The following is a 57,671-nucleotide window of genomic DNA, read 5'->3' as shown; positions in this document are numbered from 1 at the left end:
TTCTCCTTTAGTGCAGCAAAACATTCCATTGCCAATTCTTGTTGCTTACCAGCATTGATTAATGATCCAACATGAATAAGCTGATAACGATCTTTATCTTGATCTAGTTGGGCTAATTGCCCTTCATCATACTGCGGAATCGGATTTGGTATGACTTTACATATTCCAGTGAACGTGTCGGGCAGATAAGCTGCATAACTTTCAAACAACACTTGAATACCCGTCAGGTATGAATAGGATTTCTTTAATAAATCCATGTCTTGTGGGCTTCTATACCAGAGGATATCGCTGTAATCGTAATCAGGACGACCATGCACGGTATTTATGATGGGAAAGGGTAATGGACCTTGATAGGTTATTTCCAACAAAGTGGAAACAGCCATTGATATAATAATATCGGGCTTTTCATCAGCAAAGAATGAAGGCCAATTCTTAGACCGTACATTTAAATTATGGATTTGTAACTCATCCATTGTACGAACTCCTTGCGCAGCCATCAATCGCTTATTATGCGCTTTATCTATTTTCTTTTGGATTTTATAACGTATCCATGAAATAGGATTTTTACCCTTGTAATTGTATAATTTACGAAGTACAATGCTGTTATCCTTGCCCTTATAAAGATTGATCAATCGAACTTTTGGATCTAAAGGAAATACTGATGTACCCTCCACGGGATCTTGGGTAATTATAGTGACATCATGACCCTTTTGGGAAAAGGTATTGGCAAAGAAAGTTGCCATTTTCTCTGTCCCACCTTGACTGTTCAAAAAACCTTGATATTGTACTATGTGGATTTTCATGATCCGTATTTACGTTGAATTTTCTGGCGAAAGGTTCTTTTGGATACACGAGATGGCAATAATTTACTGAGTAAATGCATCCCCTTTAATTTCCATTTATTACTCCTCACAAAATCAGCATACCATTCATCATAAGCTTTTGCATCCTTTGCTTCCAAAAAGCCTAAGAACACTTGCGACAACTGATCTTTATCCGCTGGTTTTAAGTGAACCAAAACATGCTTCTCCATAAAACCTTTTATTAGACTATGCAGCAATTGCTTCTGTTCGGCATCAAAAGGCATCTGCTTATAGCGCGATTCGAAGGGTTCATGTTCCATAAAACGAGCTATGTGAAGTGCTTTCTTATTCCACAATTGGTGATTATTGTAGAAGTTCTCCAACACCTGGAACCATTGTGGTATTTGTGTCAGAATCTTCTCCGTAAACTTCCAGTTATTTGCTGTATTCTGTTCATCGTGCTGCCTATAGAAATAATGTGCATCCCTATTTAAAGCTAACTTATTGGTTAAAGCAAGAATCTGATGGGAGAACAGTCCATCTTCGCAGGGTTGAATACCGGCAGGAAATACAATTTCTGGATAGCGATCAAGTAAAGCTTTTTTTACAAATGTGGCGCAGGTAGGCAATGCCATGGGATTGGGAAACCTATTTTCATAGTATTGACCACAGACCACCAAATCAGCATCTCCACTTTGGGCAAAATGAATGGAGGTTCTGAGAAACTCCTTATCCAGTTTGTCGTCTGAATCAAAAAAGTAGATATACTTACCCTTTGCTTTGGCTAATCCAGCATTTCTAGCAACAGACACACCCGCATTCTCTTGCTCTAAATAGGTTATTCTAGCATCCTTTTCAACATATTCTTGGCAAATTTGAGCAGAATTGTCCGTACTACCATCGTTGACTAATATCAATTCAAAATCTTGATAAGTCTGATGTAGTATACTTTCAATGGCTTCAGCGACGTATTTACCTCGATTATATATTGGAATAATGACAGAAATAGTGGGGTTCATACTCAAAAGTACATATACGTTTTGGTAGATGCTACATCAAAGCGAATTACTATTTAAATGCATCTTTAATTCTATCCTTATCTACCCTAATTTCTGCATAGTTGAAATTGCCATCCTTGGTTCCTATCACCATACCAAAATCCATATATTTGGAATCCGTTTGTTTTAGGAAGATTGCTGAACGATAAGCCAGGTAGCTTATTACAGGTTTAGGATCTACTATAAAGTTTATACCATCTTTAGAATAAGCCAAGTATAAAAGATCAGAAGTATATTTCTTTACATTTCCCACAGATAGCACAAGAAAATAATAGCCTTGATCATAATTAGCATTAAGATGCCAAACCGCATTATCTGTATCTAATTCTAACCAAGGTTTGTTAAAAAAGTTGATGACCTTAGAGGATGTGAAACTCGAGAAATCCAATCCGTTTTCTGATTTACGTTGAATAACTAAAGTGTGTGCATCAGACTTTATACGATCTTTATTATTATTGAAAGTCACCTCATAACTATAAATATCCTTATTTACTTCTACAAAAGCAGGAGACAGCACATGACTATTTTTTGGTGAGTGAGGAGGATTACTTGTAAAAGCTACTTCCAAAGGACTCCAGTTAATACCATCGGTCGAAGTTTGACGAACAATAGTACGCTGTGCATTTTCTTTGAGTTTAGAGCGATTATTTGCTGTTTTGGCTCCACGACGTTTTAATGCTTCGGCACTAATGCAACTACCGCGGTAGTACAGTTCAAATTGACCATTGCGGTACAGCCAATCTACATCCGACCAAAAACCTTGCACCAATTCACCTTTTTTTTCCAAAAAGCTCTCTTTAAAAGACGGGGTCAGTTGAATAGGATTATGAATGCCTATTGGTTCAATCCAGTTGATCGCATCATTGGAAACCACTACAGTTGGGTTTTCATAGCGTTTGGCATAGAAATCTGTTCCAACCTTACCAAAATAAGGAGTGAATACCATCCAATATTTATATCCACGAAATCCATTGGGAAAATATTGAATATCCGGATGGCAATAGGCCGATTCGGGACCACTGATGTCAATGAAAAATCGCTCATGTGCTAAACCACGATAATTCCCATTTGCCATGTTATTAATCCTCATTTTTACAGGATCCAATAAAAACTCTTCGTTTAAAGCAATGGGTTCTGTTAAATCAAGTCCCGGATCGATTTCAGGAAGAAGATCTCCTTCCTTTGTATGACAAGAAAGTACCAGGAAAAATAAAGAAGCAAGTAAGTATCTATTAAGCCAATTCATGTGTTAGTATATCACTAAATTCGTATCTTTTATATTCTATTTAAAGACGAATTTTTCGACTGCAAAGCTACTACATTCTGATAATTTTTTTCATGATTTTCATAGATTAACAATTTATTAAAATACCGTGACAAAAACCTACCTATCAAGGGTATAAGGTAATTTCTTTTAAACTGAAATCCATCTTATTTATCGATAAAAAACTACGCATAATACGGAATAATCAATTCCTTAATAATTTCCTAACCTATGGAGCGTTAATAAATATTATATTGGATGCATAATCTTAGATTTTGTACATATGAAGACACTTATTCTCATTCGTCATGCTAAAGCAGAGGAACACGGTCTTTCCAAGAGCGATTTTTTCAGAGATCTTCAACCCAAGGGCATAGAACGTGCTAAACGTATTGCTGAGAGTTTAAGCAATAAAATAAAGGTTGATAATAAAACCTTAGTGATATCCTCTACTGCAAATCGCGCGATACAGACTGCTGAAATCTTCTGCCCTATCCTCCAATATCCAACAAGTGAAATCCAGCAAACAGAAAACATCTATGAGGCTCATTTTACGGAGATCTTAAACGTTATCAACGCTGTTGATGATCAGTATGAGCAAGTACTTGTTTTTGGTCATAACCCTGGACTTTCCAATTTGACAAATTATTTAAGTCATTCCGAAGTTGAACTCGCGACCTCCAATGCTGCGATCCTAAAACTAGAAGATGGCATTAACTTTTCTATGCTTTCTGGTGGAACAGCCACGTTGATAGGTTTAGTTAAGTAAAAATTTTTTTTACCTTAGTAAGGTATGGGAAACAAATTACAGACAGAACAGTCCCCTTATTTAAAGCAACATGCCCATAATCCGGTGCATTGGTATCCTTGGTCTGAGGAAGCCCTTCAAAAAGCAAAAGCAGAAAACAAATTAATACTGGTTAGTATTGGTTATTCGGCTTGCCATTGGTGTCATGTCATGGAACGCGAAACTTTTGAAAACGAAGCTATTGCGCAAACCATGAACAAGTTTTTTGTTTCTATAAAGATTGACCGGGAAGAAAGACCAGATATAGATCAGATTTACATGATTGCCGTTCAGCTCATGACAAATTCTGGTGGATGGCCGCTAAACTGTATCTGCTTACCTGATGGCAGACCAATCTATGGTGGCACGTATTTCAAACCTCAGGATTGGCAACAAGTACTTTTACAGCTTGCCAAGATGTGGGAGGAACAGCCTGAAGTAGCTTTGGATTATGCAGAACGACTAACCCAAGGCATTCAGAAAGCTGAAAAATTACCTATTCAAGCTATTCCTGAACAATATAGCCTATCCGATATCCGTGAGGTAGTCATACCTTGGATTGCTCAATTCGATCCCAAAGATGGAGGATATCAACGCGCTCCAAAATTCCCATTGCCTAACAACTGGTTATTTTTCTTGCGATATGGCACCCTAGCAAAAGACCAAGCAGTCTTGGACCATGTTCATTTCACTTTACGTAAAATGGCAAATGGAGGTATTTATGATCATATAGGTGGTGGTTTTGCCCGATATTCTGTCGATGGACAATGGCATGTACCACATTTTGAAAAGATGCTTTACGACAATGGTCAATTGATCAGTTTATATAGCGAAGCCTATCAAGAAAGGCCTATGCCCCTTTATAAATCTGTGGTAGAGGAAACCATTAATTGGGCCGTTCGTGAAATGCGTCATGAAAATGGTGGATTCTTCAGTGCACTAGATGCCGATAGCGAAGGAGTTGAAGGTAAATATTATACTTTCGATTATGATGAGTTTGATATTTTAGGTGCAGATGCTGAACTGGCAAGGCAATATTACAATATTGCCAAAAGTGGCAATTGGACTGAAGAACAGACCAATATACCTTTTGTACGTGGTGATGATGAAGAACTGATCAAAGATGTCGGTTTTGAAACCACCCAATGGGATGAGTACCTACAGGAGATCAAAAAGAAATTATTAGTCTATAGGGAACAGCGCATAAGACCAGGTTTGGACCATAAACAATTAGTCACTTGGAATGCCTTATTCCTTAAAGGTTTGATTGATGCCTATCGCGTATTTAGAAAGGAACGCTATTTAGAATTAGCCTTAGGCATAGCTAAGTTTTTAGAAGAGCATGCCATGGATGGCGCAGATATGCTACATCAACCAGCTGATGAAAACAGAAGTATCAAAGGATTCTTGGATGATTATGCATTTACCATAGAAGCATTTATCGCTATATATGAAGCAAACTTTGATGAATATTGGTTAGATCAAGCGAAACGCCTGGCAGACCATGCTATTCAACTGTTCTATGATGAGGAGCAACATTGCTTTTATTATACCAGTTCGGAAGCAGAAAGCCTCATAGCTCGAAAATCCGAGATCATGGATAACGTAATCCCTGCATCCTCGTCGACTTTCGTTCGTCAATTATTTAAATTAGGTCTTTTATTTGATGAAGACCGTTATACACAAATTGCCGAACAGGTATTTGCGAATGTTTTCCCACATATCAAGAGTTACGGTTCAGCCTACTCTAACTGGGCTATTCAACTTTTAGAGTTACACTATGGACTTTGGGAAGTGGCTATTACAGGAGAAGAAGCGATAGCTTGGCGAAAAGAGCTTGATGAGAACTATATTCCAAACAAAATAACACTTGGTGGAACAAAAAGTAAGCTTCCTTTGTTAGAGCATAAAGCAGGTATGGATTCAAAAGCATACCTTTGTCAACGAAAAACATGCAGTCTACCACAAGAGTCGATTGCAGCAATCATAGAATTAATAAATAATAAACAGGGATAATATCCCATAACTTAATCAGAATGGCAGTAGAAAACAACAACGTTGTGACCTTAAATTACGTTCTTCATACAATTGGAGATGATGGAGAGAAGACATTTGTAGAGCAGACAACAACAGAAAACCCATTAACATTTTTATATGGTGTAGGTATGATGCTTCCTAAATTTGAGGAGAACATTGCAGGCTTAAACGCTGGAGATAAACTCTCTTTTGAATTAGAAGCTGCTGATGCCTATGGTGAACGTGATGATCGTGCAATTGCACAATTACCAGCAGAAATGTTCCAAGAAATTGGTCTTCCACCAGTAGGTGAAGTTATCCCTTTGCAAGACAACCAAGGAAATCAATTCCGCGCTGTAGTTACTGAAGTAACTCCAGAGGCAGTAATTGCAGATTTGAACCACCCTATGGCTGGTAAGAAATTAAACTTTGACATCGAAATCCTAGACACTCGTGAGGCAACAGCTGAGGAATTAGCTCATGGTCATGCACATGGTGCTGATGGAACTGAAAGCCACTAAAACAAAGAAAATGCTGAACAAATGTTCAGCATTTTTACTTTAACTACTTCTCACTATACTATTACTAATTTTTCTATTTCGTCAATTCCATCCGACTACATTGATCTGCAGTGACGTTAATTGTTCCATTCCAATTATACTTGCTACAGCTAGCTGTGAAACTATAGGTACCAGCGTTTAGGCTATAATTTGCTGAACCACTTGCCCCACAATTTGGTGTAGAACCGTAATAAGAACTAATCGACTGGGATATATTATTCAGCTTAACGGTAATAACCCCACAACCGATATCAGATTTGGTCCAGAACATGGCATTTCCTTTGCCCGAACCACCACCTGTACCACCGCCAGTTCCTCCTCCAGTACCACCTCCACCGGTAGTACAGAAATTACTGCTCTTTAGGTAAATTTGCGCATTATGCGTGGTAATCGCTTGATCTGGCACCCCTACTAAAAGCGTAGTACTACTGAATTTCAAAGGAAATTTGAGGGTATTTCCTTGAATAACAAAGGTCATGGACGGCTCACTTGCGTTAAATGTCCCCGTGGTTTGGGTTCCATTGATACAAGTTACTGCGGTAGATCCAGAAAACTTAACAAATGTACCGGAGGCATTCTCACGAACCCAGTTCCCATACATTCCAGAAGTAGAACCACCTCCTCCTGTACCACCTGATCCATCATCCTCGGTATCGGTATCTTCCAAGCCTAAAGCATCACAACCAGGCACAACAGCCAAGCTGATCAAAAGCAACAACAGTTGCATCGTTCTTTTTAATATTTTCATGTTAATAATTTTTGGTTAATGTGTTTCCTTTTCGTTTTGATAAAACAAAATTTCAAAGAATTAACCAATCAGAAAATACCGCATATAGGGTATTTTATGCTTTATGAGATAATAAAATCTTATAATAGCATCCTTTTTGCGAAAAGAATCAGGCTAAAATCAAAAATCATTAACCAAAATAAGAGTCAATCTACTCCTAATTAACCTTTTATTTTCTGTCTATTTCCATCCTATATTATGATGTCACTAAACTAATTCTCCTACATAATGACTCGTGTTTCACTTGTATTGAACAGGGGTTTCCTTTGGTACTCTAAAGGAATCCCTATGGATCTGACATGGATCTTCTTCGGATCTCGTTCGGTCGGAACCGAACGAGATCCGAAGAAGATCCGAACAAGTTCCGAAGGAGATCCGTTAGAGTCTCGAAGCAAACCCCTAGCAAACCCAAGTTAAACCCTTGGCAAACCCCTAGCAATTACCCATGAATTACAAAGGAAAACCAATGCCTAAGTAAGCTTAGTCAGGTGCTATTTATAATAGCATTGATGATAATCTTTTCGTCACTTTTAACAGCAGCTAGTGGATCAGAAAAATATCCCTCTGAAAGAAATTCAGAAGGCTTAGCTACATCCAAACTTAAATTTCTTTGAGATTAAAATGGTATTTTCTAATTTTAGAATATCAACAGACAACCTTAACCCCCAACAAATGAAACGATTCTTAACCTGTATCATATTTACCATCAGTTGTATAAGTTCGCTTTTTGCACAAAAAGCAAAACCTCAGCTTCCCAATATCATCGTCATATTTATGGATGATATGGGTTATGGAGATTTAGGAGTAACCGGAGCACTGGATTATGAAACGCCTGTATTGGACGCCATGGCGAATAAAGGAATTCGATTTACCAATTTCTTAGTGCCTCAGGCTGTATGTTCTGCATCTAGGTCGGCTTTATTGACTGGAAATTATCCTAATAGAATGGGGATTCAAGGAGCCTATGGTCCCAATGTAAAAAAAGGATTGGCTAGCGAAGAGATCACCCTCGCCGAAATGTTAAAGAGTAAAGGCTATGCTACGCAGATGGTTGGAAAATGGCATTTGGGAAATGAACCTCAATTTCTTCCTACCAAACAAGGCTTTGATCATTACCTCGGTCTACCCTATTCCAATGATATGTGGCCGGTTGAATTTGATGGAAGCCCTTCTAAACCCGGAAGCCAATACAGCCGTTACCCTGTGCTGCCATTGTTGAAGATTGCTAATGGACAAGAATTTCCAGATACCATCCAAAAGATTAAAACCCTTGAGGACCAAGCTACATTAACATCGACCTATACGCATGCTGCCGTCGATTTCATCCAAGCGCACAAAAAGAAACCCTTTTTCTTATACCTGGCACATAGCATGACGCATGTTCCCATTGCAGCTTCAGAGCGCTTTCGAGGAAGTTCCAAACAAGGTTTGTTTGGTGATGTCATGCATGAGGTAGATTGGTCCATGCAGGAAATCCTAAAAACTTTAAAACAGAACAAAATCGAAGACAATACATTAATTGTTTTTACGAGTGATAATGGTCCTTGGTTAAACTTTGGAAATCATAATGGATCTTCTGCAGGTTTCCGTGAAGGCAAAGGTGCTGGTTGGGAAGGTGGTGTTCGAGTGCCATGCATCTTGTATTGGCCAAAACAAATAAAACAAGGCCGCATAAATAATCACCTGAGCAGCAGTATGGATATATTTGCCAGTATTGCTGAATTGGTAGGTTATGATCAACATCCGCATAAAATTGACGGCATCAGTTTTCTATCGACCATCTACAATGCTAAAGCAGGACCGCATCGCGATAGGATGTATTATTATTACAATCGCAATGATCTTGAGGCCGTTCGATTGGATAATTGGAAACTCGTCTTCCCACATCAATATCGTTCTTATGAAGAGGTGATGCCGGCAGACAATGGTTTTGCAGGCAAATACAACAGTAAACGTACGACTGAACTGGAATTATATGATTTACGAAGAGATCCCGGCGAACGCTATAATGTGATTACGATGTATCCGGAAATCAAAGAAAAGTTATTGCAGATTGCCGAGGAGGCACGTGAAGACTTAGGAGATGATTTGACCAAACGGTCTGGGAAAAACCGCAGACCAGTGGGTCAGCTTCCTTAAAAGCATTACAGCTTGGTAGCACGCAGCATTTCACGTTTTCCAGGTGCACCTGGTGCCTTTTCTATTTGAAAGCCTAAGGACTTCATGGCACGTTTTAAATTGCCTGTAATGGCATAGGTTACAAACACTGCCCCTGGATTCAGGAATTGGCTGATGTGGCTTAAGGTTTCCAAAGTCCACATCTCCGGTTGATGAATTTCTGCAAAGGCATCAAAATAAACCACGTCAAAGCGATCTGCTGTATTAAAGTCCATGACTTTATCAACTGCCACTTTCCATTGTATATCACCTGAAAACTGGACTTTATGATTTAAGGCTTGGGGGTATTTTTCTAAGAAGGAATCCCAAATAGTTGCTGCAATATATTCGTTGTACCCCGATTGAGCGATCAACTCTTCCGTTAAAGGATAGGCTTCAATACCGATATAATCCAAAGTAATTTGATTCTGCGAGGTCCAATCAGCGGTATTTAGGAAATTTAAGCCTGTTCCGAAACCGATCTCCAATATGGCAACATTCGTTTTGCCCGACATTTCCAACCAATGACGAAGGCCCGTATTTAGGAATACGTGTTTACTTTCTTGCTGTGCACCATGCTTCGAGTGATAGTGTTCTCCAACTTCTGCGTGGTAGAGTGTTTTCGATCCATCAGCCGTTTGTACAAATTCCATGCTTGATTATTTTGAGCAAATCTACAAGAAACTATCAGGGCAAGCGAATTATTTTACGCTTTTCCTTACTACATCCAGCAGCTAAAGCCACTAAAATTAAAGTTGACATTCTGAAAAAAACCGTTAATTTAGCCTTACAAATTACTTAAATGAACAGCATTCTAAAAAATTACGGAAGTATCATCCTACTTCTGTTAGGAATAACCATTGGAAGCCTGATCGGTCGTTTTACGCCACAATACGTTGATATCCTGAAACCTGTCGGAGATATCTTCTTAAACCTATTGTTTGTATCTGTAATTCCACTATTATTTTTCGCTATATCTTCTTCGATAGCCAATATTGAGGACAGCAATAAGTTAGGCCGTACCATCATCATTATGACGATTGTATTTATTAGTACCATCATCATAGCAGCCGTACTGACCATTGCCGGATTATGGGCATTCCCAGTAACGGCGATTAGGGATGCTTCTGCCGCCCTAGAACCCCTGACGGGCAATGCCAATGAGACTTGGGGCGATCGAATCGTACGCTTTTTATCAGTAGATGAATTTGGAAATTTACTTTCACGTAAAAGTATTTTGGCCTTTGTCATTTTTGCTTTATTAGTCGGTGTTGCTACCCGCAAATCTGGGGAAGCAGGCAAGCATTTCACTGCATTCTTAAATGCTGGTAATAAAGTGATGGAGAACTTATTGACCTTGATCATGAAGGTTGGACCTATCGGTTTGGGTGCTTATTTTGCTTATCAAGTTAAAACCTTAGGGCCGGAACTGTTTGGTTTTTATGCCAAACCATTGGGTTTTTATTACGCCTTTGGAATGGTTTTCTTCATCGTCATTTTCAGTGTTTATGCTTTTTTAGCACGAGGAGGCAAAGGTGTTGGGTCCTATTGGAAGCATAACATCTCCCCTTCATTGACAGCACTAAGTACCTGTAGCAGCTTGGCAACCTTGCCTGCCAATCTATTAGCATCCAATAAAATGGGGATTCCTAAGGAAATATCCAGCATTGTCGTGCCTTTAGGAAACACGCTCTATAAAAATGGCTCTGCCATTTCCTCCATTTTAAAAATCTATGTAGCTTTTTCAATTTTAGGTTGGAACTTCTTTGAACCGAGCACCTTGATCACTGCAGTTGGGATTACCCTACTGGTATCAATGGTTGCAGGCGGTATACCTAACGGTGGATTTATCGGTGAGATGTTGATGATCTCCATCTATGGAATTCCAAATGAAGCTGTGCCTTCCATATTAATTATCGGTGCATTGGTTGATCCATTGGCTACCGTATTAAATGCTACTGGCGATACGGTTGCTGCTATGTTGGTCACTAGATTCTCTGGAGAAAAGTTTCAAGCCGATAGTATAGAAGCTTAAAGAAATCGGCTAAAAACACTTAATTTAGTTTAATGGTTAACTTTTTTTACTATATTCGAAAAAAACCATTAAAATGGAGCTATTAAACAAAAATTTATTTAAGTGTATTTTACTTTTGTTTCTTTTTACATCGTGTGGGAAGGGCAATATTCAACTTGTAGATGAACCAGAGCCTTCAGCATTAAAAACTAACATTTATACATTCGATCAATCACAGATTAAAACGGATGAAAAGTTTAGCATATTGGGTTACAGCTATGATGTTACCAAGGAATATCTTGCTAGCACTTCTTATAAAAAACCGGTGATTGATGTACAGAAGTTAGATGCCGCATTAAAGACTTCCATTGTTATCAATCCAGAATCAGGATCTCTTAATAATTTTTATGCTGGAATAAATGCCAATGAATATTTGTTGGATATAACGAATAAATCGGGTGTAAAATCCAAATTGGAATTAAGCAACCCTAAGCAACTTCTTTTTACGGGTAGTATTACAGAAAATAAAGCCTTAAAAGATAACAAACATGAATCTAATGATGTCGGATTAGCTTCTACGGATATCGTTCGATACATTAAATCCTATCGTATCGAAGAAACACCTACTACTATTCAACAATATGTTACAGCTGCTTTTCTGAAAGATTTGGAAACATTGTCTCCAGATAAGTTTGTCGAAACGTATGGTACACATGTATTAACGAACATTTCAATTGGAGGAAAACTACGTGTTTTATATAAAAATAATGTTATCAAAAATTCAGATTCAGCGAATAAATTAAAGGATTTAAACGAGCAATTTAGAGGTTTACTAGAAACAGCGAAAATAGATTTATTCGTCGCAACCAAAAGTAAGAGTGAGTCGCTTATTCATAGAGAAAATTATGATGAAGAATTCTACTTTATTTCTGATCGGGATGCTGGAATAGGAATGGATTATAACAAAGAGCTAAAAACAAATATCCCTAATCTTCAAAAATTAGAATGGGAAAAGTCCATTACGAATGCAAATGCTACTTTAGCGGATGTTGATTGGGAGAAAACCTATCCTATTTATGATTTTATTCCTCAATCTCATCAAAAATACACACAAGCCATTAAAGAGGCCGTGATCAAATACATCGAAACAAAAAAACTGTAAGCTTCCAGACGGAACTCAAGAATAAATCAAGCCGATTTTGATTGTATAACACAAATTATACAATCAAAATGGGTTCTTGATACCAGAAACTTACACTTATGTCCTTGAGTTAAGGCATCCCAGCACAATATTCCACCATTAAATTTCATCTTTCCTTTAAAAAGCTTTCTTCTTTAGTAGGCAGAATAACCTAAGCAATAATCACTTACGCGTAAAACCTATAGTAAATTAGAACAATTCTAAATAACTGCAAATAATTGCTAATTTCATTCCTTCCCTTAGTATTTCGTAAATTTGCAGTTGGATAATAGTATTTAGAAGATAATGAAGAAGAGTTCTATCATTTTAATGGTAATCATTGCGGTAGCAATTGCGATGATTTTAGTGATTTACACTGACTCCAGTACGTATTCTACTTTTACGGAAGCAAAGGAAAAGAATACGGAATTGTATGTTGTAGGTGTATTGAACAAACAGAAGGAATTGACATATGATCCTGTGAAGGATGCAAATCATTTTTCTTTTTACATGTATGACAACGACAGTACAGAGTGTCAGGTAGTATTCAATGGATCAAAGCCACAGGATATCGAGCGTTCTGAACAGATCGTATTAACTGGTAAAATGGAGGGTAATACGTTCCATGCGAGTAAAATATTGATGAAGTGTCCTTCGAAATACAATCAAGATCAAATGGAGGTTCAAGAGATTACCGCAGAACCAAAAACAGCATCAGTAAACTAATTCAATAACAGTTAACCATATATGGACGTCAATTACGTTGGGGAGAATCTCCTTCCTGGAAAGATTGGGCAATTCTTTGTTGTATTATCATTCGGAGCAGCCTTATTTTCCTTAATATCTTATTTCTTCGCCGCTAAACAACCTGAGGATAAATCCTGGAAAACACTAGGACGCATAGGTTTTTGGCTTAATGCCTTATCTATCCTCGTTATCGGGTCTACTCTTTTCTACATTATCTACAATCACTTTTTTGAATATCATTACGCTTGGTCGCATTCATCAACGACCCTTCCAACGCATTATATCATTTCTGCTTTTTGGGAAGGACAGGAAGGAAGTTTCTGGTTATGGATGTTTTGGCAAGTCATCTTAGGAATAGTATTGGTTTTTAGAGCAAAGACCTGGGAAGCACCCGTTATGACCTTTGTTATGCTGTGTCAACTTTTCTTAGCTTCCATGCTTTTAGGTGTTGAGATCTTTGGCTCACGTGTGGGTAGTTCACCCTTTATCCTTTTACGTGATGCCATGGACTGGCCTTTCTTAAAAGACCCTAACTACTTAAGCATGATTAAAGATGGTCGTGGCTTAAATCCATTGTTACAGAACTATTGGATGGTTATCCACCCTCCTACTTTATTCTTAGGATTTGCCTCGATGATTGTTCCTTTTGCCTATGCAGCAGCTGGATTATGGCAAAAACGCTATAAAGAGTGGATTAATCCTGGATTACCATGGGCACTTTTTGCTGTTATGATATTAGGAGCAGGTATTATCATGGGTTCTTTCTGGGCTTATGAAGCATTGAACTTTGGCGGTTTCTGGGCATGGGATCCTGTAGAGAATGTATCCATTATTCCATGGTTTACATTGATTGCAGCGGTGCACGTTATGATTGCCTTTAAAAATACAGGTCATGCATACTTTACTTCGGCGTTCTTATGTTTGATCAGCTTTGTGCTGGTTATTTATGCTTCTTACCTAACACGTAGTGGTATTCTGGGAGAAACTTCTGTTCACTCCTTTACCAGCTTGGGTATGTCTGGACAGTTGATACTTTTCAACTTGACATTCTTAGGCATCATGATCTTTTTCTTGGCAACGCGTAAAAAGCAGATGCCAAGTACACAAAAAGAAGAAGAAATCTATTCCCGTGAATTCTGGTTGTTTATCGGTGCATTGGTATTAACAGTTGCCTGTGTGCAGATGATCGCGACAACCTCTATTCCGGTATTCAACGCTTTATTTGGTACTAAGGTCGCTCCTCCGATTGACCCTATTCCACATTATAACAAATGGCAGGGTGCTTTTGCAGTTGTTGTTATGTTATTGACGGCATTTACACAATTCTTAAAATACAAACGTTCTGATGTTAAGAAATTCTGGGCAGCAACGATTGCTTCATTAGTATTTGCTGTTTTCATTTCAGCAGCCATCGTTTACTTTACGAAGGTGTACACCAACATCATGTACATCCTCATCACCTTCTCTGCGGTATTTGGTATTCTTGCCAACTTACGTATTCTAGGTGATGCATTCAAAGGCAAATGGCGTTTAGCAGGTTCTGCTGTATCCCACATTGGTTTTGGGTTATTATTAATCGGAGCTTTGATCGCTGCGGCTACCAATGAGGTTATTTCTGTAAACAACAGTAATTACATCGCCGTTGCAGGTTTCGATAAAGTGGAAAAACCAGGTGAGAATTTATTCTTGACAGAAGGTGAGCCCGTACAGATGGGTGATTATAAAATTACCTATGTGGGCGATTCTATTGCTGCTCCAAACGTATTTTATAAAATTAAATACGAAAAGATTGACGAGGAAACAGGCAAAGTATTGGAATCCTTTATTCTTAGTCCATTTGCACAGAATAATCCGCAAATGGGAGGTCTAATTGGAACTCCAGGTACGAAGCATTTCTTGACACACGATATTTATACCTTGATTACTGCTGCGGCATCTGATTCACAAGCTGGCGTTACACCAAAAGAAGAAGGCAAAGGCACGAATATAGAAGAATATGATGAGCCTGCTACTTATCAGGTGGCGGTTGGTGATACCTTGAGATACCGTAATGGTTATTATGTGATCGAGGGTGTTGACCACAATGCGAATGTAGAAAACATGTCTAAAGGGGCTAATGATCTCATGGTTAAAATGAAGATCAAGATTGTTGCTGCTGATGGAAAAGAATTTAATGCAGACCCAGTATTCGTATTGAAGAACAACAATTACTTTGACTTCCCGAAAACGGTTGAAGAACAAGGGTTGATGTTCCGCTTCACGAAGATACTTCCTGCAGAGAAGAAGTTAGAACTAATGGCTTACCAGAAGCCATTACCTCAAAAGAAATGGGTGGTATTTAAAGCAATTAAATTCCCTTACATCAACTTCTTCTGGTGTGGAACGATCGTGATGACCATCGGTTTCTGTATGGCAATCTACCGTCGTGTAAAAGATGGGAAAAACAAAGGATCTAAAGAATTAGCTTAATGAAAATTGTTCTGATTGGAAGTGGTAATTTATCGACCCATCTGGGTAAGGCTATCCTGAAATTAGAACAGCATCAGCTTATTCAAGTTTATAGTAAAACATTAGCCAATGCTGAAGCATTGGCTAATGTTTTATCCGTACCTGCGATTGCTGATCTAGCGGATCTCCAAACAGATGCAGATCTTTATATACTGGCGGTAAGTGATGCTGCTATTGCTTCCGTATCAGATTCTCTTCCTAAAGATTTAAAAGGAATAGTAATTCACTGCTCTGGGGCTACTCCTATGGAGCAGTTGCATAACAATCTTAATCATGGGGTTATCTACCCTATTCAAAGTTTCTCTAAAACATTGGATGTCGACCTTCAGCAAGTTCCATTGGGCGTAGAAGGATCTTCAGATTCAGTTAAAAGAAAGCTAACAGCATTTGCAAAGGATTTATCTAAAAAAGTATTTCCATGTTCAACAGAACAACGACTTGCAATTCATGTAGGAGCAGTCTTTGCGAATAATTTTACGAATGCCCTTTTCCAAGTGTCTTATGAGCTCATGGAACAGCATGGATTATCCTTTGATTTGATACGTCCCATCATTCTGGAGACGGCAGAAAAGGTTCAAAAACAAGTCCCTGCCCTAGTTCAGACAGGCCCTGCTGTACGAAATGATGAAATTACGATGCAAAGACATTTGCAGTTTATTAGCAGCAATCCAGATTGGCAACTTATTTACCAACAAATATCAGCGCTTATTACAAAAAGAAAAGGGAAAAAGGGCGAAAATTAGAAAATCATTAAATCTTCAATACAAAGGTTAATTCTTTTCATATCATCAACTAACTTACTAATTTTGCACTTTAAATAACCGGAGCTTGCTGGCTATGAATTAATAATGGCACATTTATAGCAGCAATTGTAAAAGGTATTTATAAATTTAAATTAGATTAAGCATAAGATAAACATCATGCCTGTAAGAAATCTCATTCTCGGTATTATTATCGTAATCAACCTGATTATTATTTCATTTGGGTTAATCTTTACCCCAAGTTGGTTTTGGTTACTTATTATCCCTCTGCCTTTATTGATTGTCGCAATTTACCACGGCTTCCAAACAAGCCATGCTATCTTGCGTAACTATCCGGTAGTAGGTTATTTCCGTTACTTTTTAGAATCTATCCGTCCAGAGTTACGTCAGTATTTCTGGGAATCGGATACGGATGGTCGTCCATTCAACAGACGCCAACGTAGTATTGTTTACCAACGTGCGAAGAACCAACGTGAGACAGTAGCATTTGGTATGCAGTCTGACCCACAAACCATAGGTAACGAGTGGGCTGCGCACAGTATTTTTCCTGTTCACATCGAAGATCATAACCTTCGTACCATGGTAGGAAATAGCGCCTGTAAACAACCTTATAGCTTAAGTGTGTTCAATATCTCCGCAATGAGTTATGGTGCTTTGAGCCGCACTGCAATCACTGCATTGAACAAAGGTGCTGCTTTGCAGAACTTTGCGCATAATACAGGTGAAGGTGGTATCAGCCAATACCATATTTCTGGTGGTGACTTAATTTGGCAAGTAGGTACAGGATACTTCGGTTGTCGTGATGAGCACGGTTACTTTGAACCAAACTTATTCCGCGAGAAATCAACTCGTCCTTATGTTAAAATGATCGAGTTGAAACTATCTCAAGGTGCTAAACCAGGTCATGGTGGTATTCTACCAGCAGCTAAAAACACGCCAGAAGTAGCTGCTATCCGTCACGTAGTACCTGGAACAGACGTAATGTCTCCTCCAGCTCACTCTTCTTTTACTAATCCAGTAGAGATGATGCACTTCATCCAAAAGATGCGTGAATTATCAGACTACAAACCAGTAGGTTTTAAATTATGTATTGGGGATAAGCAAGAGTTTATTGATATCTGTCAAGCCATGCAAGAGACGCAAATCATGCCTGACTTTATTTCGGTGGATGGTTCAGAAGGTGGTACAGGTGCTGCACCATTGGAATTTACCGATAACTTAGGTATGCCATTATACGATGCTTTGGCATTTGTGACCACTACGCTAATCAATTTTGGCTTAAAGAAACATATTAAAATCATCGTGTCCAGCCGTATCGTTACAGGATTTGACATCCTTAAGGTTATTGCATTAGGTGCAGATGCTTGTTATTCAGCGCGTGGAATGATGTTCGCTTTAGGATGTATCCAAGCATTGAAATGTAATGAGGACGTTTGTCCAGTAGGTGTTGCAACGCAACGTCCATACTTATACAAAGGATTGAATGTGGATGATAAATACGTACGTGTTGCTCAATTCCACAGAAATACCCTTCGTGCAACGGTAGAGATCATGGAAGCCTGTGGTTTCAAAACCTTAGACGATGTAAATGCGGATAAATTCTTCCGTAAAGTGGATAGTCAAAACACGTTGAGTTTCCAAGATATCTATTTCAAATCGACTGGTAAATTAGTGAATAGCCGTAGCGATTTCGCACCAGAGGTATTTGATTAATAGAAAGATTATTAAGAAATAGGACCTATTTTAGGTTATTAAAAACTATCTCTAAAAGTTGTTGAGCTTGTTGCATGGATTTCTTATCCACACCGCTCATCGCTTCGGAGATAGTTTTTTCTGCTTGTAGCATACACTTGTCCTTCAACTTGTGCCCCAAAGCAGTCAAATATATCTGGTTGGTTCTTTTATCACCCGAACTACACACCCGAACCAATAGCTTTTGTTTCTCTAAATTAGAAATCAATCGAGATACGGAAGGCTTATCTCGGAATGTCAATCTGGCCAAATCCTGCTGACTTAATCCCTCTGCATCCCATAGAAAATAAAGAATACTCCACTGCTCTGCAGTGATATTCAATCCACTCTCTTTAAAATTTCGTTGTAGTCTTCTGCCAATGGCCGTAGACACTCTCCCCGTTAGGAAAGAATAAAATTCATCCGCGTAACGCGTTTCATCACTCATCATGTAAGGTTAATTTGGTGGCTAAGTTGCCTTTGCAATAATAAAATAAAAATATATAAAAGCAAATTATTTTAGGAATACACAAGCTTATGCTCGATTAATTCATTATATTTAGGCTATGGAAAATCCATTAGGAATAGGTCTATTGATTATTGCTGGTATTATTTATAAGGTTTATAAATCATTTCAGGAGGAACAGAACAAAGCTAAAGAGCGCATGGAAAAACTAAAGCGTCAGCAAAAGTCTGTAACGAAACAAGCTGATATTCCTATGCCGAAACGCCAAATGAGGCATCCTGCACCTGATATTCCATATCAAAAACCAGAGACTGTTCAACAGAAACCTAAGTTTGAAGATTACCCAGAATTTAGGGAAGTACAAAAACCAGTCGTAAAGGAAAAAGTCACCTACAGGGAAGAAATGCCTGAGGAAGTGGTGCATATCCAAGAGATGAAACGTATTCAAAAGGAGCGATATTCAACCCAAAAAAGTAAGGATACGACCAATAAATTACAACGAGTAGAATTACACCCTTTGGAAGAGCATAGCTTTGATCTAAGGCAGGCAGTCATTCAAGAGGCCATTCTAAAAAGGCCATATCAAGACTAAGCAGCTATTAAACTAATTGAGCTATTATAAGATTTTAAATTGATCCTGATCGTTCAAGAAAGGGAACTGTGCTCTATTGTCTTCCAAATCCTTTGGATTCAAGGTAAAAGTATATAGATCTTCATCCTCTGGTTTATAATAAACCACATCTCCACTTGGTGCAATACACATTGATCCTCCAGAATAGTAAACTTCTTTACCATCATGTCCTACCCTATTGACACCAATTACGTAGGATTGGTTTTCAATGGCACGAGCAGGGATTAGTGCCCGCCAATGTGCAGAGCGTTTATCTGGCCAACTGGCCGTGTAAACTAATAAATCATAGGCTGCATTTTGGTTTCTAGACCATGCCGGGAAGCGAAGGTCATAGCATACCATCGGACAGATACGCCAACCTTTTAATTGGAAAATGATACGGGATTGTCCGGCTGTAAAGACCTTTTCCTCTCCACCCATACTAAATAGGTGTCTCTTATCGTAATGTACAAAACTGCCATCCGGAGACATCCAGATAAATCGATTATAATACTTGCCAGACTCTTCGATAATTAAAGAACCTGCCACAACACATCCAAATTTCTGCGAAGTCTCATATAACCAATGCATGGTCTTCCCATTCATGGTCTCTGCACACTTCTCTACATTGGTCGTAAAACCCGTATTAAACATCTCTGGTAAGATGATTAAATCCGTTTTCTCCCGTAGAGAAGACAACCTTAAACCGAGGTTCTGAAGGTTCTTATCAACGTTCTCCCAAAATAAGTAAGCTTGAAATATGGTGATTTTTAATGGCTCCATTCGAATTACAATACGCTATATGCTACAAAATAAAAAAAACTCTACAAATAAACTAATTTTACTTAGCTCGATGCATCAACATATCGGCTAAAGCAAATAGTTCTTCTTTACGCGTTGCGTCTACATTCAATTGTGATAATTGTTCATAGGCTAAATGCATATAACGTTGTTTTACCCCTTCAGCGTATTGATCAACATTTAATTTTGCATATAAGTTTTTCATACGGTTCACCTTGTCCTCATTACTGATGTTCGAATCTTGAATCAGCAATTGGAATTCCTCCTGATCAGCATCTTTAGCAAGGTGCTGAGTATGAATATGTAGTATAGTTTTTTTATTGGCTAGAATATCACCACCCACTTGTTTACCAAAGCTGGAAGGATCTCCATAGACATCTAAAAAATCATCTTGCAATTGAAAGGCAATTCCAAGGTTAACACCAAAACCATATATTAAATCTTGTTGTTCTTTAGTAGCGTTGGCCAATATAGCCCCCATTTGTAAAGCACCGCCCAAGAGAACGGAAGTCTTTAGCTTGATCATGCGAAGGTAATCCTCTTCTTTGACCTCGAGCTGATTTTCAAAATCCATATCCAATTGCTGTCCCTCACAGACTTCAATTGCTACTTGATTGAACACAGTTAGTAATTCCGCAATATGCTCCTTCGGACTTTTCCCCAATTCCTGATAAGCTTTTACCAAAAGACCATCACCAGATAGGATTGCCACATTGTTATTCCACTTCTCATGTACCGTATCTTTTCCACGACGTAGCGGCGCATTATCCATAATATCATCATGGATCAAGGAGAAATTATGAAAATACTCAATGGCAGCACTGGCAGGTAAAGCTTTCGACATATCTTGCTCTCCAAATAACCTTGCAGACATCAAAACCAGCATAGGACGGATACGCTTTCCTGCTAATGAAAGAATATACCGAATAGGATCGTAAAGTTCCTGAGGCTCATTTGGAAATTCTGCTTGCTGAATATAATTGGAGATAAGTTTACTATAGGGATTTTGCTCGAACATATTAACTAAAAATTGGTACGAAGATAAGCAATTTACTGCGAAATGCCTTTTGAATATTCGCTGTATACTATGTAAATTGCGGAAATTAGACCCCCAATATGCGTATATTAATCGTTCATAATGAGTACCAACATATAGGTGGCGAGGACTTCGTCGTAAAACAAGAAATGGATGCCCTACTAGCCAACCATGAAGTAGAGCGTTTTACGACTAAAAATGTGAAAGGATTGGCGGGTTATCTTCAATATCTTACCTATCCCATGAACTGGAAGGAGACCAAGCGCTTAAAAGAGAAAATTAAGGCTTTCAAACCTGACATTGTTCATATCCATAATATGCATTATGGATTAGGTCCCTTATTTATTTTACACATTAAAAAACTAGGTATCCCCATGCTGATGACTTTGCATAACTTTCGTTTGCTATGTCCATCGGCAACACTTTTTTATGATGGAAATATCTTCTTAGATTCTATTTCGAGGAACTTCCCTTGGCTGGCAGTACGCCTAAAAGTATTAGAAAACTCCTATATCAAGACCTTTTGGACGGCTTTTACTTATTGGGTACATCGAAAAAGAGGAACTTTCGATATGGTCGATCGATACATTGTACTTTCTGATTTCTCCAAGAGGTTATTTGAACGCTCTACTTTTCCTGTCAAGATGAAGAAGTTTAGTGTTAAGCCCAATTTTGTTGAAGACTTCCCAGCTGTGGAGGCAGAGACTGGTGATGAATTTGTCTATGTAGGTCGTTTATCAGAAGAAAAAGGAATACTTCCATTACTGCATGCTTGGAAAGCTAGCAATTACAAGTTAAAAATCTTTGGAACAGGACCTTTGCAGGAAGAAGTGGAGAAGATTTGTCAGCACAGTGACAATATTCAATATTTTGGATTCCAAAATAAGGACACCCTTCGCAAGCATATGGCAGCTGCAAGCGCCGTAATAGTTCCTTCAATATGCTATGAGTCAATGCCTTTAGCTGTTTTAGAAGCTTATTCATTAGGTGTACCTGTGCTTGCCAGCAATGTTGGTATTTTAGGCGAAATGGTTGTACCTTTGTATACAGGAATGTTATTTGACCCTCATAACCATAGCCAACTAATCCAAAGACTAGGCGAATGGACAGCTTTAGATCCCGAGAAAAAGCAAGTGATTAAAGCGAATTGTAGAGAAGAATTCCTCAAAAAATATCAGCAGAAGATCGTCATGAAACAATTGGAAGCATGTTATCAGGCTGTTTTAGATGAAAAAACTGCTGGCAATAATTAAATTAGAAAGGAAACAATCATGAACATTATCGTAATGGATAGATTAGGTCTTGCTCCTCAGATTGAGGCTGCATTGGCTACTGTATATGATCCAGAGTTAAAACCAGCCAACATATTGGATCTAGGACTGGTTTATGAAATTATTACCAAAGAAAACAGACAAGCTAAGATCGTGATGACCCTGACGGCTCCAGGCTGTCCTGTTGCTGGAGAGTTAATGAACGAAGTACAACAAAAAGTATCTGCCATTGAAGGAATAGATGAGGCAATCGTTGAATTGACTTTTGATCCACCTTGGAATAGAGATATGATGAGTGAAGAAGCTAAGCTTGAACTAGGCTTCTTATAGGCTCAATTCTGAAAAATACTGACGAAGTGCTTGTACCTGTTTTAGGTTAAGCACTTTTTTTAGGTCCTCATCAGAAGCTTCACGAATTTTCTTTACCGATCTAAACGTCTTTAAGAGCTTCTCTACAGTCACTTTTCCAATTCCTGGTATATTATCCAACTCCGACACGAAAGTCTTCCTACTGCGTTGATTTCGGTGAAAGGTAATACCAAATCGATGCGCTTCATCTCTCAGGTGTTGAATAATCTTTAGCGTCTCCGATTTCTTGTCTAAATAAAGTGGGTATTGATCACCGGGGTAATATAACTCTTCCAATCTCTTAGCAATACCAATTACCGTAACTTTCTTTTCAATGCCCAATAGCTTTAAGCTCTTCAGTGCTGCGCCCAATTGTCCCTTACCACCATCAATTACAATAAGCTGAGGCAATGACTGGTCTTCATCCAATAATCGCCTATAACGCCTAAAAACAGCCTCCTCCATTGTAGCAAAGTCATTTGGTCCCTCAACTGTTTTCACATTAAAGTGTCGGTAGTCTTTTTTAGAAGGTTTGGCATCTTTGAAAACCACTATGGCAGATACGGGATAATTACCTTGAATATTGGAGTTATCAAAACATTCAATATGTCTTGGCAGTACAGGTAACCTCAGGTCTTTCTGCATTTGTGTCAATACACGCTCTGTTTTAACTTCCGGATTTAGTTTTTCGTATTGTAAAAGTCGCTCTTTCTTAAAATAAGCAACATTCTTAAGGGAAAGCTCCAATAGCTTCTTCTTCTCCCCTAACTTAGGAATGACAAATTTTATCTCCTCGTTTCCTTCGATATCCAATTCGAAAGGAACTATAATTTCTCTGGAGAGACTACGGTATCTCGATCGAATCTCAGGAATAGCAATAGCCAGAAGTTCCGCATCGGTTTCATCCAATCGTTTTTTAAGTTCTACGGTTTGAGTTTGGATAATAACCCCATTGACCACCCTTAGGAAGTTTACAAAGGCATAGTTATTCTCTGAAGCAATGCTAAATACATCGACATTACTGATGGAAGAATTCACTACGGTAGACTTACTTTGGTAGTTCGCCAATTTCTCCAATTTCACTTTAAACTTATGCGCACCTTCAAAATCCATAGCTTCCACTGCACCTTGCATCTGTTCTTTCAGGCGATTGGTCACTACGCCAATTTTTCCATTTAAGATATCTTTGATATCGGAAAGATTCTGATCGTAATCTTCTTCTGTCTGGTATCCCTCACAAGGTCCCTTACAATTCCCAATCTGATATTCTAAACAAACCTTAAACTTCCCTTTGGAAATGTTTTCCTCCGTTAAACTGAGGTTACAGGTACGCAGCGGAAACAGCTCCCTAATCATATCCAGCACGATATGCATCATACCCACGGAGGCATAAGGACCAAAATATCGAGAGCCATCCTTAATGTACTTACGTGTCCAGAAGATTCTTGGGAAGCGTTCATTCTTGATAACAATCCATGGATAGGTCTTGTCATCCTTCAACATCACGTTGTATCGTGGCTGATGTTTTTTGATCAGGTTATTCTCCAATAACCAGGCATCAATCTCCGTATCCACAATAGTAAAAGCTATCCGATTGATCTTGCGAACCAATACCCGAGTTTTACTATTAAGCTGCTGCGGATTGACAAAATACGAGCTTACCCTGTTTTTAAGGTTCTTGGCTTTACCTACATAAATCAGGACATCATCTTTATCGAAATATTGGTAGACACCAGGTTTATGGGGTATTTTGCTTAATTCCTTTTTATAATCAAATTCCATCTTATCACACAAAAAAACCAGACCAATCGGTATTATCCGTACGGGTCTGGTTTAAATTTATTAAAGTTAGGGCTAAAATCCTAACCGATCATCATCTAACTGTTGTGAATCGGATTGTGAAGGTTCATTTCCATAGAATTTGGAATAATTCGAACAATCCATTTCAAATCGGGTAATACCACCCTCTGGTTTAGGGAAGTCTTCCTGCGAATAATTCAAGTTCTTATCCGCATACACCTTTCGCATAAACAAACCAAATACTGGCATGGCCGCTGCTGCACCTTGTCCATATTGCATACTACTAAAGCTAATACCACGGTCTTCTGCACCTGTCCAGACTCCTGCTACCAGTTCCGGTGTAATACCGATAAACCAAGCATCGGAGTTGTCATTCGTTGTACCTGTTTTACCACCTATCGGATTTTTCAATCCACCAAAGTTAGGATCCCAACGTAAGCGACTACCCGTACCACCATCGACTACACCTTTCAGCATATCCACCATCGCATAAGCCGTTTCTTTATTCAATACCATCGATACTTTTGGTGCCTTCTCATAGATCGGCGCACCATTTTTATCTTCAATACGCAAGATCATCGTCGGCTCTACATAAGTACCTTGATTTACAAAGGCAGAATAAGCTCCAACCATGTCAAATAAAGAAGCATCATAAGAACCCAATGCAATCGATAAGTTATTTGGGATATTAGAATTCACACCCATTCTTTTGGTGAACTCGGCAACATTAGATGCCCCAACTTCCGAAATCAAATATGCAGAAGCATAGTTCTGTGAGTATTTTATCGCATTCTTTAGAGTAATAGGGTCACCGCCTTGTACGGTTCCCTTAGGTGTCCAATCACCATAAGTCTGCATGTGGTTAGGAATAGACACACATGGTCCATAACCATTGTCAATAGCATAAGCATATACAAATGGCTTAGCTGTTGAACCTACTTGGCGTGTTCCTAAGCGTACTTGATCATATTTAAAGTGCTCAAAGTTAATACCACCTACCCAAGCTTTGATATAACCTGTTTTCGGTTCCATCGCCATCATGGCATTTCTTAAGAACAATTTCGTGTATTTAATCGAGTCCAATGGCGTCATCACTGTATCCACCGAACCCTTCCAAGTAAACAAAGTCATAGGGACTTTCTTCTCAAACTCCTTTTTGATTTGATCTTCTGTCATACCTTCTGCTTTTAAAGTATGCCAGCGATCAGAACGCTTCATACCGGTAATCAGAAGATTGGCATTCTTTCCAGTAAAGGCATTTCTACGCTTCCACTGTTTATCAAATTCACGTTGCAGACGAGTCATCCATTCCTTTTGAGCATCCTCTGCATATTGTTGCATCTTATAATTGATCGGTGTATAGATTTTCAATCCATCACGATCTAAATCATAAGGAGTACCATCAGGTTTAGTGATAGCTAAACGTTGAAATTCTTTCTTAATCTCTTCTTTTAATACCGCACGGAAATAAGGTGCTAAACCTTCTCCATAGTTTGAAATGGTTAATTTCAATCCTAAAGGTTTTGCCTTATTTTTCTCAAACTCCTCACTACTGATGAAGTTTTGATCACGCATGTTTTGCAACACCAAGTTACGGCGAGCTAAAGCACGCTCAGGACGACGTACTGGAGAATATTCACCTGGACCTTTCAACATCCCTACCAATAAAGCTGCTTGATCTGGTGTTAATTTCTCTGGAGTCGAATTGAAATAAGTACGAGCAGCGGATTTAATACCAAAGGTATTATAAGCACCGAAATCAACGGTGTTGAAATACATCATCACAATCTCTTCTTTGGTATAATTTCGCTCTAAACGAACTGCAGTAATCCATTCTTGGAACTTCTGCATGATACGTTTTAAGGAATTCTTCGCGCGGCGCTCACCAAATAAGTTTAATGCTAGCTGTTGAGTAATGGTACTACCACCTTGTTTATTTCCACCTAGGGTTAAAACAACAGTTGATAAGGTACGGGAATAGTCAATTCCGGAGTGTTCGTAAAAACGCTTATCCTCCGTAGAAACCAACGCCTGTACTAAAGAAGGCGATAATTCACTATATTTTACATTCGAACGATTATGAACATAATACGTTCCTAAAACTTTGTTATCATCAGTAATGATTTCTGAAGCCAAATTACTCTTTGGGTTCTCCAGATCCTTAAAGGTTGGTAATTTTCCAAATATCCCCACACGGACACTAATGAGGAACAATAAAGCAAAAACAATTACCCCGATTAACAGCTTCCAATAATTTAGGCTATACCGTTTTACATCTTCTTCTGTAAGTTTGCTATTCTTTGATTCTCTCTTCATTTGCTATTTAACGAATAATCCACTTATTATGGACCTACATGGATTCCATAATATCAGTAAGTGTGCCAATTGTTTGTTGAACGCTACAAAAATACCATAATTTTCTAGATGAATAGAAATGTTACTAAACTAGAATTCAATTTTCTTCAAAACCACAGCTAATCAGGCTTTAAAACCCATTTTCTACATCATCATTTTCTACATAAAAACCTGTATTTCTGGCAACAAAAAATTAAAACCTAAAAGAAGCTGAGCTGTTTATAGCGTACTAGACGATTGTGCTTCAAAATAATTACCTTCGTTATATCTTATGCCGAATACTAAATCACAAGCAGGACTTCTTTTCATCTTCATTACGGTTGTTTTAGACTCTATTGGATTGGGAATTATCATCCCAGTAATGCCGGCACTAATCAAAGAGCTGATACATGGTGACTTGAGTCAAGCCTCCTCTTATGGCGGTTGGCTCACCTTCTGTTATGCCTTTATGCAATTCTTTTTTGCAGCTATATTGGGCAACTTATCTGATCATTTTGGTCGTAGACCGGTATTATTGTGTTCTTTATTTGGTTTCACCATCAATTACTTGCTCATAGGCTTTGCCCCTTCCATATTCTGGTTGTTTGTTGGCCGCCTAGTAGCCGGTATTACTGGTGCAAGTCATACTGTTGCTGCAGCTTATATTGCCGATGTCAGTACAGCAGAAAACAAAGCTCAAAACTTTGGGTTATTGGGAGCAGCCTTTGGTTTAGGCTTTATTATTGGTCCTGTATTGGGTGGTGTACTTGGGCATTACGGTTCTAGAATCCCTTTCTTTGCAGCAGCTGGTCTCTCTTTCTTGAATTTCCTTTATGGTTATTTCGTAGTACCTGAATCTCTTAAAAAAGAAAACCGAAGAAACTTCCGTTGGATAAACGCCAATCCAATAGGTAGCTTTCGGCATATTGGGAAATACCCCCAAATTCAAGCCTTGGTCATCTGTATTTTCCTGATAAACGTGGCAGCCCATGCTGTACAAAGTACCTGGTCCTACTTCACCATGGAGAAATTCCATTGGGATGAACGAATGGTAGGTTATTCCTTAGGCTTTATCGGCATATTACTGACCATAGTACAAGCAGGACTAATTCGAATAATAATTCCAAAACTGGGTATTCCAAAAGCCATTGTATTGGGTCTACTCTTGAACAGCATATCACTTCTAGCCATGGGTATAGCACCTAGCACCGGATGGTTATACGCTACGAGTATATTTTATGTATTCGCTGGGATCGCTGGCCCTGCCATTCAAAGCTCCATATCCAATCAGACACCAGCTAATGAACAAGGACAAATTCAAGGAGGCTTAACATGTATTATCAGCCTTACAGCCATCATAGGCCCATTATTGATGACCAGTCTGTTTTCTGCATTTACCAAAAAGAACGCCTCGGTATATTTACCAGGCGCTCCATTTTACTTAGGCAGTTTGCTCGCTTTTATAGCGGTCATCCTTGCCATTAATTATTTTAGACCGAAGTCGGAAAATATCGACTAAGCTTGTTTTTCCAATAGGCAAACTGCATAGGCAACAACACCTTCTTCCCTTCCGATGAATCCCATTTGCTCGTTTGTAGTCGCTTTGATAGATACATCCTCCACAGAAATACCTGCTGCCTCAGCAATATTAGCTTTCATTTGAGGGATATATGGCTTAATCTTAGGTGCTTCCAAACAAATCATTCCATCGATATTGCCTAGTAAAAAGCCCTTTTCTTTAATCAAAACGATGCAGTGACGCAATAGATCTAAACTGTTGGCACCCTTCCAGCGCATATCCGTATTTGGGAAATGATAACCGATATCTTCCAAATTGGCTGCACCAAGAATGGCATCACAAATTGCATGTGCCAATACATCGGCATCAGAATGTCCAAATGCACCAGCGTGGTGATCTAAAGTTACGCCTCCAACAACAAAAGGATGTCCTTCTTTCATTTGGTGGACATCAAAACCAAAACCTACTTTAATTTTCATTGCCAATATTGTTATTTAAATCTGCATAAAGATGCTCAATTAAACCTGAAGCACATAAAAAAGGCTTTAAGTTTTATGCTTAAAGCCCTTTTTCAAATCTTCTTGCTCATCTTAACGAGATGCAGCTTATATTATTTTATATATTCTAAATCGTATTTCGATTCTTTGAAGAGCAGCTTAAGCTGAAACCTCTTCATTTACGAACTCATCATATAGTTCGCCGAAAGCATCATAGTCCTCATCTGAAGCTGGTTCAAATGTACGGATATTATGCTCTTGAATATAAGCATTGATTTCCGGATTGATCCCTTCATCGCATTTGATCACTACGTCAGTAAATGAAAGCGCACCTTTACAGATATCAACATAAGAACCTGAAGCATAATCTTTCAATTTATCGGCGTCGATGTCCACTTGTGAAGCCATCTCAGCATACTTACTTCCTAAGCTAGCGTTTTCAAAGTCCTCTTTGAAGAGCGAGTAAAACACCTTAGCATCTTTGAAAGTAGGATCATTCTGATAAACGGTCTTCAAATAAGCAGGAACCATAGCGGTGAACCATCCGTGGCAGTGTACCACATCAGGTGACCATCCTAGTTTCTTGACAGTTTCCAAAGCACCCTTACAGAAGAATAAGGATCTTTCGTTATTGTCATCAAAGAATTTCCCTTGCTCATCACGGAATACTTTCTTCCGTTGGAAATACTCTTCGTTATCCAAGAAGTACACTTGCATTCTTGCCGCCGGCAAGGATGCTACCTTAATAATTAGCGGATTATCATTATTGTCCACCACAATGTTCATTCCCGACAACCTTATCACTTCATGAAGACGATTTCTGCGCTCGTTGATGTTTCCAAAGCGTGGCATTAGAATTCGAATCTCGAATCCTTTTTCTTGCATAGCATGTGGTAACTGGCGTGTTATTTCAGAAATTTTACTTAATTCAAGGAAAGGCGACATTTCATGGGTAATAAACAAGATTTTCGTTTTTGCCATCTCCAACTGTTTTTTTATTTATTGAATAGTAAAATCGGTCTACAAAGATACATATAATTTATCAATTTTACAATTGATTAAAAATCATCGTTTTATAATTTAAACTTTATTCCTCATTTTTGCAGCTAATTTCTAAATTTTTGACGTGAAAATAGTACGTACTAAAGCCGAACTGCAGGAGATTCTCCAGCAAGTCCGTCAGGAGAACAAAACCATCACCTTAGTTCCAACTATGGGTGCTTTGCATGAAGGTCACCTTTCATTAATCGAATACGCAAAGCCAAGAACAGACATTACCGTTTGCAGTATTTTCGTAAATCCCACGCAGTTTAATGACCCTAAAGATTTGGAGAATTATCCCAGACCTATAGAAAATGATATTGTCTTATTGGAATCGGTAGCTTGTGACATTCTTTTCCTACCAAGTGTAGAGGAGATGTACCCTGCGAATGATCCAGAATGGCATATTGACTTGGGAAATCTAGACCGCATCTGGGAAGGGGAACATCGTCCAGGCCATTTCCAAGGTGTTACACAAATCGTTTATAAACTTTTTTCTTTAGTCAAACCGGATCAAGCATGCTTTGGTCAAAAGGATTTTCAACAAGTAATGGTCATCCAACGCATGATTGACATCAAAGAATTGCCGATCAAATTGTTGATTTGCCCGACTGTCCGTAGTGAGAAGGGCTTAGCCTTAAGTTCTAGAAACGCAAGGTTATCGGAAGAAGGCAAAGAAAATGCGCTATATCTTTCTAAAGCCCTGCGTTACATCAAGGACAATATTCATCAACAAACTGTTGAGGAGTTATTAGAAAATGCAAAGGCCTTACTTGCTAGTAACGCCGCATTGACATTAGAATATTTGAGTATTGTTGAATCCAGCAGCCTTGAACCAGTAAAAAGTATTCAACCTGGAAAAGGCTATGTAGCTTTAATCGTTGTTTGGGTAGAAAACGTACGTTTAATCGACAATATCATCTTACAGGAAGCAGATAGCACAAAATAATTTACAAAGCATTTACATCGAAAAGCCTAACTTTGCAACATGTTTATTGAAGTAATGAAATCAAAAATTCACCGTGCTCGTGTTACACAAGCGGAGTTGAATTATGTAGGAAGCATCACTATTGACCAAGACTTAATGGAGGCTGCTGACTTAATCGCCAATGAAAAAGTACAAGTGGTTAATAATAATAACGGTGCCCGTCTGGAAACATATGTTATCCCAGGAGAACGTGGCACTGGTACCATCTGTTTAAACGGAGCCGCTGCACGCCTAGTGCAAGTCGGTGACATCGTCATCATCATCTCCTACGCAACCATGGAACGTGAAGAAGCCAAAACTTTCAAACCTATGGTGATCTTCCCTGATGAGAATAATAAATTGCTTTAGGAGACCGCTGCGCTAAGAGAGTTTAGACAATAGACACAAGACAACAGACGCAAGATGTCTGTAAGTCAACTCAGAGTGTAGCGAAGAGTCTGAGCCCTGCTGGCAGTATATAGTCGATAGTATAAAGTATTTAGACCTATTGGCGAGATAATTTTAAGAGATAATTTTGATGCGGTTGAAGTATGCTTCCATCTATTTAGATCGCTGCGATATTAGATTTGAGATTGATAAGGTGGTTGATCATGTTATTTACAACTCAGAGCGTAACGAAGAGTCTGAGCCCTGCGGACAGTATTTAGTCGATAGTATAAAGTATTTAGACCAAGTAGCGAGATAGTTTTAAGAGATTTTATTTTGATGCGGTCGAAGCATGCTTCGACCCTACAGTTAGGGTATTTGTCGCCTATATTTTCACGGTTGTTTGTAGGGGCGATGCATGCATCGCCCGCCATCTAGTATATCTTCAAATCAGTTTTAAGGGGCTTTAATTCATTTCCAACTCAGAGAGTAAAAGAATGTCTGCCCGGTTTTTTAAATTATAAATAATAGACAGCCTATTCTCCAAAGAGTTCAATGCCTTTCTATCTCATATCTAATAGCGAAGCGGTCTAATATCTCACATCTCACCCCTCCACTTTCCTTCGATAACCCTAGGGAATTTCCATGGATCTCATAGGGATCTTCTTCGGATCTCGTTCGCTTCTAACCGAACGAGATCCGAAGGAGTTCCGAACAAGTTCCGAAGGAGATCCGAATAAGTACCAAAGAAAACCTCTCTAAAAGTCGATTAGACGTCAGGCAAAAGCCAAGTAGAAAGCAAAGTTTTATCACAGAAAAACTTACATGAAAAATAAAAATAATTGCTTGAAATCTGCTCGTCAAATCTGTAAATTTTCACTTCTATTATCGTAGTTTAAAGGATAAGTAAACTTATGGTTAGATGACTTTCTGTAGTACTTGATGATGTTTCAAATCAAGGAATTGCGAAAATCCAATATATTTGTTGTTAACATAGAAATCATTTGGATGTGTCGTAACAAAATCGCTAATTTTGCGGAGGATACGTCCTAAGCTACATGAAGTTCATCCGACCATATCGCCAATTTATTGCCCATTTCCTGTTTTACTGGATGGTGGGTATTATTATTAGTGGCGTTGTATTTATGCACAAGGAGGTTACTTCAACCGGCGAGATTGTCACCCACATTCACCCTTACAACCTAGGGGAGAAACATCACCACAAACACCACTCGGATGCGGAGATCAGATTTTTAGATATTGTCTTTCAAGGCAGTTATCTGAATTGGGAATCGCAGACTTTTACAGCTCCAATTCAACAGATTCTAACCGAAATTGATTATGCCGAGCAGGTTTATGCGGAAATCAAACAAGCCCTAGCCTTTTACACTGGCCTGGACCCCCCTAGTTATTTAGCGTAATATATCATCATTTTAATGCCCATGAACAAGGTTTCACAGGGCTAACTGTATTCGTATGTTTTGTCCAGATTGGATACGCATACATCATTTATTATTGCTAAATACCATATGACATTAAAAATCTTCAGGATAGTCCTGATGGTGTCCCTATTTGTTATGGGCACTATAAATATACATGCCCAAATTCGTGGCACCGTAAAGAATCAAAAGAACGAACCAATAGCAAACGCCACGGTACAAGTGGATGGTAGCAAACAAGGAACTGCTACTGATAGTTTAGGGAATTTCCATATAGATGCTGTGAAAGCTCCTGTGAAGAGCATAAGCATTAGTGCTATTGGTTATCAAACCCTAAAAAAACAAGTAAGTGCGACTGATCAGAAACAGCCAATCCACATTAACTTACATGAAGATAACCTGAATTTAAGTGAAGTGGTGGTTAGTGCCTCTCGTTATGGCATGGAGCGCAAGAAAGCACCGGTTATCGTCAATGTATTAAGTCCAAAACTATTCAACGCGACACAATCTGTGGCGATGTCTGAAACATTAAATTATCAGCCAGGGGTACGGGTGGAGAATAATTGTCAGAATTGTGGCTTTAGCCAAGTACGCCTGAACGGAATGGAAGGTGCCTATTCGCAAATCCTGATCAATAGCCGTGCAGTATTCAGTGCGCTAAATTCCGTTTATGGATTAGACCAAATCCCGACAAGTATGATAGATCGTATTGAGGTCGTACGTAGTGGTGGATCTGCCTTATTTGGTGCCAATGCGATTGCAGGTACCATCAATATCATTACTAAGGATCCTGTAGAAAACGACTGGCAATTAAAATCGACCAATGCCATTATCGGTGGCAAAGCATGGGATAACACCATTGATTTCAACAGCTCTTATATTGATAACGACTTGAAAACGGGTGTAACATTTTATGGGATGCACCGTAACAGAGAAGCTTACGATCACAATGGTGATGGGTTTTCTGAGATGACTAAATTGAAGAACTTGACCTTTGGTACCAAGGCCTTCTACCGCCCATCGGATTTCGACAAGATCACCTTGGATTTAAGTGTGTTGAATGAGTTCCGTCGTGGTGGAGATCGAATTGAAGAAGCACCACATTTCACCGATGTTACGGAGCAATTGCGCACGAACTCGCTTATTGGCGGATTAACATATGATCATTATTCAAAAGATTATAAACACAAAATCTCTCTATATGGTTCTGCACAATTTACTGATCGCGAAAGCTTCTATGGCGGTCTGGGTGGCGGGAGAACCCATCAGGACAGTGTTTTGGCAGCCAATTCATATGGTGATACCGATGATTTTGCCATGGTTGCTGGAACACAATACACCTATACTTTTGAACGTGATGTCTTAACTGCCGGCGTGGAGTTCAATAACAACCATACCAAGGATAAAATCCCGGGATACCAACGGACTATTGATCAAAAAACACATGGTCTAGGCAGTTATGTACAATATGAATGGAACATCTTAGAAAACTTGAAGTCCTTATTGGGCGCACGTTACGATTATACCTATGTTGATGGCAGTTATAGCCTCGCCGGACATAACCGAAGCTCATCAGAGAGCTTTGGCACATTTAGTCCACGCTTGACCCTACTCTACGACATTACCGATTACCTACAATTCCGTGGAGGCTTTGCCCGCGGATTTAGAGCCCCTCAGGCATTTAACGAAGACATGCATGTCACCTCAGTTGGGGGACAGCAGGTCTTCGTTTTAATCGGTGAAAACCTGAAAACAGAGTATTCGAATGCCTATACAGGTTCATTGAACTTTACCAAGAATTTTGGAACAACCCAGACCAGTTTATTACTGGAAGGTTTCTATACCCAATTAAATAATCCTTTTACCACTGTTATGACTTCGGAAGAAGAGAATCTTATTATCGAAGAGATGCGAAATGGTACAGGAGCGATGGTTTATGGAACAAATATCGAATTGAATGTGGCACCGTCTGCAGATTTAAGTTTCCAAGCTGGAGGAACAATTCAACGTTCGGAATACAAGGACGATCAGCTTTTATTTGAAGGACCAAGCGCTGCGGAGAATATCAGCAGTAAACGCTTTGTTCGTACGCCTAATGTTTACGGGTACTTGAATGCCAATTGGAAACCGGTGAAACCTTTCAGTGTGGATTTGACGTCTGTATACACTGGATCGATGTTGGTGCCTCATATGGTAGCTCCAGAATCCATGGTTTTGAAAACAGGTAAAGAATTCTATGAAATCAATTTGCGTTTAGGCTATACCTTCCAAGTGAAGAAAGAATTTAGTGTTGAGGTATTTGGGGGTGTACAGAATATGTTCAATGCCTTCCAGAAAGATTTTGACACTGGAGCGCTTCGAGATTCACAATACATTTATGGACCATCGCGTCCACGAACAGTAACATTTGGTGTTAAACTAGGACATTTCCATTAATGAGACTATTTGCATTTATCTTACTTCTTGCAGGATTTTCCTCCTCCCAACTGTGTGCACAAACACACAGTAAGGAGGAAATCCTTTGGTTAAGTTTCGAGCAACTAAGCGATTCTTTGGCTGAAAATCCAAAGCCAGTGCTTTTGTTTATTCATACAGATTGGTGTGCTTATTGTAAAAAGATGCTTTCCGAAGGATTTCAAGATCCTAACGTGGTTAAAAAGGTAAATGCAGATTATTATGCTGTATCCTTGGATGCTGAGACAACCGATACATTATTTTTCGAAGGTCAGGCATTTACGAATCAAGTTCGAGCTAAAAAAGTTGGGGAATATCATTCGATCGCAAAAGTTTTTTTAGGGAAAAAGGAAAAAGCAGTTTTTCCACTCACGGTCATACTAGACCCTGATTTTAAGGTCATAACACGTCGATCGAATTACCTGAGCACAAAGGAAATGTTAAAAATTTTAAAAATTTAACACTTTCTGTGTAGCGTTTACGGTTAACGGAGCGTTCATGACTGTAATACTTATAATACTAATAACGACTTATGAAAAATTTCAAATTACTTATTATTGCCCTACTTGCTGTTGGAACGATTACTTCATGTATGAAAAATGATTACGTGGATGATTTTGATTATGAGAAAGAGAAAGCACGTATTGACTCTACTTTAGAAGCACAAAAAGATGATTTAGCGGCTTATGCAGCTGAGCATTACTCTGAAAATATGATATATAATCAGGAGACCGGCATGTATATGGACACCTTAGCAGCAGCTACGGATAGATCCTATAATTGGGTTGTTTCAGGAAATGGCTATACAGTTCCTAAAATCACGGTTAAATACGTAGGAAGATTGTTAGATGGAACCGTATTCGAAGATGCTTCGGCTACTGCACAGGCATTCTTAATGCGTCCGGACGCGAATATTAATGTGACCAATGCATGGATTCGTGCATTCCTTCCTAGAACAATCACCATCAACGGTGAGAGTCAGGTATTCGGAATGATCGCTGATGGTGTTAAGAAAGGTCATAAATTTAAATTTATTGCTCCTTCTCCATACGTATATGATAACAAAGAGCGTAAAAACTCCAAAGGAGAAGTTATTGTACCAAAAGATTCACCAGTAGAGTACACAGTTGAAGTAATCGACATTGTGAACCAAATGTAATAAGCTCAACAATTACTTATACTTATATAAAACGGCATCTACCAAAGTAGGTGCTGTTTTGTTTTCAACAGTTGATCCTTAACCGATAAGCAAAATAAATTCGTTATTTTTGCACATATAATACCGAAATAACGATTAAACCTTAAAAATTATATTTTAAACTATTCCATGAAACAGATTAGCCTTTTGTTTATAGTCTTATTTGCCGCGATGGCGATGAGCTCTTGTATGAAGAATGATATTGAAGATAATTCCAAAGATCGCGAGAAAGAACAAGCTCGTATTGACTCTACGTTTGATGCGCAAGAAGAAATGCTGGAAACCTATGCGAAGACGCATTTTACCAATCCAAAATTTAATGAAAAATCTGGAATTTGGTACGAGATTCTAGCGGAACCTACGGATATTTCTTACCAATATGTTATTTCCAATGGTGGTTTTGTTACCCCTACGGTTGAGTTGATGTATACTGGAAAATTAATGGATGGGACTATATTTGATGCAAGTACTGAAAAGTTAACTTGGAAGATCAACTATGGTAATCTAATTCCAGCATTTCCGTATTCCTTCTTCCCAGAAACAGTGATTATGGGCGGTGAGACGTATTATACCGGCTTAGTAAAAGATGGGTTGAAAAAAGGTCATAAGATCCGATTTATCGCTCCATCACCATTATGCTACGACAATGTACCTCAATACGATAAGGATAAGAATTTAAAAATCCCGAAGGATTCTCCTCTAGAATTTACAATCGAGGTATTTAGCATTAAATAAATCCAATTTTCGGATATTATACTTCGCAAAAGAAATAATAAGTAAATGGCTTCCTAGGATTAGGAGCCGTTTACTGTTATATACTAAAAGTATCGCTAATGGATTTGCAAAAAGGTATGTTAATTGCCTAATTACCATATAATGGAATACGGACAAAGCAGAATTTATTGTTAATTATTACCATTAATAGGGAAACATGAAAATACCATTAGCACAACTGAATAATAAATTTATTGCTCCTTCTCCATACGTATATTATAACAAAGAGTGTAAAAACTCCAAAGGAGAAGTTATTGTACCATAAGATTCACCAGTATAGTACACAGTTGAAGTAATCAACCTTGTGAACCAAATGTAATAAGCTCAACAATTACTTATGCTTATATAAAACGGCATCTACAACAATAGGTACTGTTTTGTTTTCTACAGCTTATCCCTAACCGATAAGCAAAATAAATTCGCTATTTTAGCACATATAATATCGCAATAACGATTAAACCTTAAAAAATTAATTATTTAACTATTCCATGAAACAGATTAGCCTTTTGTTTATAGCTCTATTTGCCGCAATGTCAATGAGCTCTTGTTTGAAGAATGATATAGAAGAACCTCCAAAAGTTAACGAGAAGGAACAAGCACGTATTGACTCTACATTTGATGCGCAAGAAGAAATGCTTGAAACTTATGCGAGGACACATTTTACCAATCCAGAGCTAGATAAAAGATCTGGGATTTGGTACGAGATTCTTGCACCCAAAACAGATGATACTTACGAATATTTTATTTCCAATGGTTCGTTTATTACCCCTACTGTTGAAATGATATATTCTATAAAATTAATGAATGGTACTGTATATGATGAGACTACCGAAAAGGTAACAGAAAGGATAAACTATGGTAAGCTAATTCCAGTGATACCTTATTCTTTCTTCCCAAAGGAATATTTGCTGAATGGCCAGACCGTTTTCACCGGTTTAATACCTGGTGGGTTGAAAAAAGGTCATAAGATCCGATATATAGCGCCGTCACCATTATGCTTTGATAATATACCTCAATACGATAAGGATAAGAATTTAATTGTCCCTAAGGATTCTCCACTAGATATTACGATCGAAGTTATTAGTATTAAATAACTCTCCTTATTATATTTATTTCATACTACTAGAAATTATAAGTAAACGGCTTCTTATTATAGGGAGCCGTTTACTATTATCTGCTATCAGTATCGCTCATGGATTTGCAAAAAGGCATGTTAATTGACTAATTTCGATATAATGGAATACGGGAAAAGCAGAATTTATCGTTAATTTTACCATAAATAGGGAAACATGAAAATTGCACTAGCACAACTGAATTATCATATTGGGAATTTTGAAGCGAATAATGCAAAGATTATACAGGCGATCGAGAAGGCAAAATCTGCAGGTGCTGGATTAATTGTATTTGCTGAATTGGCTATTGGAGGTTACCCGGCGAAAGACTTACTACGTAATTCTGCATTTTTAAAAGCATGTTATGCGAGTATTGAAGAGATCGCGAAGCATTGTTTGGATATCACTTGCATAATTGGTGCACCTGTACCCAATAAAGATGGGGAAGGAAAATCCTTATACAATGCTGCTTTGGTTTTAGAAAATGGCGAGGTCACTCAGGTCGTTAAAAAAAGTCTTTTACCCGATTATGATGTTTTCGATGAATACCGTTATTTTGAACCTAGTCGCTCGGTTTCCTGCATTGATGTTCAAGGAAAAACAGTTGCTCTAACGGTTTGTGAGGACTTGTGGGACGATGATGGTCCAAATTCATATGTAGGCGACATCATGCAAGAATTAGCAAAGCAACATCCTGATTTGATCATTAATATTGCGGCATCGCCATTTTCCTATACACATTTTGAAAATCGTAAAAATGTATTGAGCAGAAATGTCATCAAAGGGAATGCCCCATTAATTTATGTCAATCAGGTAGGTGCTCAATGTGATATTATTTTTGATGGACGATCATTGGCCCTGAACAGAAAGGCGGATTGTGTGTTAGAGATGAAGAGTTTCGAGGAGGATTTGCAATTCGTAGAATTTCAAGGGAATGATTTGGTTTCTGATACAAAAACCGATGAAAAACAATATTCGGAGATTGCTTTGATTCATGATGCGATCGTTTTGGGATTAAGGGATTATTTTCAAAAATCTGGCTTTAAGAAAGCTGTTCTAGGTTTATCCGGCGGCTTAGATTCGGCATTGGTAGCAGCCTTGGCATGTGAAGCATTAGGTCCTGAGCAGGTATTATCCGTGTTGATGCCTTCCATTTACTCCACAGACCATTCTTTAAAAGATGCCTTAGACTTGGTGGAAAATACCGGATGTCAAAAGTTAATTTTACCGATTAAAGATATCGCCTCGGCATTTGATCATACCTTGGCTGAAGCATTTCAAGGGTTAAACCCGGATACAACGGAGGAAAACATACAAGCGAGGACACGAGGAACACTATTAATGGCATTATCCAATAAATTTGGTAACATCTTATTGAATACCTCCAATAAAAGTGAAGCTGCCGTAGGTTATGGCACCTTATATGGTGATATGGCAGGTTCCTTAAGTGTCATTGGTGATGTGTACAAAACGCAAGCTTATCAATTGGCCAAGTATATCAATCGTGATCGAGAGATCATCCCGATGAATACCATTGTCAAACCACCGTCTGCTGAATTGCGTCCTGGTCAAAAAGATTCGGATTCCTTACCAGAATACGACATATTAGACAGTATATTATTTCAATTGATTGAGCAAGAAAAACCCTATTCGGATGTCATTGCTTTGGGCTTTGATGAGTCAACTGTATTAAGGGTAAATAAGCTATTGAATAATGCGGAGTTTAAACGCTTTCAAGCACCTCCAATCTTACGTGTCAGTCCTAAAGCTTTTGGCCCTGGGAGAACAATGCCTTTGGTTGCAAAATTTAACTTTTAACGTTAAACCTTTTATTGGAAATTTTGTCTAACCCTAAAATACTGATTATGAAAACGCTTAGGATATTACTTTTTGCTGGAATCATCTTATTCCTTGCCTCCTGTGCTTCGTATAATTATAACATGACGAGGGTTCAGAAATTAGATTTCTCACAGTATAAGACATACGGTTGGTTAACACCTGTCGACTCCTTATCTAAAAATTATTTCAATAACGATATTGCTCGAGAAAATATTCTCTCCACTGCCAATGCTGAATTGGCTGCTCGTGGAATGCAATACAGCAAAGAAAATCCGGATATTTTATTCCGATATATTTCCATTGTGAACAATAAAAGCCGTTTAGTGTATGGCAATACCACTTGGGGATATCCATGGGGTTGGTACCGTCCTTGGGGTTGGGGATATTATGGAGGACCGTCTTACCCTGTAGGGAAAGAAAAATACCGCTACTCCCATTTGATTATTGAAGCCTTAGACCGTAAAACAAATACAGTGGTATGGCAAGCACGTGGATCAGGTGAGGTTAAAGCTCCTGAAAGAGCCATTAATGAATTACCAGAGGTTGTTCAGGGCATTTTTAAAGAATATCCTGTTAAATAAGAAATTAGATTTTGTTGAATAAGAATCCAAGTCAACATACATATATTTCCTGACCAATGTCGGGGAAAATAAAGAAGGGAAATCAAATGAAGATTTCCCTTTTTTGTTTATATATAGCCTGATCTCTATACGGATGATCTCAATTTCAAATAAAAAGGCACTTCCAGGTGTTCGATGGAATGTCTTTTGATGAGATCGGCAGCCATTTTACCCATCATTTCGAAATCGGTAGAAATAGTGCTTATTCCATTCAGTATAAATTGTTTCAAAGGTGTTTCATTATAGGAAATGATGCCTACATCTTTTCCGATCTTGAGTTGTTTAACCAAGATTTTTCCTAATAATTTGACTAAGTCATCTTCTGCAATATTGATATAGCATGTTCCTTTACTAATTTTTTCATTGGTCAATTCTGAGACCAAGGAATGATTAAACGCATATTGTTGCGCAAATTTGTAGAAGCCCTTAATGATTGCTTTGGGATAATCGGAATTATCGGGGAAGATTAGTTTGATGGTATGGTATTTACTTAAAGCCTGATTTGCTTCCTCTAGTGCTCCATAGATATCTTTTTCATAATGCTCATATACCGCAGCAAAATCTCCATGAATATCTTCAATGAATTTGCCTAACAATACCAACTTTTCTGGGGGGATGTATTTGTTGATGATATCTGGCGCTTGATCACGTCCTTCCTTGAAATGCGGAAAAAGAACATAATAGTCGTAGGTTTTAGTCAGGTTAGCTAAAAGTGTTTGAAGGTACCTAATATCACTGTTGTAAACAAACAGATCGATTGCCGCTTCATCATTTAGCTCCCGAACAAAGGAATCATAAACGATTTTTTTATGTGCACTGAGTTTATTCAGCAACAGGGCTATTTTTTGTCTCTGTTTGACATCAGTAGTTGCTACATAATAACCCTTTCCTGGGATGGAAGCAATTACTCCTGAATTTTTGAGGTATTTGTAAGCCTTTTCCACGGTATCCCTAGAAATATCAACATACATACTCAGTTCATTGATCGATGGCAACATATCATTTTTTTCTAAGGTTCCAACTTTCACTGCATCAATGATGGTACTCGCCAATTGCTGATATTTGGGCGTGGCTGAGAAATCAGAGATTTCAATGGTCTTCAAAAAATTGGATACCTTATTTGTCATAATGTTGATCGGTTAAGAAGTAATAAATTTTAAATAAAATAGGTTCTATTGTTGTGCAACAAATAGAGTTATAATCTACTCCTTCAAGGTTAGCCTAATTGCGTATCTTAAATATAGTCAATTCCAACTGTATTATCGAGATACATAAATCAGTAACCAAACAGGACGGTACAGGATGCTTAATTTTATCAGACAGCATCCAAGCACATGGTATCCATAAAAAAAGGATCCACTATAGGATCCCTTTAAATAACTATGGTTAGATTTTCTTAATCTAATATTCTTGTAAAGTGATTGTTCAAATGTACTCTCATAGCTTGACGATAAGCTTCAGCATCTCTTTTCTTAAGTATTTCTACTAATTCCTTATGGGATATGAAATCTACCTCTCCTACTTCTTTTTCCAATAGTCCTCTTTGATGAACATATTGGAAGATAGGGTAAAGCATTTCTTGCAATTCCATCAACATTTTGTTTTGAGAAATCTTGTAAAGTCTGCCATGAAATTTAATCTCATCATCAATTTGCCAAGCGGTATTTGCATCACCAGTACCAATGCCATCAGCAATTTCTTCTAGCTCGGCAATATCTTCATCTGTAATTTTATTCACAATAAAATCTGCCATCCCCACCTCCAATGCAAGGCGCATTTCAAACATATCACGTAAAGTATCCTGATCTAAGATGGAAGGATGAAAAACCTTGCGTAAAGAGCCCAAAACATCAGGATTTCTTAAAACGGCACCCTTATGTTTTTTGGATTCTATCAGTCCAACCGTCTTTAAACGAAGTAGGGCTTCCCGAATTACGGTACGGCTGACCCCAAGACTACTTGCTAGATCAAGCTCCTTCGGTAGAACCTCTCCTATTTCTACATTATTTTCACGAATATATTGGATAATCTTCGCTTCAGCTTTATCAACTAAACTGGAAGTATCGATACTTCCTATCTTACTGAAACCAGTGTTATTACTCATAGTTATAGTCTATAAGGATTAATATAAGTTGCAATTATATCAAAAAATAATTTGTAAGTAAAACAATATATAGTACATTTGATTGCTCTATATGTCATACATAATCAAATATTAAAGATTAATCGATCTTTTAAAAAGATAAACGACTGACTAATAGCAAAATGTAAACCTAATAATAAAACGTGCTGTTAAGATTATATATTTTAAAAAAATGTTAAATAAACCTAAATAAAAATATATTACCCTGAAGTACAGCATAGATAAATGAATTAACTTAATACCATATAATTTACCAAGGCATGTTAAACCAAAAAATTGAAGGCTTAGTTGCGGCACCATTTACACCTTTTGATCAGGATGGCAATTTGAATTGCGAATTAATTCCGTCCTATTATGAGTTATTAAAACAGAATAAGATAAAAGGAGCATTCATTTGTGGTTCTACTGGGGAAGGTGTTTCCTTGACATTTGATGAAAAAGTCAGCGTATTAAAAGCATGGACCGCATTATCAAAGCAAGATGATGAATTTAGTTTAATGTTTTTTCTAGGTGGAACGAATATCAAAGAGTGTATGGAGTTAGCCAAAATAGCCGAGCGTGAAGGTGCTGATGCTATTTCCTTTACCTCGCCTTATTATTTCAAGCCCGCAAACATTCAACAATTAGCGAAATGTTGTGAAGAAATTGCTGCCTCAGCCCCAAACACTGCCTTTTACTATTACCATATCCCTGTATTAACTGGAGGAAATTTCAGCATGATCAATCTGTTAAAAGAGGTTGATGGACAGATTCCGAATTTCCGAGGAATAAAATACACGCATGAGGATTTCATGGATTTTCTATCCTGTTTAAATTATGCAGACGGAAAATACGATATGCTTTGGGGAAGAGATGAAAACATGTTGTCGGCATTGGTTTTAGGCACTAAAGGGGCAGTTGGCAGTACCTACAATTATGCAGCTCCATTATACCATGAGCTAATGGATTGTTATGAAAAGGGACAGTTAGAAGAAGCAAATAAATGGCAACAGAAATCTATCGATATGATCCAATTATTGGGTAAATATGGTGGAATTGCTACGGGAAAGGCCTATATGAAATTGGTGGATTTAGATTGTGGTGAATTTAGGTTACCTATTGCCAATATGGATCAGCAACAATACGCCGCATTTAAAGCGGATGTCAGCAACTTAGGTTTTGATCAATTTAAATCGAATAAATAATGCGTAGGCATGGATTGCTTTTATTAACGCTCTTTACAGCGGCATGTCAAAGAACTGATGCTCCAATAGAATTGCATTGGCAGCAAGTGAGTCAATTGCCTGACAAAGGAATGCAGGCTAACCTAGGCATAGCTGGTCCTATCACAGGCATACTAAAGGACTATCTAATAATCGCTGGAGGTGCAAATTTTCCGGAGGCTAAACCTTGGAATGGTGGAGCTAAAGTCTATCAGCATCAAGGATATTTATACCATATCCAAGATAAACAACTGCATTTTGAAAAGCATATTCATGTACCACATGTGAAAGCATATGCTGCCAATATCAGCTTTGAGAACAAATTATTCATATTAGGTGGAGAAGATCATCAAGGACCTTCAGCCACGGCCGGATATTATAGTTTAAACGAAAAACAAGAATTGGAATACCATCCATTAAGGGATCTTCCAAAACCCTTGAGTAATGCCGGAGGAGCCTATCTCAACAATTACCTATATGTAGTTGGCGGTGATAATAATGAAGAGGTATCCAATAAGGTTTATTGTTTAGATGTAAGCAAAGAAAACAGCCAATGGGAAGAATTTATGGAACTTCCCTATTCGCTTAGCCATGCGGTCGTTACTGAAAATGGCAAAGATTGCATCTATGTAGCAGGAGGTAGAAAAAGGAATGCGCAATCTCCGAGCAACTTTCATCAAGATGTATTAGCGATACAGACAAAAGAAGGAACGGCCGAGAAGATTGCTGAACTACCGGTGGCTATATCTGCTGGTACGGGCATATATTATAGGGATCATCTACTATTATTTTCTGGAGATGATGGGCAGACCTTTCATCAGGTAGAACAAGCATTAATAAACATAAGTCAAGCGGACAATTTGCAGAAAAAAGACAGTTTAATTGCATTAAAAAATAATATCTTAGAGCAACATCCTGGATTTACCAAATCCTGTTGGAGCCTAAACCTTAAGGACCATACCTGGCGATCATTAGAAGCGATTCCTGGCAAGGGGCCAGTCACTACGACGGCCATATTACATCAGGACATGCTGATCATACCAAGTGGAGAAATTAAGGCAGGGGTTCGAACAAACCAGATACTAACTGCTACCTTAAAATAAGTTAATACGCATGAAAAACAGCAAATATCCTTGGATCTTAGTTGGGCTACTATGGTTTGTAGCTTTACTAAACTATATGGACCGACAAATCTTGTCGACCATGCGTCCGGCTATGTCGGTGGATATTTTGGAGCTGGAAAGTGCAGCAGTTTTTGGCAACCTCATGGCCATCTTTTTATGGATCTATGGATTTATGAGTCCAGTTGCCGGAATTCTTGCGGACAAATGGAGTAGGAAATGGCTTATCATTGGCAGTTTATTCGTTTGGTCAGCAGTTACCTTAGCTATGGGTTTTGCACAAAGTTATGACCAGCTTTATGCCCTTCGCGCGATCATGGGTATGAGCGAAGCTTTATACATCCCTGCAGGATTATCCTTAATCGCCGATTACCACAGTGATAAGACCAGATCATTGGCAATTGGTATTCATATGACCGGTTTCTATTTTGGACAGGCATTGGGAGGTTTTGGTGCAAGTATTGCAGCCAATTATACTTGGCATTATACCTTTATTCTTTTTGGTTTGGTCGGTATTGTTTATGCTTTAATTCTCCTGTTTACATTGCGCGAGGCACCGCACCGGCATGAGGAGAAAACTACCCAAAAAGAAACAATTCCACTTTGGAAGGGGCTATCAGTGCTGTTTTCCAATATTTCCTTTTGGGTGATCTTAATGTATTTTGCTGTTCCCAGTTTACCAGGATGGGCGACCAAGAATTGGTTACCGACCTTATTTTCGGAGAACCTAAACATCCCAATGGAGCATGCTGGTCCATTAGCGACCATTAGCATTGCAGTCTCTTCCTTCTTTGGAGTAATCCTTGGTGGGATCCTCTCTGACCGTTGGATACAAAAAAATATTCGAGGACGAATTTACACAAGTGCAATAGGATTAGCCTTGACTATTCCCGCCGTCATATTGATTGGCTATGGGCATCATATCATCGCTATTGTAGCTGCAGGTCTGTTATTTGGATTTGGCTTCGGTATGTTTGATGCCAATAATATGCCTATACTCTGTCAATTTGTATACGCTCGCTATCGTGCTACAGCCTATGGTATCATGAATATGGTTGGTGTATTTGCAGGTGCCTATATCACCAAAATACTAGGTGCATCAGCAGACGAAGGGAATTTAGGAACACATTTCGCCTTATTGGCTGGAATTGTTGCGATCGTCCTGTTGGTACAATTAATTGTATTAAAACCTAAAGCATATGTGGAAGGCTCTTAATTTCTTCTTCATAGGACTATGCTGTATCAATTTCTTATTTGCTCAGGCAAAAAAGAAAGTTGCTTGTATTGGTGATTCGGTAACCAAGGGGTTTGGATTAAACCAAGAAGACAGCTATCCTTCCCAACTACAGGAGCTTTTGGGATCAGCATATGAGGTGGGGAATTTCGGACGTAATGGGGCAACTTTATTGGCAAATGGACATAATCCCTATTTAAAATCTAAAGAACTTCAAGATGCATTAGCCTTCCAACCAGACATCGTAATCATTGCATTAGGATTAAATGATACAGATCCTCGAAATTGGCCAAATTATCAATTAGACTTTCAGAAAGATTATCAACAGCTGCTGAACATATTTCGAACAAAAAATCCGAAAACAGATTTCTATATCTGTATGATGAGCCCCATATTTAGTGGTCATCCGAGATTTCTTTCTGGTACTCGCGATTGGTTTCAACAGATTCAGGAAAAAATAAGGGAAGTAGCAGTAAACAATGCGGTAACTCTTGTGGACAACCACCATATCTTATCTTCAAGGATTGATTTATTTGATGATTATTTACATCCATCGGCAGAAGGTGCTCAATTAATCGCAAAGCAGTTGGCCCAATACATCAAACCTAATCACATTCCCCTACAGCTTGCAGAAACTTATAATTCCCATATGGTTTTGCAAAGAGAGCGTGTGAATAAGATTAAAGGAAGGGCAAGTTCGGGAGGTATTATCAAGCTTTATTTCAAAGATCAGGAATGGAAAGTACAAGCTGATGTATTGGGGAATTGGGAAATTGAACTCCCAGCCCAGAAAGCTGGTGGACCATTTGATATTCGGGTTACCACAGGTAAAGAAGAAGTCTACTTAAAAGATATTTTATTCGGCGATGTGTACCTGGCTTCCGGTCAATCAAACATGGCCTTTCCAATGAAAGATGCAAAGGATGCGCAGCAGCTCATCGAGAAATTAAAGAACAACAAATACATAAGATTATATCACAATCAGGTAATCACTGAAACCACGAACCAAGCTTGGGACACCAACAGCTTAAATCAGATCAATAAGCTCCAATATTTCCATGGAAAATGGGAGTTGCCTTCAGCGCAATCATTAGCTAATTTTTCAGCAATTGCATTGGCTTTTGGGGCGGATATTCAAAGCGAGATGAATATTCCAATAGGTCTGGTTCAATTAGCTGTTGGTGGCTCAAATACCGAGTCTTGGATTGCCCGATGTGATTTAGAGCAAGATAATTTATCAGCAAGTTATATACATACTTGGCGTACATCGGATTTTATTCAAGATTTCTGCAGGACACGTGCTGCCGAGAATTTAAAAAACAGCTTGGTTAAAAATCAAAGACATCCCTATGACCCTTCCTACAATTTTGAGGCAGGTGTTCAGAAATGGCTAGATCATCAATTTAAAGCAGTATTATGGTATCAAGGGGAGAGTAATGCGCATAACAAAGAATTGCATGAACTTTTATTTCCAAAATTAATCCATTCTTGGCGAAGAGCATTTCAACAAGATTTACCTTTTTACTTTGTACAGCTTTCCAGTATTAATCGTCCATCATGGCCTGCTTTTCGGGAGAGCCAAAATAAACTCGCGACGATCATCCCGGAAACTTATATGGTAGTGAGTTCTGATTTAGGACATCCGCAAGATGTGCATCCAAAGGATAAAATCCCTATTGGCATTCGGTTAAGTAACCTCGTCAAAAAACACAGTTATCATTTAAAAAATCAGGCTGATGCACCGCAACTCCAAAAGTTGACACAACGGGGCAAGAATACTTGGGTCCTGGATTTTCGAAATTGTAAACAGTTTCAAACAAAAAATGCTGAAGAAATCAAAGGGTTTCAAGTAATGGATAGGGAAGGAAATCTTTCAACAATACAGCAGATCAGGATTAAGAAATCTACCATAGAAATTAATCTACCTGAAGGAAGTCAACGGATATACTATGCTTATGCGCCGTTTACAAATGCAAATTTAGAAAATGAAGATTCCGTACCTGTATCAACCTTTTCAATTGATTTGAAAAACACCTCAAACTAAATCTTAAAATAAAGGAAGGGATAAACAATCATTCCTTCGACAACAGTAGTGAATAAAAACATGTTAAGTACAAAAGAAACTTTTAGACAAATTGAACAGGATAAAACCTTATCTGAATATGCTGAATTTTATAAGAATCAGCTATTACAGGATACGGTTCCTTTTTGGTTCCCGAAGTCCTTTGATGAGGAATTTGGAGGATACTTGCTTATGCGAGATGCTGATGGGAGCATCTTGGATACGGACAAGGCAGTTTGGATTCAAGGGCGGGCATGTTGGCTGTTATCTACCCTATACAATACTGTAGAGCCACGTGAGGAATGGTTGGCAGGAGCAAAATTAGGATATGAGTTTTTAAGGGATAAATGTTTTGATAGCAAGGGTAAGATGTACTTTCATGTGGACAGAGAAGGTAATCCTATTCGGATGCGTCGATATTTCTTTTCAGAGACCTTTGCGGTTATTGCATGTGCTGCTTATGCGAAAGCTAGTGGTGATCAAGAGGCAGCTGAAATGGCACGATCACTTTTTACCATTTGCTTGGAATATGCTAAAGGTGATCGACAAATGGAGGCAAAGTATGAGAGTACTCGTCCAAGTAAAGGTATTGGCATTCCAATGATTTTGATCAATACAGCTCAACAACTAAGGGAAACGATTGGTGATCCACGTTGTGATGAGGCGATTTTAGCTTGGATACAAGAAATTGAACAAAACTTCGTGAAGGACGATATCCGCTGTGTAATGGAACAAGTTGCACTTGATGGATCCATTATAGATCATTTTGATGGTAGAACCTTAAATCCTGGCCATGCTATTGAAGGAGCATGGTTTATACTGCATGAGGCAAAGTACCGTGGCCATGACCCAAAATTAATAGATTTGGGCTGTCGGATGTTGGATTATATGTGGGAAAGAGGTTGGGACAAAGAACATGGGGGAATATTGTATTTCCGGGATGTTTATCATAAACCTGTTCAAGAATACTGGCAAGACATGAAGTTCTGGTGGCCACAAAATGAAGCGATCATCGCTACTCTATTTGCGTATTTAATTACCGGAAACGAGAAATATGCGGAATGGCACAAACAAGTTCATGATTATGCTTATGCTCATTTTCACGATAAGGAGCATGGTGAATGGTTTGGTTATTTGCATCGTGATGGGAAAATTGCCCAAACAGCAAAGGGCAATTTATTTAAAGGGCCCTTTCATCTTCCAAGGCAAGAGTGGTATTGTTGGAAATTAATCGAGGACTTTAAGCAAGGTAGTCATGATGATTAGGATAGTATGTGTTCTCGTATTATTTTTTCACAACCCTAGCCTATATGCTCAAAATAAAGCATCTGAGGCTCTAATCCCCTATCCTACTGAAATTTCCTGGAATACGGGGCAATTAGATGTCGCAGATGGTATTCGCTTTGAAGGATCAAAAAAAGGAATTGAACAGGAATTAGCCTTAGCTAAAACTATTTTCACAAAGAACGGTGTAAGCTTCCATAGCCATGGGAAAAAGCATAAGTTGCACGCGATAAGCTTAAAGGTAGACCGAAAATTAAAAGAAGACTTGGGTGAGGAAGGTTATTTTTTGGAGATAAATTCCAAAGGTATAGCCATTCGGGCTTTCAGCAATAAAGGATTGTTCTACGCCTTACAAACATTAAGACAATTTAAGTTTGAAAATAAAACCCTTCCTTTTGTCTCAATAAAGGATGTTCCTCAATTCTCTTTACGCGGTTTTTTGGTAGATGTGGGTAGAAATTACCAACCAATGGACATGTTGAAGGAGCAGATCGACATCATGGCGAGGTATAAGTTGAACTTACTGCATTTTCATTTTACAGAAGATATTGCTTGGCGGCTGGAGAGCAAGAAGTTTCCGGGATTAACGGATGCGTCAAATATGACACGTTGGCCTGGGAAATATTATAGCATTGCCGAATTTAAGGAATTGATTCGTTATTGTCAAGAGCGTCATATTCAATTTTTACCGGAGATTGATATGCCAGGGCATAGTGCAGCCTTTGAACGGTATTTTGGGTATTCTATGCAAACAGACCAAGGCATTGCCAGAGTTAAGGAATTATTGGTTGAGTTTGCAGAGCACTTCCCGGAAATCTCAGAGCTACATATTGGTGGTGATGAGGTGAAAATCACGAATAAGCAATTTATGCCTGAAATCACCAGTTTTGTGGAACATTTGGGCTTACGTACTTATGGTTGGGAACCTGGAAGTAATTTAGAAGAACAGACCATAAGACAATTATGGATTGGTGGAGCGCAGAAGATCGATCCGAAATCAAATAGACAGTATGTAGACTCCAAGCACCTTTACATCAACCATATGGATCCCTTAGAAACGGTAAGCACATTGTTTTTTAGACGATTTGCAGAGGAAGCTAAGGAAACCAAACAATTAAGGGGTGCCATATTATGTTCTTGGCCTGATCGCGCCGTTGCAAAGCCTGAGGATATGTTTCTACAAAGTGCTATCTATCCGAGTATATTAACTTTTGGTGAAAGAGCTTGGCAAGGAAATGGAGAATTAGGTTGGAAAGCAAATCTTCCTGAAGAAAACTCGCCAGCCTTTAAACAATTCCAGGATTTTGAACAACGATTATTGATCCATAAGGCTCTATATTTTAAAGATAAACCCTTCCCTTTTGTTGCTAATAGCCACATGCGATGGGAACTTATTGGACCATTTGATAATGCTGGAGAAACTGCTCGAAAATTCCCAATTGAAGAAAATCCTTTTGCAACAGCTATTCCAGTAAACAAAATTGCACGAGGTGGAACGATTATTTTAAGACATTGGTGGGCAGATGTACTTCAGGGAGCAATAGAAAAGCCCACACAAAACAGTACTTGGTATGCTCGCACGAAAATCTGGTCTGATGAGGAAGGAATTAAAAATTTTTGGATTGGTTTTAATAACCTCTCTAGATCTTATGCTTCAGATAGTCCATCTTTGGGCAAATGGGATGATCTTGTGAGTCAAGTATGGGTAAATAAGCAAATAATCTCTCCTCCACACTGGAAACAAGCAGGAAAGAAAGGTGCGATGGAAATCCCATTGATTGACGAAGGTTATTCTTTCCGCAAGCCAAGTACTATTTCCTTAAAAAAGGGATGGAATGAAGTATTAATCAAGTTACCTGTTAGCAAATTATCTGGCAAAGATTGGCAGAATCCATTGAAATGGATGTTTACCTTTGTCCCATATCAATAAAACCTACATTTTACTTATATGAAAAATTTACTTTTAACCTTTTTAGCCGCTCTATTTATCTTCACCATTCAAGCACAAGAATCAGTCGTATTCCGATCTGGTGAAGATGGTTATGCGAGTTATCGTATTCCAGCACTTATTAAAAATAAAAATGGTGATCTAATAGCCTTTTCTGAAGGTCGAGTAGATCATGCTGGGGACTTTGGAAATGTGGACATTGTGTATAAAATCAGTCAAGACCAAGGTAAGACCTGGAGCAAATTGTATGTAGCTGCTGATTTTGATAAACTTCAAGCTGGTAATATGGCTCCTGTGGTAGACCTGACAGATCCTGCCTATCCAAAAGGACGTATTTTCTTATTTTACAATACTGGAAATAACCATGAAGGCGATGTTCGAAAAGGAAATGGCTTGCGTGAGGTTTGGTATATTACCTCAACGGATGGTGCTAAAACTTGGTCTGCTCCTGTAAATATTACAGCACAAACGCATAGACCTAAACAACCGGGTATAAATCCGAATTACAATTTTTCCGAAGATTGGCGGACCTATGCCAACACGCCAGGTCATGCCTTTCAATTTGTTTCTGGCCCTCATAAGGGAAGGATATATGTAGCAGCAAATCATAATGCAGGAGATCCTAAAGCGCAAGGAAAGGATTGGAATGCCCATGCTTATTATTCTGATGACCATGGAAAAAGCTTCAAACTGAGCCAAGATGTTTTATTTCCCGGCACCAATGAATCAACTGCAGCACAGATTGGAGATAACGAAGTTTACATGAGCTCTAGAAACCAACAGATCACGCCTAAGCAACGTATTATCTCGCGTTCAATTGATGGTGGTGAAACTTGGGTATCCTCAACTCCAGATCCTAACCTACCAGATCCCATTAACCAAGGTTCAGTATTGTCTTGGAAAAAAGGAAAGAAATTTATTCTTGCACATTTGAATGCGGCTGACCCAAACCATCGAGATAATTTGACCTTAAGACTTTCCAAAGATCAAGGTAAAACCTGGTATTTGAATAAAGTGATTGCTAAAAGTCCAGAAGGATATAAAGGGTCTTATTCTGCATATTCCGATATGGTTCTTTTAAAGCCTAAAGTGATGGGAATAGTATATGAAAAAGATAATTATAAAGAAATCGTGTTTTTAACGGAAAAGCTTAAATAATTTCTATAACATATACACCAAAAAAGCCACTAGCATAGCTAATAACCTAATAATTAGCAATTATGTTAGTGGCTTTTTAATATTTAAAGCATTCTAACCTTTCACAATGTTTGTTACAAACTTTCTTAACTTTATAAAAATTTTAGAATAATTATCTAATAAGAAAAAGGGCAAATCGTTATATTTTAGAGGGATTATTAGGCTAATTGGGGTACGGAAGGACCTAAGGTTCAATTCATTGAAAGGAATTTATTCGTAATTTTGGTATAAATAATCAATGTCCAATCAGCCAATTTTAGAACTGCTGATTGATATTCTCAAAAAAGCTAATAAGCTTCATAAAATCTACCTAATGTATTTGGTTTTTCTTAAGATAAGCTAAGGTGGTTTATATCGGATAGAAGTTTATTAGCTCGCAATTCTCAACCGGTCCTATAATCACCTTAGCGCATTAATATACTTTTGGGTATATGATAAAATGTTCATTTCCTTGAATAACAAAGAAATGAACATTTTGTTAGATTGCTCGAATTACACCTAATTCCAAACCTCTTAATTCGGCTAATCCACGCAGTCTGCCAATAGCTGAATAACCAGGGTTGGTTGTTTTCGCCAAGTCATCCAACATTTGATGACCATGGTCTGGACGAAAAGGAATTGGTTTTTCACGTTCTTGATTTTCAGCAACCAATCCTTTCATCACTTCGTACATATCCACATCGCCGTCTAAATGGTCTGCTTCGTAGAAGCTTCCCAATTCATCACGTTTTACATTTCTTAAGTGTACAAAATGTACTCGGTGTTTAACTTTGGCAAAGATAGCCGGAAGGTCATTTGTTGGTCCTGCACCCAACGATCCTGTACAGAAACAAATACCATTGAACTCTTTAGGTTCTTCGGTAATCAAATACAACAAATCTGCTTCATTGCTCATCACCCTAGGAAGCCCCAGGATTTGATATGGCGGATCATCTGGGTGAATGGTCATCTTAATTCCCTCGCTCTCACAGACCTCAGCTATGGCGTTCAGAAAGCTGATTAAATTCTTTCTTAGGCCACCGAAACCAATTTGTTTATAGGTTTCAATACTTTGCTGTAAGGATTCTAAAGATATATCACCTTCTCCAGGTATTCCCATCAAGACATTATTTTGAAGATCTAATAGTGCTTGCTCATCCATTTTCTGTAATCGCTGTTCAGCTTCTGTTTGGATATGTGAGGAATAGTCTGCACTCGCATTTGGTCTTTTTAAGATATGAATATCAAAAATTGCCAAATCAATCCAGTCAAAATAGAGCGCTTTGGAACCATCTTTCATCAGGAGGTCCAATTGAGTTCTTGTCCAGTCTAAAACGGGCATAAAGTTATAACATACCGTTTTAATACCACATTGCGCAAGATTCTTAAGCGACTGCCTGTAATTGATTAAATAATTTTCTGCATCTGCCGAGTTGGTTTTGATGGCTTCATGAACCGGCACGGATTCTACCACAGACCATACTAAACCGGCCTCTTCGATTATTTGCTTACGTTCGAGGATATCTTCTATTGGCCATACTTCCCCATGTGGGATATGGTGTAAGGCTGTAACTATTCCTGTTGCACCAGCTTGTTTTACGTCATCCAAGGAAACCGGATCATTTGGGCCATACCATCTCCAAGTTTGTTCTAAAAATTGCTTCTCTTTCATGTTATTTTTATACGCCGCACCATGCATTAAACCCACCATCTACAAAGATAGTCTCCCCTGTTACGAATGCAGAAGCATCACTTAACAGGTAAACTAATGTTCCTTCTAATTCTGAAGGATCTCCTAAGCGACCATAAGGTGTTCCATTGATGAACTTCTGCGCTCTTTCAGCATAAGTACCATCAGGATTGGTCAACAAGTTTCTGTTCTGTTCAGTCAAGAACACACCAGGGGCAATAGCATTCACACGTACTTTATCGCCATAACGAATAGCTAATTCTGTAGCCATCCATTTGGTGAATCCATCGATACCATGCTTTGCAACCGTATATCCCAATACTCGAGTCAATGGACGGCTAGCCGCTAAAGATGAAATGTTGATGATAGAACCTTTTCCTTTATCGGCAATGATTTCACCAAATATTAAAGTCGGAATAATAGTTCCATACAAGTTCAGCTCAATAGCCTTGATGGTATCTTGGATTTTATTATCAAATATAGATTGTTGTTCACCGATTGTTGCTCCAAGGATATTACCACCAACGGCATTGATTAGCCCATCGATACTGTCCCATTGTTGGAGTAGATTCTCTTTTGCAGCTTGTACTGAATCTTCATTCATGACATCTGCGACTAGGCCTATGGCTTTGGCCCCTAAGTTTTCAGCAGTTTGGACTGCTTCTTTAATTTTGTCTTCGCTTCTTCCTAGTATACATATTTCCGCGCCAGCCTCTGCAAGGGCATGGACAAATGATTTTCCTAAAACGCCTGTTCCACCGGTTATAACGATTTTTTTGCCTTTTAGGGAAAATTGATCAAGAATTCCCATAGTTTGTGGTTAGATATTCTCCAATATTAATGAAATATCCTCAAAAATTAAGAGAAAAAGAAAATTACTTGGGGGTAATTGGGGTGATATAGAAAAAAGAATTAAATTGCAGTACGATATTACCAATGAACAAGATACTATCTTTTGGAGAGATCCTAATTCGAAAACAGAGCGTAGGGAATCATTTTTTTAAGAGTCCCGATAATTTACTGAAAATCTACCCTGGAGGCTCCGAAGCCAATGTGGCAGTATCATTAGCGCAGATGGGTGAAGAAGTACAATATGTATCCGCCTTCCCTAAGAATAAACTAAGTGAAGAAATCCTGGCTTTTATAGAGGCCTTTGCTGTAGATAACAGCAAGGTTATTTGGTCTGGCGATCGTATAGGCAGCTATATCCTGTTATCAGCAAATGGCTTATCATCTGGAGAGGTTATTTACGATAGAAAATATTCTAGTTTCAGTTTATTAAATCCAAATGATTTAAACATAGCTCAATTACTGGAAGGGGTCACTTGGTTTCATTGGTCAGCACTTACCCCTGCCTTGAATGAAAACATGGCAAAGCTCATGAAGGCTATTTTAACGGAAGCTTCTAATCGAGGTATTTATATTTCCGTAGACCTAAATTACCGAAGCAAACTTTGGCAATATGGAAAGCAGCCAAAAGACATTATGCCGGAGCTTGTACAATATTGTGATTTGATAATGGGCAATATCTGGGCATCCAATAAAATGCTTGGTTCTAACATTGATGAACAATTCAATAGAGAAACGAGTCAAGCCGTATATTTTGATTTTGCCAAAGAAAATGCTAAGGAACTGTTTAGCATGTTTCCAAAAGCAAAGTTGATTGCTAATACATTTCGATTCATCGATCATCCTCAGCATAACTTGTTTTATGGCACCTTGCATACCAAACAAGAGGATGTGATCTCTAAAACTTATGAAACCCAAGAAGCTGTAGACCGCATAGGCAGTGGTGATGCTTTTATGGCTGGGCTCATTTATGCTTGCCGTCAAGGAATGAGCAATCAAGATATTATTGAAACCGCTACAGGAACTGGCTATTATAAGTTATTTGTAGAAGGTGATTTTGGTAATGGTAAATACAAATAAAATGAAAGAACAACTTTTAACACATATCTTCGAGTATCCTGTAATTCCTGTCTTTTATCACGATGACCTTCAAATCTGTAAACAGATTATGAAGGCATGCTATGATGGGGGTATTCGCACATTTGAGTTTGTAAACCGTGGTGCAGCTGCAAAAAGTAATTTTGCTGAATTACTTGTATACCGCAATACAGAATTCCCAGACTTAAAATTGGGCATTGGAACTATATTAGATGCCCAAACAGCAGAGGAATTCGTATCCTTAGGAACAGACTTTTTGGTTAGTCCTATCTTTAATTACAGTATTGCAGAAGTCGCTAATAAACATCAGATGTTGTGGATTCCAGGCTGTATGACCCCATCAGAAATAGCCCAAGCTCAAGAAGCGGGTTGTACTTTCATTAAATTATTTCCAGGGGAAACTTTAGGACCTTCCTTTTTAAAGAGTATTAAACCTCTATTTCCGAAACTGAAGTTTATGCCTACAGGTGGAGTAGATACAACAGAAGATAATATACGTACTTGGTTTAAAGCCGGAGTAAGTGCTGTTGGATTAGGATCTAAATTATTCAGTCAAAGTGATGCTGGATATGATTATGATCAAATTCAAGCGAATTGTACAAAGCTCTTTTCCTGGACAAAATAATTTAGTTTATACTTTCTATAAACTAACTTCTAAAAGTTTTTTATTCTCTAATAAGCGTTTTTCAAACTTTCGGATGTTATCCTTATTGATCAAGACTTCCATGGTGATGGTTAGCTCGTCTTCTGTCAATAAAATATTCTTGATTTTGATCTGTTTTACCAAAGGACGAATGGAATCTATGATTTCATCTTTTGCCGCCACATTATCCCGATGAAGAGTAAGTGTTGCCATTCTACCAATATTACGGATGATGTAATGGTTAATAAGTTTACCTGAAATTAAGATGATGAAACAAGCAAATAAGAATATAGCCGCTGTCAAGAAAACGCCAAATCCTATAGCCATACCAATAG

50 protein-coding genes (2 of these 50 only partly in view) are annotated in these 57,671 nt (G+C 38.3%); 33 read left to right on the top strand and 17 right to left on the bottom strand.

Annotation, left to right across the window (positions count from 1 at the left end; genetic code table 11):
- The 3 genes in view from ACP6L2_RS10130 to ACP6L2_RS10120 are tightly spaced (at most 49 nt apart) and all read right to left on the bottom strand, a layout consistent with a single transcriptional unit that may run on beyond the window.
- Positions 1-803: the 5' portion of a glycosyltransferase gene (locus tag ACP6L2_RS10130; protein WP_440509084.1), read on the bottom strand. Its footprint begins 463 nt before the window's first position; only the first 803 of its 1,266 coding nucleotides appear in the window; its start codon is at positions 801-803; its stop codon lies beyond the left edge, outside the window.
- Positions 800-1,822: a glycosyltransferase family 2 protein gene (locus tag ACP6L2_RS10125; RefSeq protein ID WP_440509083.1), complete on the bottom strand. Its 1,023-nt coding sequence runs from the start codon at positions 1,820-1,822 to the stop codon at positions 800-802. The genes ACP6L2_RS10130 and ACP6L2_RS10125 overlap by 4 nt, the downstream gene beginning before the upstream one ends.
- A 49-nt stretch (positions 1,823-1,871) precedes the next feature.
- Positions 1,872-3,107 carry a hypothetical protein gene (locus tag ACP6L2_RS10120; RefSeq protein ID WP_440509082.1) on the bottom strand — a complete coding sequence of 412 codons (1,236 nt, stop codon included), beginning with the start codon at positions 3,105-3,107 and terminating at the stop codon, positions 1,872-1,874.
- A gap of 301 nt (positions 3,108-3,408) precedes the next feature.
- Here ACP6L2_RS10120 and ACP6L2_RS10115 point away from each other — a divergent pair, with 301 nt between their 5' ends.
- Genes ACP6L2_RS10115 through ACP6L2_RS10105 form a run of 3 tightly spaced genes read left to right on the top strand, consistent with a single transcriptional unit; the run spans position 3,409 to position 6,449 of the window.
- Positions 3,409-3,894 (top strand): SixA phosphatase family protein, encoded by a 486-nt coding sequence (locus ACP6L2_RS10115; protein WP_440509081.1) that lies wholly within the window; start codon positions 3,409-3,411, stop codon positions 3,892-3,894.
- 24 nt (positions 3,895-3,918) lie between these two features.
- Complete coding sequence (locus ACP6L2_RS10110; RefSeq protein WP_440509080.1) at positions 3,919-5,928, top strand: thioredoxin domain-containing protein; 2,010 nt, start codon at positions 3,919-3,921, stop codon at positions 5,926-5,928.
- A gap of 20 nt (positions 5,929-5,948) precedes the next feature.
- Positions 5,949-6,449: an FKBP-type peptidyl-prolyl cis-trans isomerase gene (locus ACP6L2_RS10105; protein WP_440509079.1), complete on the top strand. Its 501-nt coding sequence runs from the start codon at positions 5,949-5,951 to the stop codon at positions 6,447-6,449.
- Positions 6,450-6,522: 73 nt separating this feature from the next.
- Here the strand turns inward: ACP6L2_RS10105 and ACP6L2_RS10100 are convergent, their stop codons facing one another.
- Positions 6,523-7,236, bottom strand: coding sequence for a hypothetical protein (locus ACP6L2_RS10100; protein ID WP_440509078.1), 714 nt, complete (start codon positions 7,234-7,236; stop codon positions 6,523-6,525).
- 711 nt (positions 7,237-7,947) lie between these two features.
- Here ACP6L2_RS10100 and ACP6L2_RS10095 point away from each other — a divergent pair.
- Positions 7,948-9,414: a sulfatase family protein gene (locus ACP6L2_RS10095; protein ID WP_440509077.1), complete on the top strand. Its 1,467-nt coding sequence runs from the start codon at positions 7,948-7,950 to the stop codon at positions 9,412-9,414.
- A gap of 5 nt (positions 9,415-9,419) precedes the next feature.
- On the opposite strand, the gene mnmD is transcribed toward ACP6L2_RS10095, so the two are convergent.
- Entirely contained in the window at positions 9,420-10,085 is a 666-nt protein-coding gene (gene mnmD / locus ACP6L2_RS10090) for a tRNA (5-methylaminomethyl-2-thiouridine)(34)-methyltransferase MnmD (protein ID WP_440509076.1), read from the bottom strand.
- Positions 10,086-10,234: 149 nt separating this feature from the next.
- Between mnmD and ACP6L2_RS10085 the strand changes: the two genes are divergently transcribed.
- From ACP6L2_RS10085 to ACP6L2_RS10060, 6 genes are all read left to right on the top strand, one after another.
- On the top strand, positions 10,235-11,467 hold the full coding sequence (locus ACP6L2_RS10085) for a dicarboxylate/amino acid:cation symporter (protein WP_440509075.1): 1,233 nt from the start codon (positions 10,235-10,237) through the stop codon (positions 11,465-11,467).
- 73 nt (positions 11,468-11,540) lie between these two features.
- Entirely contained in the window at positions 11,541-12,608 is a 1,068-nt protein-coding gene (locus ACP6L2_RS10080) for an MAC/perforin domain-containing protein (RefSeq protein WP_440509074.1), read from the top strand.
- A gap of 324 nt (positions 12,609-12,932) precedes the next feature.
- Positions 12,933-13,352 (top strand): cytochrome c maturation protein CcmE domain-containing protein, encoded by a 420-nt coding sequence (locus tag ACP6L2_RS10075; protein WP_344672972.1) that lies wholly within the window; start codon positions 12,933-12,935, stop codon positions 13,350-13,352.
- 21 nt (positions 13,353-13,373) lie between these two features.
- A complete protein-coding gene (locus tag ACP6L2_RS10070) occupies positions 13,374-15,842 on the top strand; it encodes a heme lyase CcmF/NrfE family subunit (protein ID WP_440509073.1) in 2,469 nt (822 codons plus the stop codon).
- The gene (locus tag ACP6L2_RS10065; protein ID WP_440509072.1) at positions 15,842-16,624 is read left to right on the top strand and encodes a Rossmann-like and DUF2520 domain-containing protein; all 783 of its coding nucleotides are present in this window, start codon (positions 15,842-15,844) and stop codon (positions 16,622-16,624) included. The genes ACP6L2_RS10070 and ACP6L2_RS10065 overlap by 1 nt, the downstream gene beginning before the upstream one ends.
- Before the next feature lie 177 nt (positions 16,625-16,801).
- Complete coding sequence (locus ACP6L2_RS10060) at positions 16,802-18,355, top strand: FMN-binding glutamate synthase family protein (RefSeq protein ID WP_440509071.1); 1,554 nt, start codon at positions 16,802-16,804, stop codon at positions 18,353-18,355.
- A 25-nt stretch (positions 18,356-18,380) separates the two neighbouring features.
- Here the strand turns inward: ACP6L2_RS10060 and ACP6L2_RS10055 are convergent, their stop codons facing one another.
- Positions 18,381-18,824, bottom strand: a complete 444-nt coding sequence (locus tag ACP6L2_RS10055) for a MarR family winged helix-turn-helix transcriptional regulator (protein ID WP_344672976.1) — start codon at positions 18,822-18,824, stop codon at positions 18,381-18,383.
- A gap of 115 nt (positions 18,825-18,939) precedes the next feature.
- Between ACP6L2_RS10055 and ACP6L2_RS10050 the strand changes: the two genes are divergently transcribed.
- Entirely contained in the window at positions 18,940-19,431 is a 492-nt protein-coding gene (locus ACP6L2_RS10050) for a hypothetical protein (protein WP_440509070.1), read from the top strand.
- Between the two features lie 24 nt (positions 19,432-19,455).
- On the opposite strand, the gene ACP6L2_RS10045 is transcribed toward ACP6L2_RS10050, so the two are convergent.
- Complete coding sequence (locus ACP6L2_RS10045) at positions 19,456-20,232, bottom strand: amidohydrolase (protein WP_440509069.1); 777 nt, start codon at positions 20,230-20,232, stop codon at positions 19,456-19,458.
- A gap of 58 nt (positions 20,233-20,290) precedes the next feature.
- Complete coding sequence (locus tag ACP6L2_RS10040) at positions 20,291-21,268, bottom strand: polyprenyl synthetase family protein (protein ID WP_440509068.1); 978 nt, start codon at positions 21,266-21,268, stop codon at positions 20,291-20,293.
- 98 nt (positions 21,269-21,366) lie between these two features.
- Between ACP6L2_RS10040 and ACP6L2_RS10035 the strand changes: the two genes are divergently transcribed.
- Both ACP6L2_RS10035 and ACP6L2_RS10030 read left to right on the top strand, forming a co-directional pair.
- A complete protein-coding gene (locus ACP6L2_RS10035; protein WP_440509067.1) occupies positions 21,367-22,539 on the top strand; it encodes a glycosyltransferase family 4 protein in 1,173 nt (390 codons plus the stop codon).
- An 18-nt stretch (positions 22,540-22,557) separates the two neighbouring features.
- Positions 22,558-22,887, top strand: a complete 330-nt coding sequence (locus ACP6L2_RS10030; RefSeq protein ID WP_344672981.1) for an iron-sulfur cluster assembly protein — start codon at positions 22,558-22,560, stop codon at positions 22,885-22,887.
- Here ACP6L2_RS10030 and uvrC read toward each other — a convergent pair.
- Together uvrC and ACP6L2_RS10020 are read right to left on the bottom strand one after the other, a co-directional pair.
- On the bottom strand, positions 22,882-24,687 hold the full coding sequence (gene uvrC, locus ACP6L2_RS10025) for an excinuclease ABC subunit UvrC (protein WP_440509066.1): 1,806 nt from the start codon (positions 24,685-24,687) through the stop codon (positions 22,882-22,884). The two genes, ACP6L2_RS10030 and uvrC, sit on opposite strands and share 6 nt — an antisense overlap.
- A 72-nt stretch (positions 24,688-24,759) precedes the next feature.
- A complete protein-coding gene (locus ACP6L2_RS10020; protein WP_440509065.1) occupies positions 24,760-27,021 on the bottom strand; it encodes a penicillin-binding protein 1A in 2,262 nt (753 codons plus the stop codon).
- 310 nt (positions 27,022-27,331) lie between these two features.
- On the opposite strand from ACP6L2_RS10020, the gene ACP6L2_RS10015 reads away from it, so the two are divergent.
- Positions 27,332-28,558: a TCR/Tet family MFS transporter gene (locus ACP6L2_RS10015; protein WP_440509064.1), complete on the top strand. Its 1,227-nt coding sequence runs from the start codon at positions 27,332-27,334 to the stop codon at positions 28,556-28,558.
- On the opposite strand, the gene ispF is transcribed toward ACP6L2_RS10015, so the two are convergent.
- Positions 28,555-29,037: a 2-C-methyl-D-erythritol 2,4-cyclodiphosphate synthase gene (gene ispF, locus ACP6L2_RS10010; protein ID WP_440509063.1), complete on the bottom strand. Its 483-nt coding sequence runs from the start codon at positions 29,035-29,037 to the stop codon at positions 28,555-28,557. The two genes, ACP6L2_RS10015 and ispF, sit on opposite strands and share 4 nt — an antisense overlap.
- Before the next feature lie 177 nt (positions 29,038-29,214).
- Entirely contained in the window at positions 29,215-30,036 is an 822-nt protein-coding gene (locus ACP6L2_RS10005) for a glycogen/starch synthase (protein ID WP_440509062.1), read from the bottom strand.
- Positions 30,037-30,181: 145 nt separating this feature from the next.
- Between ACP6L2_RS10005 and panC the strand changes: the two genes are divergently transcribed.
- From panC to ACP6L2_RS09955, 10 genes are all read left to right on the top strand, one after another.
- Complete coding sequence (gene panC / locus ACP6L2_RS10000) at positions 30,182-31,045, top strand: pantoate--beta-alanine ligase (RefSeq protein WP_440509061.1); 864 nt, start codon at positions 30,182-30,184, stop codon at positions 31,043-31,045.
- Positions 31,046-31,084: 39 nt separating this feature from the next.
- Entirely contained in the window at positions 31,085-31,432 is a 348-nt protein-coding gene (gene panD / locus ACP6L2_RS09995; RefSeq protein WP_440509060.1) for an aspartate 1-decarboxylase, read from the top strand.
- A gap of 1,076 nt (positions 31,433-32,508) precedes the next feature.
- Positions 32,509-32,871, top strand: coding sequence for a hypothetical protein (locus ACP6L2_RS09990; protein ID WP_440509059.1), 363 nt, complete (start codon positions 32,509-32,511; stop codon positions 32,869-32,871).
- A gap of 108 nt (positions 32,872-32,979) precedes the next feature.
- Entirely contained in the window at positions 32,980-35,325 is a 2,346-nt protein-coding gene (locus ACP6L2_RS09985; RefSeq protein ID WP_440509058.1) for a TonB-dependent receptor, read from the top strand.
- A complete protein-coding gene (locus tag ACP6L2_RS09980) occupies positions 35,325-35,804 on the top strand; it encodes a thioredoxin family protein (RefSeq protein WP_440509057.1) in 480 nt (159 codons plus the stop codon). Before ACP6L2_RS09985 ends, ACP6L2_RS09980 begins: the two co-directional genes overlap by 1 nt.
- A 71-nt stretch (positions 35,805-35,875) precedes the next feature.
- A complete protein-coding gene (locus ACP6L2_RS09975; protein ID WP_440509056.1) occupies positions 35,876-36,502 on the top strand; it encodes an FKBP-type peptidyl-prolyl cis-trans isomerase in 627 nt (208 codons plus the stop codon).
- Positions 36,503-36,670: 168 nt separating this feature from the next.
- On the top strand, positions 36,671-37,276 hold the full coding sequence (locus ACP6L2_RS09970) for an FKBP-type peptidyl-prolyl cis-trans isomerase (protein ID WP_440509055.1): 606 nt from the start codon (positions 36,671-36,673) through the stop codon (positions 37,274-37,276).
- 527 nt (positions 37,277-37,803) lie between these two features.
- Positions 37,804-38,409: a hypothetical protein gene (locus ACP6L2_RS09965; protein WP_440509054.1), complete on the top strand. Its 606-nt coding sequence runs from the start codon at positions 37,804-37,806 to the stop codon at positions 38,407-38,409.
- Between the two features lie 195 nt (positions 38,410-38,604).
- Positions 38,605-40,245 (top strand): NAD+ synthase, encoded by a 1,641-nt coding sequence (locus tag ACP6L2_RS09960; RefSeq protein ID WP_440509053.1) that lies wholly within the window; start codon positions 38,605-38,607, stop codon positions 40,243-40,245.
- Between the two features lie 47 nt (positions 40,246-40,292).
- A complete protein-coding gene (locus ACP6L2_RS09955) occupies positions 40,293-40,847 on the top strand; it encodes a DUF4136 domain-containing protein (protein WP_440509052.1) in 555 nt (184 codons plus the stop codon).
- Positions 40,848-40,972: 125 nt separating this feature from the next.
- Here ACP6L2_RS09955 and ACP6L2_RS09950 read toward each other — a convergent pair whose 3' ends face one another.
- Both ACP6L2_RS09950 and ACP6L2_RS09945 read right to left on the bottom strand, forming a co-directional pair.
- Positions 40,973-42,013 carry a GntR family transcriptional regulator gene (locus ACP6L2_RS09950; protein ID WP_440509051.1) on the bottom strand — a complete coding sequence of 347 codons (1,041 nt, stop codon included), beginning with the start codon at positions 42,011-42,013 and terminating at the stop codon, positions 40,973-40,975.
- Positions 42,014-42,282: 269 nt separating this feature from the next.
- Entirely contained in the window at positions 42,283-42,990 is a 708-nt protein-coding gene (locus tag ACP6L2_RS09945; protein WP_440509050.1) for a FadR/GntR family transcriptional regulator, read from the bottom strand.
- A gap of 299 nt (positions 42,991-43,289) precedes the next feature.
- Here ACP6L2_RS09945 and ACP6L2_RS09940 point away from each other — a divergent pair, with 299 nt between their 5' ends.
- From ACP6L2_RS09940 to ACP6L2_RS09910, 7 genes are read left to right on the top strand one after another with little or no spacing between them, the layout of a single operon-like run.
- Positions 43,290-44,213: a dihydrodipicolinate synthase family protein gene (locus ACP6L2_RS09940; protein WP_440509049.1), complete on the top strand. Its 924-nt coding sequence runs from the start codon at positions 43,290-43,292 to the stop codon at positions 44,211-44,213.
- Positions 44,213-45,334, top strand: coding sequence for a hypothetical protein (locus ACP6L2_RS09935; RefSeq protein ID WP_440509048.1), 1,122 nt, complete (start codon positions 44,213-44,215; stop codon positions 45,332-45,334). The genes ACP6L2_RS09940 and ACP6L2_RS09935 overlap by 1 nt, the downstream gene beginning before the upstream one ends.
- A gap of 10 nt (positions 45,335-45,344) precedes the next feature.
- Positions 45,345-46,568, top strand: a complete 1,224-nt coding sequence (locus tag ACP6L2_RS09930) for an MFS transporter (protein ID WP_440509047.1) — start codon at positions 45,345-45,347, stop codon at positions 46,566-46,568.
- Positions 46,552-48,630, top strand: coding sequence for a GDSL-type esterase/lipase family protein (locus ACP6L2_RS09925; RefSeq protein WP_440509046.1), 2,079 nt, complete (start codon positions 46,552-46,554; stop codon positions 48,628-48,630). The genes ACP6L2_RS09930 and ACP6L2_RS09925 overlap by 17 nt, the downstream gene beginning before the upstream one ends.
- Before the next feature lie 60 nt (positions 48,631-48,690).
- Positions 48,691-49,914 carry an AGE family epimerase/isomerase gene (locus tag ACP6L2_RS09920; RefSeq protein ID WP_440509045.1) on the top strand — a complete coding sequence of 408 codons (1,224 nt, stop codon included), beginning with the start codon at positions 48,691-48,693 and terminating at the stop codon, positions 49,912-49,914.
- Positions 49,904-51,862: a family 20 glycosylhydrolase gene (locus ACP6L2_RS09915; protein WP_440509044.1), complete on the top strand. Its 1,959-nt coding sequence runs from the start codon at positions 49,904-49,906 to the stop codon at positions 51,860-51,862. Before ACP6L2_RS09920 ends, ACP6L2_RS09915 begins: the two co-directional genes overlap by 11 nt.
- A gap of 18 nt (positions 51,863-51,880) precedes the next feature.
- Positions 51,881-53,038 carry a sialidase family protein gene (locus tag ACP6L2_RS09910; protein ID WP_440509043.1) on the top strand — a complete coding sequence of 386 codons (1,158 nt, stop codon included), beginning with the start codon at positions 51,881-51,883 and terminating at the stop codon, positions 53,036-53,038.
- Between the two features lie 517 nt (positions 53,039-53,555).
- On the opposite strand, the gene uxuA is transcribed toward ACP6L2_RS09910, so the two are convergent.
- Both uxuA and ACP6L2_RS09900 read right to left on the bottom strand, forming a co-directional pair.
- A complete protein-coding gene (gene uxuA, locus ACP6L2_RS09905; protein ID WP_440509042.1) occupies positions 53,556-54,728 on the bottom strand; it encodes a mannonate dehydratase in 1,173 nt (390 codons plus the stop codon).
- Between the two features lie 7 nt (positions 54,729-54,735).
- Positions 54,736-55,557 (bottom strand): SDR family oxidoreductase, encoded by an 822-nt coding sequence (locus ACP6L2_RS09900; RefSeq protein WP_440509041.1) that lies wholly within the window; start codon positions 55,555-55,557, stop codon positions 54,736-54,738.
- A gap of 125 nt (positions 55,558-55,682) precedes the next feature.
- Between ACP6L2_RS09900 and ACP6L2_RS09895 the strand changes: the two genes are divergently transcribed.
- Both ACP6L2_RS09895 and ACP6L2_RS09890 read left to right on the top strand, forming a co-directional pair.
- Positions 55,683-56,675, top strand: coding sequence for a PfkB family carbohydrate kinase (locus ACP6L2_RS09895; protein WP_440509040.1), 993 nt, complete (start codon positions 55,683-55,685; stop codon positions 56,673-56,675).
- Position 56,676: 1 nt separating this feature from the next.
- The gene (locus tag ACP6L2_RS09890; protein ID WP_440509039.1) at positions 56,677-57,318 is read left to right on the top strand and encodes a bifunctional 4-hydroxy-2-oxoglutarate aldolase/2-dehydro-3-deoxy-phosphogluconate aldolase; all 642 of its coding nucleotides are present in this window, start codon (positions 56,677-56,679) and stop codon (positions 57,316-57,318) included.
- Positions 57,319-57,333: 15 nt separating this feature from the next.
- Here ACP6L2_RS09890 and ACP6L2_RS09885 read toward each other — a convergent pair whose 3' ends face one another.
- On the bottom strand, positions 57,334-57,671 hold the 3' portion of the coding sequence (locus ACP6L2_RS09885) for an MgtC/SapB family protein (protein WP_344673008.1). Its footprint extends 331 nt past the window's final position; the window shows 338 of its 669 coding nt (coding positions 332-669); its start codon lies beyond the right edge, outside the window; the stop codon is at positions 57,334-57,336.

The sequence above is a fragment of the Sphingobacterium lactis genome, from assembly GCF_051951495.1.
Taxonomy (GTDB): Bacteria; Bacteroidota; Bacteroidia; order Sphingobacteriales; family Sphingobacteriaceae; genus Sphingobacterium; species Sphingobacterium lactis_A.
This window is presented reverse-complemented; position numbering and strand designations above follow the sequence as displayed.

What these genes read in the sequence shown, in the direction of transcription:
- mnmD (WP_440509076.1), bottom strand. Translation starts at nt 10,085, where the DNA reads ATGGAATTTGTACAAACGGCTGATGGATCGAAAACACTCTACCACGCA.
- ACP6L2_RS10080 (WP_440509074.1), top strand. Translation starts at nt 11,541, where the DNA reads ATGGAGCTATTAAACAAAAATTTATTTAAGTGTATTTTACTTTTGTTT.
- ACP6L2_RS10085 (WP_440509075.1), top strand. Translation starts at nt 10,235, where the DNA reads ATGAACAGCATTCTAAAAAATTACGGAAGTATCATCCTACTTCTGTTA.
- ACP6L2_RS09950 (WP_440509051.1), bottom strand. Translation starts at nt 42,013, where the DNA reads ATGACAAATAAGGTATCCAATTTTTTGAAGACCATTGAAATCTCTGAT.
- ACP6L2_RS09930 (WP_440509047.1), top strand. Translation starts at nt 45,345, where the DNA reads ATGAAAAACAGCAAATATCCTTGGATCTTAGTTGGGCTACTATGGTTT.
- ACP6L2_RS10110 (WP_440509080.1), top strand. Translation starts at nt 3,919, where the DNA reads ATGGGAAACAAATTACAGACAGAACAGTCCCCTTATTTAAAGCAACAT.
- ACP6L2_RS10115 (WP_440509081.1), top strand. Translation starts at nt 3,409, where the DNA reads ATGAAGACACTTATTCTCATTCGTCATGCTAAAGCAGAGGAACACGGT.
- ACP6L2_RS10045 (WP_440509069.1), bottom strand. Translation starts at nt 20,232, where the DNA reads ATGGAGCCATTAAAAATCACCATATTTCAAGCTTACTTATTTTGGGAG.
- ACP6L2_RS09925 (WP_440509046.1), top strand. Translation starts at nt 46,552, where the DNA reads ATGTGGAAGGCTCTTAATTTCTTCTTCATAGGACTATGCTGTATCAAT.
- ACP6L2_RS09895 (WP_440509040.1), top strand. Translation starts at nt 55,683, where the DNA reads ATGAACAAGATACTATCTTTTGGAGAGATCCTAATTCGAAAACAGAGC.
- ACP6L2_RS09985 (WP_440509058.1), top strand. Translation starts at nt 32,980, where the DNA reads ATGACATTAAAAATCTTCAGGATAGTCCTGATGGTGTCCCTATTTGTT.
- ispF (WP_440509063.1), bottom strand. Translation starts at nt 29,037, where the DNA reads ATGAAAATTAAAGTAGGTTTTGGTTTTGATGTCCACCAAATGAAAGAA.
- ACP6L2_RS10060 (WP_440509071.1), top strand. Translation starts at nt 16,802, where the DNA reads ATGCCTGTAAGAAATCTCATTCTCGGTATTATTATCGTAATCAACCTG.
- ACP6L2_RS10035 (WP_440509067.1), top strand. Translation starts at nt 21,367, where the DNA reads ATGCGTATATTAATCGTTCATAATGAGTACCAACATATAGGTGGCGAG.
- ACP6L2_RS10040 (WP_440509068.1), bottom strand. Translation starts at nt 21,268, where the DNA reads ATGTTCGAGCAAAATCCCTATAGTAAACTTATCTCCAATTATATTCAG.
- ACP6L2_RS10125 (WP_440509083.1), bottom strand. Translation starts at nt 1,822, where the DNA reads ATGAACCCCACTATTTCTGTCATTATTCCAATATATAATCGAGGTAAA.
- ACP6L2_RS09945 (WP_440509050.1), bottom strand. Translation starts at nt 42,990, where the DNA reads ATGAGTAATAACACTGGTTTCAGTAAGATAGGAAGTATCGATACTTCC.
- ACP6L2_RS09890 (WP_440509039.1), top strand. Translation starts at nt 56,677, where the DNA reads ATGAAAGAACAACTTTTAACACATATCTTCGAGTATCCTGTAATTCCT.
- ACP6L2_RS09910 (WP_440509043.1), top strand. Translation starts at nt 51,881, where the DNA reads ATGAAAAATTTACTTTTAACCTTTTTAGCCGCTCTATTTATCTTCACC.
- ACP6L2_RS10050 (WP_440509070.1), top strand. Translation starts at nt 18,940, where the DNA reads ATGGAAAATCCATTAGGAATAGGTCTATTGATTATTGCTGGTATTATT.
- ACP6L2_RS10020 (WP_440509065.1), bottom strand. Translation starts at nt 27,021, where the DNA reads ATGAAGAGAGAATCAAAGAATAGCAAACTTACAGAAGAAGATGTAAAA.
- ACP6L2_RS10030 (WP_344672981.1), top strand. Translation starts at nt 22,558, where the DNA reads ATGAACATTATCGTAATGGATAGATTAGGTCTTGCTCCTCAGATTGAG.
- panD (WP_440509060.1), top strand. Translation starts at nt 31,085, where the DNA reads ATGTTTATTGAAGTAATGAAATCAAAAATTCACCGTGCTCGTGTTACA.
- ACP6L2_RS09935 (WP_440509048.1), top strand. Translation starts at nt 44,213, where the DNA reads ATGCGTAGGCATGGATTGCTTTTATTAACGCTCTTTACAGCGGCATGT.
- ACP6L2_RS09920 (WP_440509045.1), top strand. Translation starts at nt 48,691, where the DNA reads ATGTTAAGTACAAAAGAAACTTTTAGACAAATTGAACAGGATAAAACC.
- uxuA (WP_440509042.1), bottom strand. Translation starts at nt 54,728, where the DNA reads ATGAAAGAGAAGCAATTTTTAGAACAAACTTGGAGATGGTATGGCCCA.
- ACP6L2_RS09955 (WP_440509052.1), top strand. Translation starts at nt 40,293, where the DNA reads ATGAAAACGCTTAGGATATTACTTTTTGCTGGAATCATCTTATTCCTT.
- ACP6L2_RS09940 (WP_440509049.1), top strand. Translation starts at nt 43,290, where the DNA reads ATGTTAAACCAAAAAATTGAAGGCTTAGTTGCGGCACCATTTACACCT.
- uvrC (WP_440509066.1), bottom strand. Translation starts at nt 24,687, where the DNA reads ATGGAATTTGATTATAAAAAGGAATTAAGCAAAATACCCCATAAACCT.
- ACP6L2_RS10095 (WP_440509077.1), top strand. Translation starts at nt 7,948, where the DNA reads ATGAAACGATTCTTAACCTGTATCATATTTACCATCAGTTGTATAAGT.
- ACP6L2_RS09980 (WP_440509057.1), top strand. Translation starts at nt 35,325, where the DNA reads ATGAGACTATTTGCATTTATCTTACTTCTTGCAGGATTTTCCTCCTCC.
- ACP6L2_RS10075 (WP_344672972.1), top strand. Translation starts at nt 12,933, where the DNA reads ATGAAGAAGAGTTCTATCATTTTAATGGTAATCATTGCGGTAGCAATT.
- ACP6L2_RS10120 (WP_440509082.1), bottom strand. Translation starts at nt 3,107, where the DNA reads ATGAATTGGCTTAATAGATACTTACTTGCTTCTTTATTTTTCCTGGTA.
- ACP6L2_RS10100 (WP_440509078.1), bottom strand. Translation starts at nt 7,236, where the DNA reads ATGAAAATATTAAAAAGAACGATGCAACTGTTGTTGCTTTTGATCAGC.
- ACP6L2_RS09970 (WP_440509055.1), top strand. Translation starts at nt 36,671, where the DNA reads ATGAAACAGATTAGCCTTTTGTTTATAGTCTTATTTGCCGCGATGGCG.
- ACP6L2_RS09975 (WP_440509056.1), top strand. Translation starts at nt 35,876, where the DNA reads ATGAAAAATTTCAAATTACTTATTATTGCCCTACTTGCTGTTGGAACG.
- ACP6L2_RS09915 (WP_440509044.1), top strand. Translation starts at nt 49,904, where the DNA reads ATGATGATTAGGATAGTATGTGTTCTCGTATTATTTTTTCACAACCCT.
- ACP6L2_RS10070 (WP_440509073.1), top strand. Translation starts at nt 13,374, where the DNA reads ATGGACGTCAATTACGTTGGGGAGAATCTCCTTCCTGGAAAGATTGGG.
- ACP6L2_RS10105 (WP_440509079.1), top strand. Translation starts at nt 5,949, where the DNA reads ATGGCAGTAGAAAACAACAACGTTGTGACCTTAAATTACGTTCTTCAT.
- ACP6L2_RS10055 (WP_344672976.1), bottom strand. Translation starts at nt 18,824, where the DNA reads ATGATGAGTGATGAAACGCGTTACGCGGATGAATTTTATTCTTTCCTA.
- ACP6L2_RS10005 (WP_440509062.1), bottom strand. Translation starts at nt 30,036, where the DNA reads ATGGCAAAAACGAAAATCTTGTTTATTACCCATGAAATGTCGCCTTTC.
- ACP6L2_RS09900 (WP_440509041.1), bottom strand. Translation starts at nt 55,557, where the DNA reads ATGGGAATTCTTGATCAATTTTCCCTAAAAGGCAAAAAAATCGTTATA.
- ACP6L2_RS10065 (WP_440509072.1), top strand. Translation starts at nt 15,842, where the DNA reads ATGAAAATTGTTCTGATTGGAAGTGGTAATTTATCGACCCATCTGGGT.
- ACP6L2_RS09990 (WP_440509059.1), top strand. Translation starts at nt 32,509, where the DNA reads ATGAAGTTCATCCGACCATATCGCCAATTTATTGCCCATTTCCTGTTT.
- ACP6L2_RS09965 (WP_440509054.1), top strand. Translation starts at nt 37,804, where the DNA reads ATGAAACAGATTAGCCTTTTGTTTATAGCTCTATTTGCCGCAATGTCA.
- ACP6L2_RS10015 (WP_440509064.1), top strand. Translation starts at nt 27,332, where the DNA reads ATGCCGAATACTAAATCACAAGCAGGACTTCTTTTCATCTTCATTACG.
- ACP6L2_RS09960 (WP_440509053.1), top strand. Translation starts at nt 38,605, where the DNA reads ATGAAAATTGCACTAGCACAACTGAATTATCATATTGGGAATTTTGAA.